55 protein-coding genes and 1 other RNA gene (2 of these 56 cut by a window edge) are annotated in these 55,793 nt (G+C 58.5%); 20 read left to right on the top strand and 36 right to left on the bottom strand.

Annotated elements, in window-relative coordinates:
- A protein-coding gene (locus EK369_RS05630; RefSeq protein WP_206198037.1) for a benzoate/H(+) symporter BenE family transporter crosses the window boundary here: on the top strand, positions 1-416 show its 3' portion. It extends 757 nt beyond the left edge of the window; only the last 416 of its 1,173 coding nucleotides appear in the window; its start codon lies beyond the left edge, outside the window; it ends in the stop codon at positions 414-416.
- Here the strand turns inward: EK369_RS05630 and EK369_RS05625 are convergent.
- From EK369_RS05625 to EK369_RS05600, 6 genes are all read right to left on the bottom strand, one after another.
- Positions 410-1,339: a 2-hydroxyacid dehydrogenase gene (locus EK369_RS05625; RefSeq protein WP_127112718.1), complete on the bottom strand. Its 930-nt coding sequence runs from the start codon at positions 1,337-1,339 to the stop codon at positions 410-412. The two genes, EK369_RS05630 and EK369_RS05625, sit on opposite strands and share 7 nt — an antisense overlap.
- Positions 1,340-1,409: 70 nt before the next feature.
- Positions 1,410-2,549 carry a rod shape-determining protein RodA gene (gene rodA, locus EK369_RS05620; RefSeq protein ID WP_127112717.1) on the bottom strand — a complete coding sequence of 380 codons (1,140 nt, stop codon included), beginning with the start codon at positions 2,547-2,549 and terminating at the stop codon, positions 1,410-1,412.
- Positions 2,546-4,492 carry a penicillin-binding protein 2 gene (mrdA, locus tag EK369_RS05615; RefSeq protein WP_127112716.1) on the bottom strand — a complete coding sequence of 649 codons (1,947 nt, stop codon included), beginning with the start codon at positions 4,490-4,492 and terminating at the stop codon, positions 2,546-2,548. Before mrdA ends, rodA begins: the two co-directional genes overlap by 4 nt.
- Positions 4,489-5,028, bottom strand: a complete 540-nt coding sequence (locus tag EK369_RS05610; RefSeq protein ID WP_127112715.1) for a rod shape-determining protein MreD — start codon at positions 5,026-5,028, stop codon at positions 4,489-4,491. The genes mrdA and EK369_RS05610 overlap by 4 nt, the downstream gene beginning before the upstream one ends.
- Positions 5,021-5,911, bottom strand: coding sequence for a rod shape-determining protein MreC (mreC, locus tag EK369_RS05605; RefSeq protein WP_127112714.1), 891 nt, complete (start codon positions 5,909-5,911; stop codon positions 5,021-5,023). Before mreC ends, EK369_RS05610 begins: the two co-directional genes overlap by 8 nt.
- A gap of 65 nt (positions 5,912-5,976) precedes the next feature.
- A complete protein-coding gene (locus tag EK369_RS05600; RefSeq protein WP_093090085.1) occupies positions 5,977-7,017 on the bottom strand; it encodes a rod shape-determining protein in 1,041 nt (346 codons plus the stop codon).
- A 403-nt stretch (positions 7,018-7,420) separates the two neighbouring features.
- Here EK369_RS05600 and EK369_RS05595 point away from each other — a divergent pair, with 403 nt between their 5' ends.
- Positions 7,421-8,014 (top strand): hypothetical protein, encoded by a 594-nt coding sequence (locus EK369_RS05595; protein ID WP_127112713.1) that lies wholly within the window; start codon positions 7,421-7,423, stop codon positions 8,012-8,014.
- 39 nt (positions 8,015-8,053) lie between these two features.
- Here the strand turns inward: EK369_RS05595 and EK369_RS05590 are convergent, their stop codons facing one another.
- The 9 genes from EK369_RS05590 to uxaC all read right to left on the bottom strand — a co-directional run bounded on the left by EK369_RS05590 (position 8,054) and on the right by uxaC (position 18,891).
- Entirely contained in the window at positions 8,054-8,686 is a 633-nt protein-coding gene (locus EK369_RS05590) for a TorF family putative porin (RefSeq protein WP_127112712.1), read from the bottom strand.
- Between the two features lie 150 nt (positions 8,687-8,836).
- Positions 8,837-10,411, bottom strand: coding sequence for a 2-isopropylmalate synthase (locus EK369_RS05585; protein WP_127112711.1), 1,575 nt, complete (start codon positions 10,409-10,411; stop codon positions 8,837-8,839).
- Between the two features lie 551 nt (positions 10,412-10,962).
- On the bottom strand, positions 10,963-11,649 hold the full coding sequence (locus tag EK369_RS05580) for a hypothetical protein (RefSeq protein ID WP_127112710.1): 687 nt from the start codon (positions 11,647-11,649) through the stop codon (positions 10,963-10,965).
- Positions 11,650-11,948: 299 nt separating this feature from the next.
- Positions 11,949-13,163, bottom strand: coding sequence for a mannonate dehydratase (gene uxuA / locus EK369_RS05575; protein WP_127112709.1), 1,215 nt, complete (start codon positions 13,161-13,163; stop codon positions 11,949-11,951).
- Complete coding sequence (locus EK369_RS05570; protein WP_127113265.1) at positions 13,157-14,611, bottom strand: mannitol dehydrogenase family protein; 1,455 nt, start codon at positions 14,609-14,611, stop codon at positions 13,157-13,159. Before EK369_RS05570 ends, uxuA begins: the two co-directional genes overlap by 7 nt.
- Positions 14,611-15,891 (bottom strand): TRAP transporter large permease, encoded by a 1,281-nt coding sequence (locus EK369_RS05565; RefSeq protein ID WP_127112708.1) that lies wholly within the window; start codon positions 15,889-15,891, stop codon positions 14,611-14,613. The genes EK369_RS05570 and EK369_RS05565 overlap by 1 nt, the downstream gene beginning before the upstream one ends.
- Before the next feature lie 3 nt (positions 15,892-15,894).
- Positions 15,895-16,416: a TRAP transporter small permease gene (locus tag EK369_RS05560; RefSeq protein ID WP_127112707.1), complete on the bottom strand. Its 522-nt coding sequence runs from the start codon at positions 16,414-16,416 to the stop codon at positions 15,895-15,897.
- Between the two features lie 74 nt (positions 16,417-16,490).
- Positions 16,491-17,474, bottom strand: a complete 984-nt coding sequence (locus tag EK369_RS05555) for a TRAP transporter substrate-binding protein (RefSeq protein ID WP_127112706.1) — start codon at positions 17,472-17,474, stop codon at positions 16,491-16,493.
- A 22-nt stretch (positions 17,475-17,496) separates the two neighbouring features.
- Positions 17,497-18,891 carry a glucuronate isomerase gene (gene uxaC, locus EK369_RS05550; RefSeq protein WP_127113263.1) on the bottom strand — a complete coding sequence of 465 codons (1,395 nt, stop codon included), beginning with the start codon at positions 18,889-18,891 and terminating at the stop codon, positions 17,497-17,499.
- Positions 18,892-19,032: 141 nt separating this feature from the next.
- Here uxaC and EK369_RS05545 point away from each other — a divergent pair, with 141 nt between their 5' ends.
- Positions 19,033-19,725 (top strand): GntR family transcriptional regulator, encoded by a 693-nt coding sequence (locus EK369_RS05545; protein WP_127112705.1) that lies wholly within the window; start codon positions 19,033-19,035, stop codon positions 19,723-19,725.
- A complete protein-coding gene (locus EK369_RS05540; protein ID WP_127112704.1) occupies positions 19,710-20,654 on the top strand; it encodes a sugar kinase in 945 nt (314 codons plus the stop codon). Before EK369_RS05545 ends, EK369_RS05540 begins: the two co-directional genes overlap by 16 nt.
- 305 nt (positions 20,655-20,959) lie before the next feature.
- Here the strand turns inward: EK369_RS05540 and EK369_RS05535 are convergent, their stop codons facing one another.
- Together EK369_RS05535 and EK369_RS05530 are read right to left on the bottom strand one after the other, a co-directional pair.
- A complete protein-coding gene (locus tag EK369_RS05535; protein WP_127112703.1) occupies positions 20,960-22,111 on the bottom strand; it encodes an LTA synthase family protein in 1,152 nt (383 codons plus the stop codon).
- A 111-nt stretch (positions 22,112-22,222) separates the two neighbouring features.
- Positions 22,223-23,626 carry an MORN repeat-containing protein gene (locus tag EK369_RS05530; protein WP_127112702.1) on the bottom strand — a complete coding sequence of 468 codons (1,404 nt, stop codon included), beginning with the start codon at positions 23,624-23,626 and terminating at the stop codon, positions 22,223-22,225.
- A gap of 157 nt (positions 23,627-23,783) precedes the next feature.
- Between EK369_RS05530 and EK369_RS05525 the strand changes: the two genes are divergently transcribed.
- The 3 genes from EK369_RS05525 (at position 23,784) to EK369_RS05515 (ending at position 28,857) form a co-directional block, all read left to right on the top strand.
- Positions 23,784-25,442 (top strand): NAD+ synthase, encoded by a 1,659-nt coding sequence (locus tag EK369_RS05525; RefSeq protein ID WP_127112701.1) that lies wholly within the window; start codon positions 23,784-23,786, stop codon positions 25,440-25,442.
- A 78-nt stretch (positions 25,443-25,520) separates the two neighbouring features.
- Positions 25,521-27,818, top strand: a complete 2,298-nt coding sequence (locus EK369_RS05520) for a xanthine dehydrogenase family protein molybdopterin-binding subunit (RefSeq protein ID WP_127112700.1) — start codon at positions 25,521-25,523, stop codon at positions 27,816-27,818.
- Entirely contained in the window at positions 27,796-28,857 is a 1,062-nt protein-coding gene (locus EK369_RS05515) for a T6SS phospholipase effector Tle1-like catalytic domain-containing protein (RefSeq protein WP_127112699.1), read from the top strand. Before EK369_RS05520 ends, EK369_RS05515 begins: the two co-directional genes overlap by 23 nt.
- A 150-nt stretch (positions 28,858-29,007) precedes the next feature.
- Here the strand turns inward: EK369_RS05515 and EK369_RS05510 are convergent, their stop codons facing one another.
- The 9 genes from EK369_RS05510 to EK369_RS05470 all read right to left on the bottom strand — a co-directional run bounded on the left by EK369_RS05510 (position 29,008) and on the right by EK369_RS05470 (position 36,982).
- On the bottom strand, positions 29,008-29,682 hold the full coding sequence (locus EK369_RS05510) for a nitroreductase (protein WP_127112698.1): 675 nt from the start codon (positions 29,680-29,682) through the stop codon (positions 29,008-29,010).
- Positions 29,683-29,686: 4 nt separating this feature from the next.
- Entirely contained in the window at positions 29,687-30,796 is a 1,110-nt protein-coding gene (locus tag EK369_RS05505) for a TFIIB-type zinc finger domain-containing protein (RefSeq protein ID WP_127112697.1), read from the bottom strand.
- Positions 30,797-30,841: 45 nt separating this feature from the next.
- On the bottom strand, positions 30,842-31,375 hold the full coding sequence (locus EK369_RS05500) for a cytochrome b (protein ID WP_127112696.1): 534 nt from the start codon (positions 31,373-31,375) through the stop codon (positions 30,842-30,844).
- Positions 31,372-31,776: a Rid family hydrolase gene (locus EK369_RS05495; protein WP_127112695.1), complete on the bottom strand. Its 405-nt coding sequence runs from the start codon at positions 31,774-31,776 to the stop codon at positions 31,372-31,374. Before EK369_RS05495 ends, EK369_RS05500 begins: the two co-directional genes overlap by 4 nt.
- A gap of 3 nt (positions 31,777-31,779) precedes the next feature.
- Positions 31,780-32,901: an SPFH domain-containing protein gene (locus EK369_RS05490; RefSeq protein ID WP_127112694.1), complete on the bottom strand. Its 1,122-nt coding sequence runs from the start codon at positions 32,899-32,901 to the stop codon at positions 31,780-31,782.
- Between the two features lie 22 nt (positions 32,902-32,923).
- Positions 32,924-33,844 carry a DUF2927 domain-containing protein gene (locus tag EK369_RS05485; RefSeq protein WP_127112693.1) on the bottom strand — a complete coding sequence of 307 codons (921 nt, stop codon included), beginning with the start codon at positions 33,842-33,844 and terminating at the stop codon, positions 32,924-32,926.
- Between the two features lie 6 nt (positions 33,845-33,850).
- The gene (locus tag EK369_RS05480; protein ID WP_127112692.1) at positions 33,851-35,050 is read right to left on the bottom strand and encodes a toxic anion resistance protein; all 1,200 of its coding nucleotides are present in this window, start codon (positions 35,048-35,050) and stop codon (positions 33,851-33,853) included.
- 17 nt (positions 35,051-35,067) lie between these two features.
- Positions 35,068-35,943 (bottom strand): 5-bromo-4-chloroindolyl phosphate hydrolysis family protein, encoded by an 876-nt coding sequence (locus tag EK369_RS05475; protein ID WP_127112691.1) that lies wholly within the window; start codon positions 35,941-35,943, stop codon positions 35,068-35,070.
- Positions 35,944-36,199: 256 nt separating this feature from the next.
- Positions 36,200-36,982 (bottom strand): pseudouridine synthase, encoded by a 783-nt coding sequence (locus tag EK369_RS05470; RefSeq protein WP_127112690.1) that lies wholly within the window; start codon positions 36,980-36,982, stop codon positions 36,200-36,202.
- A 62-nt stretch (positions 36,983-37,044) separates the two neighbouring features.
- Between EK369_RS05470 and EK369_RS05465 the strand changes: the two genes are divergently transcribed.
- Positions 37,045-37,497, top strand: coding sequence for a nucleoside deaminase (locus tag EK369_RS05465; protein WP_127112689.1), 453 nt, complete (start codon positions 37,045-37,047; stop codon positions 37,495-37,497).
- Between the two features lie 69 nt (positions 37,498-37,566).
- Here EK369_RS05465 and EK369_RS05460 read toward each other — a convergent pair whose 3' ends face one another.
- Genes EK369_RS05460 through EK369_RS05440 form a run of 5 tightly spaced genes read right to left on the bottom strand, consistent with a single transcriptional unit; the run spans position 37,567 to position 42,123 of the window.
- Positions 37,567-38,526 (bottom strand): adenylate/guanylate cyclase domain-containing protein, encoded by a 960-nt coding sequence (locus EK369_RS05460; RefSeq protein ID WP_127112688.1) that lies wholly within the window; start codon positions 38,524-38,526, stop codon positions 37,567-37,569.
- Entirely contained in the window at positions 38,523-39,488 is a 966-nt protein-coding gene (locus EK369_RS05455; protein ID WP_164726886.1) for a nuclear transport factor 2 family protein, read from the bottom strand. Before EK369_RS05455 ends, EK369_RS05460 begins: the two co-directional genes overlap by 4 nt.
- The gene (locus EK369_RS05450; protein ID WP_127112686.1) at positions 39,485-40,459 is read right to left on the bottom strand and encodes an adenylate/guanylate cyclase domain-containing protein; all 975 of its coding nucleotides are present in this window, start codon (positions 40,457-40,459) and stop codon (positions 39,485-39,487) included. The genes EK369_RS05455 and EK369_RS05450 overlap by 4 nt, the downstream gene beginning before the upstream one ends.
- A complete protein-coding gene (locus EK369_RS05445; protein WP_127112685.1) occupies positions 40,456-41,427 on the bottom strand; it encodes a nuclear transport factor 2 family protein in 972 nt (323 codons plus the stop codon). Before EK369_RS05445 ends, EK369_RS05450 begins: the two co-directional genes overlap by 4 nt.
- A gap of 3 nt (positions 41,428-41,430) precedes the next feature.
- Positions 41,431-42,123, bottom strand: coding sequence for a metal-dependent hydrolase (locus tag EK369_RS05440; RefSeq protein WP_127112684.1), 693 nt, complete (start codon positions 42,121-42,123; stop codon positions 41,431-41,433).
- A 59-nt stretch (positions 42,124-42,182) separates the two neighbouring features.
- Between EK369_RS05440 and EK369_RS05435 the strand changes: the two genes are divergently transcribed.
- Positions 42,183-42,860: a ceramidase domain-containing protein gene (locus tag EK369_RS05435; RefSeq protein WP_127112683.1), complete on the top strand. Its 678-nt coding sequence runs from the start codon at positions 42,183-42,185 to the stop codon at positions 42,858-42,860.
- Here the strand turns inward: EK369_RS05435 and EK369_RS05430 are convergent.
- Positions 42,857-43,261: a hypothetical protein gene (locus EK369_RS05430; protein WP_127112682.1), complete on the bottom strand. Its 405-nt coding sequence runs from the start codon at positions 43,259-43,261 to the stop codon at positions 42,857-42,859. The genes EK369_RS05435 and EK369_RS05430 overlap by 4 nt on opposite strands.
- A 208-nt stretch (positions 43,262-43,469) precedes the next feature.
- Between EK369_RS05430 and gatC the strand changes: the two genes are divergently transcribed.
- From gatC to rnpB, 5 genes are all read left to right on the top strand, one after another.
- A complete protein-coding gene (gene gatC / locus EK369_RS05425; RefSeq protein WP_127112681.1) occupies positions 43,470-43,757 on the top strand; it encodes an Asp-tRNA(Asn)/Glu-tRNA(Gln) amidotransferase subunit GatC in 288 nt (95 codons plus the stop codon).
- Positions 43,757-45,244 (top strand): Asp-tRNA(Asn)/Glu-tRNA(Gln) amidotransferase subunit GatA, encoded by a 1,488-nt coding sequence (gatA, locus tag EK369_RS05420; protein WP_127112680.1) that lies wholly within the window; start codon positions 43,757-43,759, stop codon positions 45,242-45,244. The genes gatC and gatA overlap by 1 nt, the downstream gene beginning before the upstream one ends.
- 34 nt (positions 45,245-45,278) lie before the next feature.
- Complete coding sequence (locus EK369_RS05415; RefSeq protein ID WP_127112679.1) at positions 45,279-46,148, top strand: hypothetical protein; 870 nt, start codon at positions 45,279-45,281, stop codon at positions 46,146-46,148.
- A 4-nt stretch (positions 46,149-46,152) separates the two neighbouring features.
- On the top strand, positions 46,153-46,794 hold the full coding sequence (locus tag EK369_RS05410; RefSeq protein ID WP_235871349.1) for an N-acetylmuramoyl-L-alanine amidase: 642 nt from the start codon (positions 46,153-46,155) through the stop codon (positions 46,792-46,794).
- Between the two features lie 129 nt (positions 46,795-46,923).
- An RNA gene (gene rnpB, locus EK369_RS05405) (RNase P RNA component class A) lies at positions 46,924-47,300 on the top strand.
- Positions 47,301-47,349: 49 nt separating this feature from the next.
- On the opposite strand, the gene EK369_RS05400 is transcribed toward rnpB, so the two are convergent.
- Positions 47,350-48,987, bottom strand: coding sequence for a sulfatase-like hydrolase/transferase (locus tag EK369_RS05400; protein ID WP_127112677.1), 1,638 nt, complete (start codon positions 48,985-48,987; stop codon positions 47,350-47,352).
- A 280-nt stretch (positions 48,988-49,267) separates the two neighbouring features.
- Here EK369_RS05400 and EK369_RS05395 point away from each other — a divergent pair, with 280 nt between their 5' ends.
- From EK369_RS05395 to EK369_RS05380, 4 genes are all read left to right on the top strand, one after another.
- The gene (locus tag EK369_RS05395) at positions 49,268-50,221 is read left to right on the top strand and encodes an AraC family transcriptional regulator (protein ID WP_127112676.1); all 954 of its coding nucleotides are present in this window, start codon (positions 49,268-49,270) and stop codon (positions 50,219-50,221) included.
- 156 nt (positions 50,222-50,377) lie between these two features.
- The gene (gene rpmG / locus EK369_RS05390) at positions 50,378-50,545 is read left to right on the top strand and encodes a 50S ribosomal protein L33 (protein ID WP_007814563.1); all 168 of its coding nucleotides are present in this window, start codon (positions 50,378-50,380) and stop codon (positions 50,543-50,545) included.
- 112 nt (positions 50,546-50,657) lie between these two features.
- Positions 50,658-51,164 carry a GNAT family N-acetyltransferase gene (locus tag EK369_RS05385; RefSeq protein WP_127112675.1) on the top strand — a complete coding sequence of 169 codons (507 nt, stop codon included), beginning with the start codon at positions 50,658-50,660 and terminating at the stop codon, positions 51,162-51,164.
- A 136-nt stretch (positions 51,165-51,300) separates the two neighbouring features.
- Positions 51,301-52,005 carry a class I SAM-dependent methyltransferase gene (locus tag EK369_RS05380; RefSeq protein ID WP_127112674.1) on the top strand — a complete coding sequence of 235 codons (705 nt, stop codon included), beginning with the start codon at positions 51,301-51,303 and terminating at the stop codon, positions 52,003-52,005.
- A 78-nt stretch (positions 52,006-52,083) separates the two neighbouring features.
- On the opposite strand, the gene EK369_RS05375 is transcribed toward EK369_RS05380, so the two are convergent.
- Entirely contained in the window at positions 52,084-52,860 is a 777-nt protein-coding gene (locus tag EK369_RS05375) for a Bax inhibitor-1/YccA family protein (RefSeq protein ID WP_127112673.1), read from the bottom strand.
- Between the two features lie 123 nt (positions 52,861-52,983).
- Positions 52,984-53,193 (bottom strand): DUF1127 domain-containing protein, encoded by a 210-nt coding sequence (locus tag EK369_RS05370; RefSeq protein WP_127112672.1) that lies wholly within the window; start codon positions 53,191-53,193, stop codon positions 52,984-52,986.
- Positions 53,194-53,320: 127 nt separating this feature from the next.
- Here EK369_RS05370 and EK369_RS05365 point away from each other — a divergent pair, with 127 nt between their 5' ends.
- Positions 53,321-54,223 carry a LysR family transcriptional regulator gene (locus EK369_RS05365; RefSeq protein ID WP_127112671.1) on the top strand — a complete coding sequence of 301 codons (903 nt, stop codon included), beginning with the start codon at positions 53,321-53,323 and terminating at the stop codon, positions 54,221-54,223.
- 6 nt (positions 54,224-54,229) lie between these two features.
- On the opposite strand, the gene EK369_RS05360 is transcribed toward EK369_RS05365, so the two are convergent.
- On the bottom strand, positions 54,230-55,192 hold the full coding sequence (locus EK369_RS05360; protein ID WP_127112670.1) for an NADPH:quinone oxidoreductase family protein: 963 nt from the start codon (positions 55,190-55,192) through the stop codon (positions 54,230-54,232).
- A 297-nt stretch (positions 55,193-55,489) separates the two neighbouring features.
- Here EK369_RS05360 and EK369_RS05355 point away from each other — a divergent pair, with 297 nt between their 5' ends.
- On the top strand, positions 55,490-55,793 hold the 5' portion of the coding sequence (locus tag EK369_RS05355; protein ID WP_127112669.1) for a helix-turn-helix domain-containing protein. It continues 65 nt past the right edge of the window; the window shows 304 of its 369 coding nt (coding positions 1-304); it begins with the start codon at positions 55,490-55,492; its stop codon lies beyond the right edge, outside the window.

Here is a 55,793-nt window from a genome sequence, read left to right as displayed (position 1 = left end):
CGGGGCTGGCGAGCCTGCTCATCGCCCCATTTGGCGCTGTGCCTGTGAACATGTCTGCCATCACCGCTGCCATGATGGCAGGCGAAGACGCCGGGGCCGACCCCAAGGGGCGGTATTGGGCAGCCATAGTCTCGGGCACCGTCTTTATCGCATTTGCTTTCGCTGCAGCCATTGTCACCCGGTTGGCCAGCGTTGCCCCGGCAGAACTGATCACCGCAGTTGCGGGCCTCGCGTTGATCCCGGCGCTGGTTTCGGCGATCTCGGCCGCTTTCAGCGATCCGAAGCAGAGCGAAGCCCCGGCCATGACCTTTCTCATCACGGCCAGCGGCATGACCCTGTTCGGAGTGAGCGGGGCGTTCTGGGGTGTGGTCGCAGGCGCGGTGATCTGGTTTGCGAAACGGGCCTGGGCTCAGTAACCCGCGTCGCGGTTGACCAGGTGTAGCAACGGGTCCCCCGCCTCGCTGCGGGAAATGTTTTCGGCAATCACCCGGCTCGCCGAAGCGGGGCGCGTTTCGCTGGCGATATGGGGTGTTACGGTCACACGAGGGTGGTGCCAAAAGGGGTGATCCGCAGGCAATGGTTCCACCCGGAACACGTCCAACGTGGCGTGCTGAACGGGACCATCGTCGAGCGCAGCCAGCAGCGCGTCGTCGTCAATCAGCTGCCCACGCCCCGGATTGATCACAACCGCGCCATCAGGCAGCAGAGCGAGGGTTTCGGCGTTCAGGGTGTTCTCTGTCGCAGGGGTCTTGGGCAAGAGTAACACGAGGATATCGGCACGGTCCAAGGCCTGAGACAGGCCATCCGGGCCGCTGAAACAGGTGATGCCGGTAATCTCTTTTTGCGACCGGCTCCAACCGGTCACAGGAAAACCGAGAGTCGTCAGCGCGCTGCCACAGGCGGTGCCCAACTCGCCTAGGCCAAGGATGGTGACGCGCCGATCCTCGGCCAGAGGGGGAACATAGGTGCGCCATTCTCCGTCCTGCCCGTGGATATGCAGGTCCATGCCCAGATGATACCGCAGAACATGACCGGTGACCCATTCGACCATGCCTTGGGTCAGGCCATAATCCACCATGCGTGCCAGCGGCTGAGTCAGTGTTTGGTTTCCAACAATGCCCTCTACCCCGGCCCACAGGTTCAACACGGCTTTGCATCGGGTGTAGGGCGTGAAATCCTGCACATCACTGTTGGGGGCATATACGATGTAATCGACCTCATCCGGCGCAAAGTCAGTGCGCAGATCGACATCCAAACCGTATTCTTCAAACGCCGCTTTCAAAGGCGCTTCATAGGTTCCCCAGCGTTCTGAGCGGGCGGCGAACAGGACATTGATCATCGTAGGTCTTTCCGGCTGTATGTAGCGTGCGGCCAGTCAGGCCACAGAACAAAGGACAGGGCAAGGGGGCTTAGCGTGGGCGATGCACGTGGGCGCTTTGTACCAGTCCAAAAGCCACCAACAGAACCAGCATGGCCGAGCCACCGTAGCTGACCAGCGGTAGCGGAACCCCCACAACCGGCGCCAGCCCCATGACCATGGACATGTTGACCGCGAAGAACAGGAAAAAGGTCGCCGCAATGCCAAGGATCAGGAGCGAGGAGAACCGGTCACGGTTGACGAGCGCCGCCGTAATGCAAAACACGATGATCAGCGCATATAGCCCCAAAAGCGATATCCCCCCAAGGAATCCAAACTCTTCTGCCAGCGTGGTGAAGATAAAGTCAGTGTGTTTTTCTGGCAGAAAATTCAGCCGCGACTGGGTCCCTTGCATGAAGCCCCGCCCGGTCCAGCCTCCGGACCCCAGCGCAATTTTGGATTGGGTGATGTGATAGCCCGCCCCCAGCGGATCGCTGGCTGGATCAAGGAACGTGTCGATACGTCTGTACTGGTAGTCTTTCAGCAATTGCCAACCTGTGCCGCGTGATTGAAAGACAGCTGTGACCAGGCCGACGCCCATGGCTGAAACAGTTGCGAAGTATCCCCAATGCACCCCGGCCATGAACATCACCATGGCGCCACCGATGATCAGCAACAAAGACGTTCCCAAATCCGGCTGGCGCAGAACCAGTGCTGTGGGCAGAAGAATGGCCAGAACGGGCAAAGCCACCCAGAGCGGGCGTGAGATTTTGGCCGGTGGCAGCCAGTCGTAATACGCGGCCAGTGCCATCACCAACGTGATTTTCATCAGTTCCGAAGGCTGCAGCCGCATGAAGCCCAGATCAATCCAACGCTGTGCGCCCATGCCGACACTGCCCATCACCTCGACCAACACCAGCAGTAGAATAGTGCCCAGGTATGCGCCCCCGGAAACACTGCGCCAAAACCAGATTGGGATCATGGCGACGATCAACATCAGACCCAACCCCAAGGCGAATCGCTTGATTTGCGGCTCGGCCCAGGGGCTGAAAGAGCCACCCGCGACAGAGTAGAGCATCATGAAGCCAACGCCTGCGATGGCCGAAAGCAACAGGATCAGAGGCCAGTTCAGGAACAGGACCTTGCGCGGGCCGCTGGGAACGGATTTGACGGAATACTCAAGATAACTCATGTGCGCGCGTCTCCCCGGTTGCCGTCACGATCCGGCATCAGGGCGCGCAGTCGGTCCTGTTGTTCTTCGATCTTGCGGCGGTCCTTGGCGGGATAGGCCGCGATGGGCGGGTCACCATCAAACAGGGCCTGCAGCGTGATGTCACGCGCAATGGGAGCGGCCGCTGTTGACCCGCCACCGCCATGTTCAACCACGACGGCAACGGCGATCTTTGGGTCTTCGATGGGGGCAAAGTTCACGAACAACGCGTGGTCGCGGCGTTCCCAGGGCAGGTCTTCGTTCTTGGTCACGCCTGCGGCCCGTTCCGCCGCAGTGATATTGCGCACCTGACTGGTGCCGGTTTTGCCGGCCAGTCGATAGGCATCTTCAATCACACGGCTGCCATAGCCCGTCCCACGCCGATGGTTCGACACCGCAAACATCCCGCGCCGGATATGGCGCAGGTTGTTTTCGTTGAGCCCAAGCGAGGGCACCTCGGCTCGCGGCGGCTCGACACCGTTCACGGATTTTATCAGATGCGGCTCAAGCGCCAATCCGGATGCGAGGCGTGACGTCATCACAGCCAGTTGCAGCGGCGAGGCCAGAACGAACCCCTGACCGATCGAGGCGTTTACCGTGTCACCGGGCACCCAGTTCTGTCCGCGCACGCGCGCCTTCCAATCGCGGGTCGGGTTCAGACCACTGGCCATCCCCGACAGCGGCAGATCGTGCCGAAGACCCAGCCCCAAACGCGTTGCCATGGCCGAAATCCGGTCAATGCCCAACTCAAGCGCAAGCTCATAGAAGTAAACATCGCAGCTTTCCCGCAGGGCCTGGTTCAGGTCCACATGCCCGTGGCCAGCGCGCTTCCAGCAGTGAAACTTGCGATCCGATACCTCGAGGTAACCGGGACACCAGACCGTGTCTTCGGAGGAAACCAGTCCCTCTTCGAGCGCCGCAAGGGCGGTGATCATCTTGAACGTAGATCCCGGAGGATAGGTGCCTTGCACGGATTTGGCCGCGAGCGGTCGGTGGTTGTTTTCGGTCAGGGCCTGATAATTGGCGACAGAAATGCCGGTCACAAAGTGGTTTGGATCAAAGGTCGGTGCAGAGTTGACCGCCAGAAGGTCGCCGTTGCGGCAATCCATTACGACGGCGGCCGCGCTTTCTTCGCCCAGACGGGCCTGAACATAGGATTGCAGTTTCTGGTCGATCGTCAGTTGCAGGTCTTCGCCTTGCTGACCTTCCTGCCGGTCCAGCTCTCGCATGACACGACCCACTGCGTTGACCTCAACGCGTTTGGTGCCCGCTGACCCGCGCAACTCGGCCTCGTGTTTGGCTTCGACACCGACCTTGCCGATCTGGAAACGCGGGATGCGCAACAATGGATCGGGGTTTTCGATTTTCGAGAGGTCATAGTCACTGACCGGGCCCACATAGCCAACCACATGGGCAAAATCGCCATCCAGCGGGTATTGCCGCGACAGGCCCACATCTGGCGTGACCCCAGGCAGTGCGGGCGCGTTCACGGCAACGCGGCTAACCTGGTCCCAGGTCACGTGATCCGCCACCGTAACGGGCAGAAACGGGGCAGAGCGTTTCATCTCAGCCATCGCGCGGTTCAGGTCTTCTTCGTCCAGCTCAATGAGTTCGGACAGTTTTGCGATCACCGCATCGACGTCACCGGCGTCTTCGCGCACGATGTTGATCCTGTACGAGGGTTGATTGCGTGCCAGCGAGACGCCGTTGCGATCAAAAATTTCACCTCGGGCCGGTGGCAACAGCCGGATGTTGATGCGGTTTTCTTCGGCCAGCAACCGGTATTGATCGGACTGCTCCACCTGCAGTTGACGCATGCGCAGCCCCAAAAGGCCCATGAAGCCCAGCTGCGCCCCACCCAGCAAAAGCGCCCGGCGGCTGAGGCGGCCCTGAAACTCGGGGTTGTCGACCTTGGGGCGTCTCATATGGCACCTGCCACGGCATCGGTTTCCCCCGGAACAACTTTGCGAATGCCAAAGGCGACATGCGAAACCAGAACCACCATCGGATAGGCCATGACATTCATCGCGAGTTCCATCAGGGTCATGCCCAACGGGGCCTGATCCACCAGAAATATGGCAAGGAACACACGGTTCGCCAAAGCAAGGCCCGCAAGGGCCAATGCAGCCACCATCCACTCGGTCATAAAGGTGGCGTCTCGCAGTCCCGGCTCTTGTCGTTTCAATAGTTGCCGGGCGACCACCAGAGTTGCGGCCATGACACCTGGTGGGCGCAGTAAAATGAAGTCCACCAACAAGGCCATCACCGCAACCAGCACGGTTGGCACATATTCAGGCCGCCGGATGGACCAGGCCACCGTGAATAGCACGATCAGGTCAGGCCCGGCCCAGCTGCGCGGCACGGTCTGGAGTGGCAACAGCTGGAGATACAGCAGGCCAAGTACGAGCAACCCGTACCAGAATCGCATGCGCCACTTGCTCGTCTGTCCTGCCTCAGCCATCTCCGGCCTCCGGCGATGTTGGGGCTTCGGGTGAAATGATCCCGCCGGGTTCCGTGATCTGCTCGTGCCCATGGTCGCGCAGGACCCTCAGGAATTCCAGCCGTTCGTAGTCTGCCGCGAGACGCACGCGCAGGCGGCCGCCGGGGTCCGTGGCAACCTGACCAACCAGCAGGCCACTGGGAAACACGCCACCGTCGCCGGACGAGATCACACGGTCACCGGGGCGCACACGCTCGGGGTTTTCAAGAAAGTCGATGTAGGGCGCGATGGAATTGTCTCCGGCGACGATGGCGGTCTGGCCCGAGGGCTGAATCATAACCGGGATGCGGCTGGAGCTGTCGGATAACAGGATCACCCTGCTGGACGAGCGTCCCACGCCCGAAATTCGCCCCACGAGTCCGATCCCGTCCATGGTTGCCCAGCCATCCACAATGCCGTCTCGTGCGCCAATGTTCAGCAGTACGGATTGACGGAAAGGAGAGCCGCTGTCGGCCAGCACCACGCCGGTCACAAAGGTCAAACGCGGATCGAGGCGGACATTGTTCAGGTCAAGAAGGCGGGCATTTTCCTGCTCAAGCTGCAGGGCAGCCTCTTTCCAGGCCTTCATTTGCTGCAATTCGCGACGCAGTTCCTTGTTCTGGTCCACGATGCGCTGATAGCTTTGATAATCGCGTACCAAATTGATCGCGCCTGTTACCGGCGCCATGGCCCAATCCATCGAAGGCACCACCCGGTCAACCACCTGCGCCCGGAACCTTTCGACCCGAGGGCTGTCGATCCGCCAGACAAGGAAAATGGCAAACAGGCACAACAATAGTGTGGCCAGCAGAAGACGCTTCAGCGGACCAATATAGTCATCACCCTGATTCCGGTCCTTGGCCACGGTTTCCCTCGTTCAGGTTCGCGCTCCGAGACTGGCATGCGGGTTACCCGCGCGTCAAATCCGGGTCAGCTGTCGTAATCGATGGCGTGGCGCAGCTGTTTTTCGTACTCCAGCGCCTTACCGGTGCCCATGGCCACGCAGTTCAAGCTTTCGTCGGCAATCGACACCGCCAGCCCGGTTTGCTCACGCAGTGCCAGGTCGAGATCACCCAAAAGAGCGCCCCCACCGGTCAGCATGACGCCACGATCCACGATATCCGCTGCGAGGTCCGGAGGTGTGGCTTCCAGCGCGGTCATCACCGCTTCGCAGATCTGCTGGACGGGTTCCGCCAGCGCTTCGGCCACCTGAGCCTGGCTGATTTCGGTTTCCTTGGGAACGCCGTTCAACAGGTCGCGACCGCGGATCTGCATCGACTGGCCCCGGCCATCGTCGGGCATACGCGCGGTGCCAATTGAGGTCTTGATACGTTCTGCGGTGCTTTCGCCCACGAGCAGGTTCTGCTGGCGGCGCAGGTAGTTGATGATGGCCTCATCCATGCGGTCGCCACCTACACGGACCGAGCGCGCATAAACGATATCGCCCAGAGACAGAACCGCAACTTCGGTGGTCCCGCCGCCGATATCGACAACCATGTTGCCGGTCGGGTCGGTGATCGGCATGCCGGCCCCTATGGCGGCAGCAATGGGTTCCGCGATCAGCCCGGCGCGACGTGCACCAGCCGACAGAACCGACTGACGAATAGCTCTTTTTTCCACTGGTGTGGCGCCATGGGGGACGCAGACGATGATCTTGGGCTTCGAAAAGGTCGAGCGTTTGTGTACCTTGCGGATGAAGTGCTTGATCATCTCTTCGGCGGTGTCAAAGTCGGCGATCACGCCATCCCGCATCGGGCGGATGGCCTCGATGCTGCCCGGGGTCCGGCCCAGCATCAGCTTGGCGTCTTCACCCACCGCCAGAACCTTTTTTACGCCATCTTTGACGTGATAGGCCACAACTGATGGCTCGGACAGGATCACGCCTTTGCCTTTGACATAGACCAGCGTGTTGGCTGTCCCGAGGTCGATTGCCATGTCAGAGGTGAACAGGCCGCCCAGATTTCCCAGCATGTGAGTTTTGTTCCCGCAGAAATTCAAAAAGGGCCCGCGTCACTGCCGCGACGTAGGCGAAGTCGTTATATGTGTCGGCTGCCGTTTGTGAAAGCCCTTCTTGCAGCAAAATCAGCGCGTTTCCGCCGTGGCTGTATCTTGCGTACTTCGTCGGCAATCTGTGGCGATTGTCTGCCGCGTTCTTTTGCAGTGATTTTGGGGAAGCGATCGGACCGGGATGTAGAAGCTCGCGCGGAAAAGAACAAGTCGCCGGAACAGCCGATGTTAGCTGCATTCTAAAAGGGGTTGTTAACTAAACAATTGAAAATATTAAGAATTGTTGGGATGCTGTGTGTGTTTGATTGTAGCAACCTCTAAGGTTGCATTGTTTAGGAGTACTCAACACCAAACAAGGGGGATCGTCATGCGCAGTTTGACAAGAAGGATTAAACACTTTTGGGGCAACAAGTTTGGGCGCTGTGCGGTTTGTATGAGGTTCGCCTTCTGGGGTGCAGTGCTTGGCGGGCTCACGACTTTTCTTGCTGTGAAGTATGATTTCGGATTGGTTTTGGTCAGTGTTTTGGCGATCCTTTCAATGGTGTTGGCGACGACAACCCTGGCGCACGTCGTGACGTTCGCAGTTCGTCACGTGTGGCAGATGCGCAGAGCTGCAGCCGGTGAGTTGGTGCAGATAGGCCCGCACGCCGTGCTGCCCATCAGAACTGGCAGGCCAGAGCAACAGGTTTCGCGTCGGCAGTTGTTGGGGCTGGTCTTCAAATACGGAGCATTGGCGTCTGCCGTGACACTGGGATTGCCAACAAAATCACGCGCGGCCTGCGGTGACTGTGCTGCCCATTATGGAGCAGGCCACTATGATTGCATTACCTACTTTTGCAATGACCAAGGACACACATGTTGCCCACCTGGTTTCCCATATCTGAACCATTGCGATTGCATTTGCTATGATGGCAACGGGTTTGACTGCAATAGCTATTCGAACTGCCTCTACTGTGGTTAGCGATGCCCTCGCGAAACGTGACCGACTTGGAGCCACAGCTTAGAAGCCGAAACTCAGGCTGAAGGCGAGGCCCGCGTCCCCAACGTCTGCACCGTGATAGCGCAGATCGGCTGAGACGGAGTCGTTGAAATTGTAGCTGGCGCCAAGCTGCCAGTATTCCGTGTCCATCCCGTCATTTGCACCGATGCGCGCCGAGCCGGAAATCCTGTCGGTAAAGGCAAAAGACCCGTCAAGATACCGGTGCCAATGCCCCGAGTCAGGGTTGTAGCCCAGGAACCCCCCAACCGAAGCCTGTGATGTCACCGGATAGGACAGCTCCAGTGTCACCTCGGTGCAGCAGTAGCCCGTCGAATTGTAGGTATAAAAGGCCAAACCGACATCCCAATCGAGATCATAGGAGGTCGTGTTGCGGTAGCCGAGATACCAATCGAGTTCCCATTCATCCGACCCAAGATCGACGGTAGAGCCCCAAAAGGCAAAATATGCGCCCTGGCTCTCGACCTCGAACCAGGGCTGGATCGCCGGGCCATCGTCGCTTTGCGTCACGCCGGCAAAGACATAGTTCGACGTCACATCCAAACCCCAGGACCAATTCAGCTCCTGCGCCATAGCCGGCTGTGCCAATAGGTTGGCGGCCAACAGTACTCCAAAACTTGAGACTCGGATCGTCATGGAAACCCCGACGGATGCTCGGGGTTGATTTCACGACGTTTCCGGTGCTTTGTCCACTGATTCATGGGGGTTCACATAGCTTTGACGCCTTGTGAAAGCAAAAAGGGCCACCCGATCGGGCAGCCCTGTATCCCGATATCCGCGGTCAGATCAGGTCATGTCGCGATAGGATATTTCGCGTGCATCCGCGCCTTCGCCCAGCTTGCCGCGGCGCACGATCAGGCGGTTGAGCGCATGAATATAGGCCTTGGCCGAGGCGACAACCGTGTCGGTGTTGGCGGATTGACCGGTTGCGATTACGCCATCTTCCTCCAGACGCACGGACACGGTGGCCTGCGCATCTGTGCCTTCGGTCACAGCGTGCACCTGATAAAGCTGCAACTGGGCTGTGTTGGGGTGCAACTCGCGGATCGCTTTGAATGTCGCGTCTACCGGGCCGTCGCCAAAGGACGTGGCCGACCGGTCATCTCCGTCGATTTCCATCTCAACCGTCGATTCTGCCTGACCACCTGTGCCGCAGGTGACCTTCATCGACACCAGTTTCAGCGTGTCGTTGGTTTCGTCTTCACCCACCCGCATCAGTGCGATGATGTCGTCGTCAAACACCTCTTTCTTGCGGTCGGCGAGGTCCTTGAAGCGAACAAACACGTCCTTGAGCTGGTTGGCGCCAATGTCAAAGCCAAGGTTCTTCAGCTTGTCGTTCAGAGCGGCCCGGCCCGAGTGCTTGCCGAGGGGCAGCGAGGTGCCCGAAAGGCCGATGTCCTCGGGGCGCATGATCTCGAACGTCTCGGCGTTCTTCAACATGCCGTCCTGGTGGATGCCGGATTCATGGGCAAAGGCGTTCTTGCCGACGATGGCCTTGTTGAACTGCACCGGGAAGCCCGAGACCGTGGCGACTCGGCGCGATATGGCCATGATCTTGGTGGTGTCGATCCTGGTGTGCCAGGGCATGATGTCGTTGCGCACCTTGAGTGCCATGACGACCTCTTCCAGGGCAGTGTTGCCCGCGCGTTCACCCAAGCCATTGATCGTGCACTCAATTTGACGCGCACCACCCGCCACGGCGGCCAGTGAGTTGGCGGTCGCCATGCCAAGGTCGTTGTGGCAGTGGGTGGCAAAGATCACTTCGTCGGCACCCGGAACCTGTTCGATCAGGCCGCGGATCAGATCGGCGCTTTCCACCGGCGCGGTGTAGCCCACGGTGTCGGGGATGTTGATCGTTGAGGCACCGGCCTTGATCGCGATTTCCACCACGCGCTTGAGGTAATCCCACTCGGTCCGGGTCGCATCCATCGGCGACCACTGTACGTTCTCGCACAGATTGCGGGCATGGCTGACGGTGTCATGGATCAGATCGGCCATCTCATCTTGCGTGAGGTTCGGAATGGCGCGGTGCAGGGGCGAGGTGCCGATAAAGGTGTGAATGCGGTTCTGGCCGGCGAATTTCACGGCCTCCCAACAGCGGTCGATGTCGGCAAAGTTGGCACGGGCCAGGCCACAAATTCTGCTGTTTTTTGAACGCTTTGCGATCTCGCTCACGGCGCGGAAGTCACCTTCGGAGGCGATCGGGAAACCGGCCTCGATGATGTCGACACCCATCTCGTCGAGCATCTCGGCAATCTCGAGTTTTTCGTCGTGGGTCATGGTCGCGCCGGGGCTTTGCTCGCCATCGCGCAAGGTTGTGTCAAAGATCAAGACGCGGTCTTGTTGGGTCTTATCGGTCATTTTGGAATCTCTCTTTTTTCTCCTGAAGTCCGGGCGCGAAGCGGCATCCTCTGAGCGGTCGCGCCAAGATGGCACGCTCAGAGGCGGGCTAGCAGGAGAAGGTCGGCCAGAATCGCAGCGCGAGTGCACTGTGCAGAAGCTGCGATATGGGCCTGGGTCATCATGGGAGGGATTTATACATGGCGGACAGGAAATGAAAAGTGACAAATCGCCTGTAACGGACCAAAGGTTTGGGTGACCCATGTTCCGCGAGAGGTTAACGCGATCTTGCCGGGGCGTTCTGCAGCTTTTGCAGAGTCCGGTGCGAATCGCGGGTTAAAACCGAGGAATACAAGGCCAAACCGCGTTCGGTATCGTGTCGGTATAACGTCGGTATTGCGTCGGTGCAGGGGATCGGTGTTTCGCGCGGTTAACAGGGCGTGCGGTGGAAGAGGGGCCATTCCGTCCGGCTTGGGATCGTGAACCAACGTTGGGGTCGCTGTCGCAAATGTGTGAATCGGCATGCAAAACCGACCCACTTTTGTGGATTATGAGCGAGTAATATTGACCCATCAGATTCCGGTAACATCCGCGCAACTTTGTGCGGAGAAAAGAGGAGATGTTATTGAAGGCAAGCGTGTCAAAGATCCGGCGATGGGAATTGGTCGAGGGGCACAGCATCCGGTCAGTCGCGGAAAACGATCAACAAGTATTTGAAGGATGAGAGGTCGCTGAGCTACCAGCGCCAGGTGCCACTGGTTCGGCACAGGCCGTGCAACGGTTTTGATTTTAGACTTGAGGGGCTTTTCGATCAGGACCAGAAGTGACCCCGCCGGGAACGGCGGAGCGCCCAGAAGCGGGCCGGTGCCGGTTCGGGCGAGGCTTTTGTCCTGCTGCATCTTGCGGCAGGCGATGCATTGCAATTTGACTGAAGCGAAGAACGGGCAGTACTGGGCAGTCTCGAGCAGAAGGTGAAGGTTGCCCATTTCCACCTGTGCTACAGCCGCAAGCCCTTTGTCGTGACCTATCCCGGCAAAGCGCAGGAGATGGAGCCGGTTGCCTGCACCCTGGCTGTGGGCTGGGAGAAGGGACAGGTTGAGAACCAGGTCCGATTTTTGCGCGGCCGGTTGTTTGTGCCCAAACCTGACTTTGATGACCTCGATGCGCTGAACGATTGGCCGCGGCTGCGCTGCGAAGAGCTGGCACACCGGCCCCAACCCGAGCAATCGGATCGCATGTTTGCAGAGCTGTTCGAGCATGAACACGCCAAACTACGCACTCTGGGGCGAGCATTTGAGGGATACGTGGAGAACACCGTTCGTGTTCGCACAAAGCAAGCGACGCAGAAAAACGTAACCGTCGCACAAGCAAAGCCCCCGGGCAGCCTCGCTATGTGAGAGCGGTCCGACTGGAGGCTTTGCGCCACAAGGGGTGGGCCAAATAAAAACGCTGAAAAAGGGTCAGTTTGAAACGCTCTTTGACAGGCAAGTTCATCACAATGTGCGCACCATGGCTGAACTCAGTATTGAGCCATCCGCAAGGAAACCACAGGTGTTGGTCAGAAGCCTTGCGGCAAATCAAAAGAACCGCCATTCCCACTCAAACTCTCCACCGCGTGAACAACCCCACGAATTTCGGCGAGACCTTTCATGCGGCCAATCAAAGGGTATCCAGGTATGCTGCAACGTCCAATATCAGACAAAAGTTCGTGACCGTGATCAGGTCTGAAAGGAATACCCAAAAAATCGGTCTTAGCGTTTTTCAGTCGCCTGGCATTTTCCTTTATCAAAACAGAAACGAGCGCAACCATATCGGTGTCACCCTCAAGATGTGCCGCTTCTTCGAAGGAACCATCCGCATCTTTTCGGACATTTCGCAGATGAGCAAAATGAATGCGCTCAGCAAACTTTGCGGCGATAGCAGGCACATCATTTTCCGGGTTGGCACCAAGAGAACCAGCGCACAGGGTCAATCCGTTCGAAGGGCTGTCATAAGCGTTCATTATCCAGGCTATATCTTCCATGTTGGAGACAATACGGGGCAGGCCGAGAATATCTCTAGGTGGATCGTCTGGATGAACACACAATAAGATGCCAAGCTCTTCTGCTGCAGGGATTACTTCTTTCAAGAACCGGGCATAGTTGGTGCGCAATTCATCTTGCTCGATGCCCTCATAGGTACGCAAAACCTGTTTTAAGCCCTGGATATCGTATCGATCGAATGCCCCAGGCAGGCCAGACATAATGGCATCAAGAAGCTGTTTCTGATCATCTGCGGTCATTCCAACGTAGTACTGAGCGGCTTTCTCAACCACATCTGCAGGATAATCCGCTTCAGCTTTTTCCCGGCCCAGCATGTGGATTTCAAATGCCGCCATACGGATCGCTGAAAATCTCAAACATGTCCCCCCGCTTGAAACGGGGGCGGTCAAGTCAGTCCGTGTCCAATCCAGTAAGGGCATGAAATTGTAACAGATGATCTTGACGCCTTCAGACGCAAGGTTTGCCATCGATTGACGATAGTTTTCGAAAAGACAATTCAGATTGCCTGAACCACGTTTTATGTCCTCGTGAACAGGCAGGCTTTCACAAACGCTCCAAACCAGGTCAGCCGCTTCAATTCTGTGTCGCCTTTTGGCAATCAACTCACGGTCCCAGACTTGTCCATATGGGACTTCGTGCAAAGCAGTGACGATGCCCTTTGCACCTGTCTGCCGAATTTCCGGCAAGCTGATGTCATCTAAGTCTCCATACCAACGCCAGCTTTCTAACATTTCAGAACATCCTCAATTGTGGCTCGGGATCCAGACCGTTCCAATTTGTCGACCAACACAGAGAGTTGTGGCCTTAGTTTTTCCATTGGGTATCCAGCAAAGACTTCATGAAGTGTGCAAAGGGCTGCTACACGGGTCTCCGCTGTGTTTGCTCCCGCAAGACAGCTCGTTATTTCAGCGCTAAGAGGGTCGCACACCTCAATGGCGGCCCCAGTATCGTCCCAGCCAGTGACGTATTGCATCCACCCAGCCAGCGCCAAAAGTAACCGATCATACGGGCGGCCTGCTTCTAGGTTTTCAAATAGGGTGTTCAGAATACGCTGCGGTAGCTTTTGACTGCCGTCCATTGCGATCTGCCATGTTTGGTGCTGAATCGCCGTATTTGCGAACCGCTTTTTGAGGTCGTCGGCATAGGCGTTCAAGTCTGTACACGGAGGAGTTTTCAAAGCCGGAATAACCTCCTTGGTCCAAAAGTCGCTAATGAACTCATCAAAAACAGGATCATGAACCGTATCAGAGATTGTTTTATGACCTGCCAGGTATCCGAGATAGGCCAACGCAGAATGTGCGCCATTCAGCATACGCAGCTTCATGAGCTCGAAGAGTTGAACGTCACGCACAAGCAAAGCGCCAGCAGCGGCAAAATCAGGACGATCATTGTCCATGAAGTTGTCTTGGACCACCCATTGCCTAAAAGGTTCGTGCTGCACAGCTGCCTGATCTTCAAAGCCCGTCATTTCGCGGACCTTCTCAACTACATCTTCCGTGGTGGCCGGGACGATGCGATCTACCATGGTAGACGGAAATCTGGCCTGGCATTCGATCCAATCCGCGAGGGCAGGATCAACCGCACGTGCCAAATCGCAAACCGCTGACTTAGCAAGCTGGCCATTCTCCGGAAGGTTATCAAGCGACAGCACACTGAATGCTGGTAACCCAGCATCTTTGCGAATTTGGAGGGCGCGCATCAGATACCCTGGTGCAGACACCGGCGTAGGAGATCCCAAATCAGCTTTGATGTCAGGATGATCGAAATTGATACGCCCGGTTGCCGAATTAAGACAATACCCTTTTTCAGTGACTGTAAGGCTTACGATTTTTGTCGATGGTGCCGCCAAAGCCGCAAGCACAGCTGTTGGGTTTTCCGGCGCGACTAACACATCATGCAAGACTTGAATCACTCGCGTTTTGCAGGCGCTATCGGCAAGCTCGAGTGCAGTATATACCCACCCCTGTGGCCTAAGCTTATCGCGTGTATCAGACGATTTGAGGCTGACACCCACGACGCCCCAATCCCCTGCGGATGCCTCCATTGCGTCCGCGATGTAAACTGCCCCATGCGCTCGAAAAAATGCGCCGAGCCCAAGGTGGACGATACCTACTCCTGGTCGTGTTTCCTCTTGATCGGGCCCCAACAGCGGTGACTCTGTGTTTCGCTTTGCTGACATCATTTGAACACCGAAGGAAGCCAGAGCGAAAGAGTTGGAATATAAGTAACCAGCAGCAGGACACCGACAGCGGCCCCGTAGAATGGCCAGATTGATTTCATCGTTTCCCAGATTGAAATGCGGCCTACTGCGCATCCCACAAACAAGACCGCTCCAACAGGAGGTGTGCACAGACCAATGCCAAGGTTCAGTATCAAAATCACACCGAAGTGCACCGGATCGACACCAAATGCGGTAGCCACTGGCAGGAAAATCGGTGTGGTAATCACGATTAGTGGTGACATATCCATGAAGGTGCCAAGCATCAGCAACACAATATTCAGTAAGAGCAGGATAACGATCGGGTTTTCAGACACACTTTTGAGCAGGACAACAAGCGATGACGGAACACGTGTGTACGCCAAAAGCCATCCAAATGCGGCCGCACATCCGATGACCAGCAAAACCATTGCAGTGGTGCGCACAGCAGCAAATGTAGCTTCGACAAAGTCCGAGAAACTCAACGTTTTATAGACAAAAAAGGTGACAATCAGCGCGTAGACCACGGCGATATTTGAGGATTCGGATGCTGTGAAGATACCTGAGCGTACGCCGCCGAAAATAATCGCAACCATAATTAATCCAGGCAAGGCAGACACAAAGAGAGCGCCCATTATTCGGAAACCCTGAAATTTCTGCACCGGATATCCGCGTTGCCTGGCCACCCACCAAGCCGCAACCATCAAGACAACTGCCAACAAAAACCCTGGAATAATGCCTGCGGTAAACAGGTCTGCAATTGAAATGCGCCCCCCCGCAGCGATTGAATAAATGATCATGTTGTGTGACGGCGGCAGCAACAATGCGATGATCGAGCTGACAACTGTTATGTTTACTGCATAATCGACGCCATAACCGCGTTCTTTCATTTGTGGCACCATCAGGCCGCCAACGGCGCTAGCATCAGCCGCTGCAGAACCAGAAACACCCCCAAACATCACTGACGATAAAACATTAACCTGACCAAGGCCGCCTCGAAAGTGTCCGACGAATGCCTCTGCGAGTGAAACTAATCGACGTGCGATATCTCCGCGAACCATCAAGTCACCAGCATAGATGAAGAACGGAATAGCCATTAGCGCAAAAACCGAAACACCTGAGTTTAATCGCTGAAACACGACCACGGGTGGCAGACCAAGATAAGCAATTGTCGCAAAGCTGGACACGCCCAGACAAAAGGCGACCGGCGTCCCGATCAACAGCAAAAATGAAAAGGTTCCAAATAGGATATAGAGTTCCATCGCTCAGCTCTCTCCGCTGTCATCGCCAAAACGGGCAGTCGGCAAGCCAGCTGCCCGGCGCAGCACCCGTTCAATCGAAAAAATTACCACCAGCACTCCACCGAAAATGAGGGGAACAAAGCTGAACGCGCCCGATATGTGTAACGAGGGCAGCGTATTTCCGGCAGTTTTCTCCGCCAACTGGTAGCCGTACCAAATCATGCCGCAACCAAAAGTAGTGACGGCAACATCCGAGATCGTATGAAAGGTTTTCTTCAGCCACTCGGGAAGCACATGCAGCAAAACGTCGAAGGAAAGGTGGTAACCTTCGCGTATTCCAACTGCGGCACCAAGAAAAATGAACCAGCCCATCAGCATGACAGAGCCAGGTTCCGTCCAGATGATACTGTCGTTCAAGACATAGCGCCAGAAAACCTGCGCTGCGATAAAGCCAGTCATGAGAACCAGGCAAATCCCCGCGAGCCAAAGTGCTGCGCGTCCGATCAATCCTGTAATATGAGAAGCCGTGACAAGATATTGTTGCATTTTTCTCCGCATACTTTGCGAATGGTGTGTTCCGCCCCGGAATGCACCGAGGCGGAGTATTTGCTAAACTTCGGTCACTTGACCGCCTGAATGTCGGCGACAAGTTGTTGCAAAAGCGGTGAAGTCACGTGTTTTTCGTAAACTGGGACCATTGCTTCGATAAACGGGGTTTTATCGATATCAGTGATGATCTCTGAACCCGCCTCACGAACTTTGGCTTCGGAAACAGCTTCGCGTGCTGCCCAAAGTTCACGCATGACAGGAACGGAATCTCGTGCTGCTTCGCGCACAAGGTCCTGATCTTCAGCGCTCAGCTTGTCAAAAGCGATTTTTGACATAGTGAGAACTTCCGGAACAATGAGGTGCTGATCGAGAGTATAGTATTTAGCCACCTCAAAGTGACCTGTTCCTTCGTAGGAAGGCCAGTTATTCTCCGCGCCGTCGATAACGCCGGTTTGAAGCGAAGAGTAAACTTCACCAAATGGCATCGGCGTGGCGTTTGCGCCAAGCGCTGCAACCATATCTACGAAAATATCGGCACCCATCACCCGAAATTTCATACCAGCCAAATCTTCGATGGATGTAATGGGCTTTTGAGAATTGTAGAAGCTGCGCGATCCAGAGTCATAGAATGCTAGACCTACCAGATCGTGTTCCTCGAATGCACCGAGAATTTGTCCCCCAACTTCACCGTCAACAACATTGTGCATGTGCTCGACCGAACGGAAAATGTAAGGCAATGCAAGAACCTGGGTCTCCTCAACGATATTGTTGAAGTTGCCGATTGAGGTACGGTTGATGTCGATCACGCCGAACTGGGTTTGTTCGATAGTATCTTTTTCCTGACCTAGCTGTGCAGAGTGGAACATTTCCAAGCAAATTCGGCCGTTGCTACGCTCTTTCAGCATGTCGCCCATGGCCTCAACCGCTGCTACAGTCGGATAGCCTGCAGGTTGGTTGTCTGCGGCACGAAGATTGACTTCACATTCCGCATAAGCAGATGTGACCATAGCCGCCGAGGCGAACAGCGCGGCAAGGGTTGTTGTCTTAATGTTCATGGTTTCCTCCCAAATTGAACCTTCAGAGACGGTAGGCTTGCTTGGCAAGCCGATAGGTGAGGTCAACGGCGACCTCGGATGCATCCACTTCGCTCAACCGGCCGGTAGCCACTAGTGAAGCAAGATAAGAGCAATCAACTCGGCGGGCGACATCATGGCGCGCGGGGATAGAACAGAACGCGCGCGTGTCATCATTGAAGCCGACGGTGTTGTAAAAACCCGCAGTTTCGGTGGTAATTTCTCTGAACCGGCGCATGCCTTCGGGACTGTCAAAAAACCACCAAGCCGGCCCTAGCTTTAGTGCGGGATAGGCGCCCGCCAACGGGGCTAGCTCGCGCCCATAAGCCGCCTCATCCAGCGTAAAGACAATAAGCGTCAGACGCGGGTCGTCACCAACGGCATTTAGGAGCGGTCTTAGGTCGTTTACAAAGTCTGTTCGACTGGGAATGTCGAAGCCTTTGTCTCGGCCAAATGTGGAAAAAACCGCAGCATTGTGATTGCGCACAGAACCGGGGTGCAATTGCATGACGAGCCCATCGTCGATGCTCATCCGGGCCATTTCCGTAAGCATATGACCTCGGAAAAGACCGGCTTCTTCAGAAGAAAGACGACCGGCAAGTGCACGATCAAATAGCCCAGCTGCATCGCTGCGTGATAGGTCTTCGGTGCGGGCAGTTGGATGTCCATGATCGGTCGCGGTTGCCCCATGAGCTTTGAATTCTGCGCGGCGCTTGCGGTGCGCTTGCAGATAACCGCCCCAGGATGAAGTATCCTCACCCGTCACTTCGCCAAAACGGGCGATATTCTCAGCAAACCCCGGTGTTTCCGGGTCAATTACGGTGTCTGGGCGATATGTCGTGATCACGCGGCCACCCCAGCCAGAAGCCTGAATTTTCTTGTGCGCTTCAAGCGGATCAAGCGCACTTTCCGTCGTGGCCAACACTTCGATGTTGAAATTTTCAAACAGGGCTCTTGGTCGAAACTCGGGGGACTTCAGGCAACCATCGATGCGATCATAAATTGCATCGGCTGTTTTGGCATTTAGCCGGTCGGTAACACCAAAGACCTCTTGCAGTGAGTGATCTATCCATAGCGCCGTTGGAGTTGCGCGAAACAAGAAATAGTGGCTTGCGAAGGTACGCCAGATCTTTCTTGGATCTGCCTCTATCTCTCCGCCGTCACGTCGTGAGATGCCGAGGTCTTCCAGCTTGACCCCTTGAGAATACAACATGCGAAACAGGTAGTGATCGGGTGTCACAAATAATTCAGCCGGGTTTGCGAAAGCGGTGTTGCTCGCAAACCAATTGGGATCGGTATGGCCGTGCGGGCTGATGATCGGGAGTTCCATTACATGGGAGTAAAGCTCGCGCGCAATGTCCCGAGTTTGCTGATCCTGCGGAAAAAGCCGATCTTTCATCAACACACGCGCTCTCCCTTTACCTAGTTTCCTTCATCGTGCATTAAGGCTTAACAACAAACTACACGATTGATATGTTAGTTGCAGGACGACTAATATGTTAGTGGGATTGATTCGTCAACGATTAAGGAGCGGAGCCCCATGGCGCTAAAAACGGCAGTTAAAAACATGCAACCCGTCGCAAGGGTAACCGTTACAGAGCAAGTGTTTGAGACCTTGTACTCGAAAGTTCTCACGCTCGATCTTCCGCCAGCAACCAAAATTTCGGAGGCTGAAGTTTCGAAACAGCTCGGTGTGTCACGCCAGTCCGTTCGGGATGCGTTCTATCGTCTGTCCACGCTCGGTTTTCTTATCATCAAACCCCAAAGTGCGACTGTCGTTAGTCGGATTTCGGCGCGTGATGTTTTTGAGGCGCGCTACATACGTACAGCCATTGAAGTTGAAAATATTCGCAACGCTTGCATGTCGTTGACCAACGATCACATCAGTGCGTTAGAAGAACAGATCGAAGAGCAAAAGAAGGCTATCCGCGAAGACCAAAAAGAGCGTTTTCATCAACTGGATAATCAGTTTCACCGCGACATATGCGTCTTTGCGGGCCTTTCATTCACTTGGAAAAGCATCCAGGAAAAGAAAGCACATACCGACCGGGTGCGTTATTTGTCCCTAGCTTTTTCATCACAGACCGCACTGGAAGGTCATGTCGAATTACTTGCCTCGCTTCGAGACCGCAATCCTGAACGCGCTGAGAACGCCATGAGAGATCACCTTTCGCAAATTGAAAGTGCGATCGCGCAGCTGCGCGAAGAAAACCACGAATGGTTCGAAGACTGATGCCGAAAAAACGATTTCTGGCTCTTGGTGAATGCATGATCGAGATATCGCAAAACCCGGGAACAAAAGGCATTTCGCGAAGCTTCGCGGGTGACACATTCAACACTGCTTGGTATGCGGCGCGTGAATTCCGGGAAGACTGGGTGGTAAATTACTTCACAGCAGTCGGTGTGGACAGAATTTCGGCTGACTTTCTTGGCTTTGCTCACGATTCCGGCCTGGACTTGTCTGATGTAATCAAACGAACTGACCGCACGCTCGGCCTATATATGATCCATCTCGACCAAGGTGAGCGCAGCTTCACCTATTGGAGAGACAACAGTGCCGCCAAAACGTTTGCGTCCTCAAGTAAATTGCTGACAAACGTCATGGAGCGAGCGGATGTAATCTACTTCTCCGGTATCAGTGTTGCCATAATTGACGACAGCGGACGGCGAAACCTGCACAATGCACTCACGGAAGCCCGTGCAAAGGGAAAAACCATAGTTTTCGACCCGAACCTTCGCCCAAAGCTGTGGTCCAACAGCGGAGAAATGCGATCATCAACAACGATGTTTGCGCAATGCTCAGACGTAATAATGCCCTCATTTGAAGATGAGCAGATGCACTTTGGGGATACCGATACTGCTGCAACTGCTTACCGCTACAGCAAACTTGGAGCACAATTAGTCGTCGTAAAAAACGGAGACAAGGAAATCCTTCTCCGCCGCGGTTCTGAATTGTGCCGGTTCAGCCCGCCAAAAGTTTCAGAACCGGTTGACACAACAGCCGCCGGTGACAGTTTTAATGCGGGGTTCTTGTCTGCCTATTTGGCGGGCTCGCGGCTCGACGATGCTGTGAGAACCGGATGTGAGCTTGCAGCGCAGGTCATCTGCAACCAGGGCGCTCTGATTGAACTAGGATCTGAACCCAACTCCCTGTGTTGTTGACAATGGGCAATCGTGATTCACCTGCTCAAAACAGGTGTGACGTGGCGAGATTTGACTTGAGCGATGAGGAATGGGCCGCGACGCAGCCCTATGTACCGCAACAGGGGCGTGGCCCAAAGCGAAAGGATGACCGAACCACCCTGAATGCATTTTCTACATCTTGCGAACAGGAGCGCCCTAGCGGGATTTGCCTTCCCGCTATGGTCCTCACACGACCATCTACAACCGCTACGCCCGTCAAGGATCGAGACCACCAGTGCACAAACTCATGACAGCAAGGTATTCGGCGCGTTTATGTGCGGACATCAAATGAAAATGATAGAATTGCCGCGATTTGTTTGGGGGGGCAATAGTTTTACTTTTGCTAGAACGCTTCGGTCGTCATTCAGATCAAAGTCGCTGGACATCGTTCCATCAAAAAATGTTTTGATTTCAGAGCTGTAGGCCGTTCTTAGCTCGAAGAAATTCGAATGGTCACCTGAAAGAATTGACGTCAGTTCATAGTCAAGAGCGGACAACACCTCCATGAGGCCAAGGGAATGCACATTCATATTGTCCCACGCCTGAGATTTGACCAATCCTGTCAATCCGCAGTTTGACGCTGAGCAAACTGAAAAGGCATGATCATATTTCCGCAACAATCCCTGTGCCGCCTGACGTGAGAGAAATGGAGTTGTGCTTTTTTCAGGGTCATAAACTCCCATCTGGTCTGGCCGCAGGGCGTCAACTGTTATGAGGACAACCGGCAGCTCTCGGGCGGTCTTAAAGAGCAGTTGGTTTCGGTATCTTTCTTCCTTCTGTCGCTGCGCATCGCTCAGAATGTCGGAGATACCAAAAGGTACGTGGTCGCCGGTACTGCTTTTACTAAACCACTTGGTAACTTCTTCTCCCTGCCACCACCGGTTGGGGATCAACATAATGAGAACAAGGCAAGTGACCGTGGTCATTCCCGAGAGTCTGACGCTCAAGTTTGGTTCCCGGGACGAAGAAACAAAACGCCCAACACGAGGCCAAAGCCGCCACATGGCCAAAAAAACTGTGGACCAGCCAGCAATAATTGCGGCAGCAATAAGCGCCACTTTTGCCGCTTGGTGGGGATCCACAACATAAGGTACTACCATCCAGACATTGACTGGGACACCGGCGAACTTTGTCATCCCTAAGGAAAACAGATTGAACATGAGTTCCGTTGACAACAAAGAAACCACTGCAATCCTGGAGAACTTTTCTGCGCGGTCCCTGCCAAGTGCCTTGGTCCGATGCAGCCACAGAGGTGCGCATGCGAGGCCGCAAGCTGCCAGTAGCACGAGCATGTGGCAAACAAACCCAAGCCGACTCCAACCAAAGAAATATCTGCCGATCAAAAAAGCCCCAATTGAAAAGAGCCCCAAAAACAGCAGGGTAACACCAAAGAATGAATGTGTTTTCTCGCACTCTGCTTTTAGGTGATGGGGCATGTTTTCAATTAGTTGGTGCGGCACCGCTTAAGTGTCGACCACAAGACGTTTCTAATGAGAGATCGGGATGAGGTCGGTGGCGCTTGTCGGGAGTTTTCGGTTGTCGTAAGGTCAACCGTCTGACGCCAGCGCCCCGTTTTGCCATTCGCCTGTGGCCTCTTGCCCGGTGGCATAGCGCATGGTGCCCTCGCCCTGGCGTTTGCCGGCTTTGAACATGCCTTCGTAGATGTCGCCGTTGGTGTAGGTGGCCACGCCTTTGCCGCTGATTTCTCCGGCTTGCCATTCGCCTGCATAGCGGAAGCCATCGGGCATCACGATTTCGCCGATGCCTTCGCGCTGGCCGTGGGCAAACTGTCCTTCGTAGACGGTGCCGTCGGGATATGTCGCGGTGCCCATTCCGTGACGCTGGCCCTCGACCCAGTCGCCTTCGTAGCGATAGCCGTCTTCGTAGGTCATGATGCCGCGACCGTGGTTCTTGGCGTTGGCGAACTCACCCTCGTAGACCAGCCCGTTGGCATAGAGGGCCTTGCCAGAGCCATCGATGACGCCTTCGACCCAGGCGCCCTCGTATGAGGAGCCGTCCGGATAGGTGATTTTGCCGATGCCATCGGCGAGATCGTTGCGGAACTGACCCACATAGACCGAGCCATCGGGATAAGTCACGGTGCCGTCGCCTTCGATCCGGCCAGCCACCCAGCTGCCGATGTATTCATAGCCGTCTGAGCCTATAAAGGTGCCCTGACCGTGGCGTTTGTCGGCCTCAAAGCTGCCGTTGTAGGTGTCGCCATTGGCATAGGCCACCTGACCGGTGCCCTGACGCTGGCCGCCTGCCAGCTCGCCTTGGTAGACGTCGCCGTTGGGTTGGGTCAGTTTGCCTGTGCCTTCGATCTGGCCCACGCTCCACAAACCTTCGTAGATCAGGCCGTCCGGCATGGTCAGGGTGCCCTGGCCGTCACGCTCGCCCGCGACGATCTGGCCGACGTAGGTGGCGCCATCGGGATAGGTGATTTCGCCCATGCCCTCTTTGACGCCATTGACCCAGTCGCCGCTGTAGACATAGCCGCCGGGGCTGGTCATCACGCCTTTGCCGTTGTGCATGGCGTTGAGGAAGCTGCCTTCGAACCGCACGCCGTTGGCATAGACCGCGACGCCCTGGCCGGTGATCTTGCCATCCGCCCATTCGCCCTCATAGGTGCCGCCATCGGTAAAGGTGATCTTGCCGATGCCTTCGGGCTTGCCCTTGGCAAAGTCGCCCTCGTAGACCGAGCCATTGGGAAAGCGCGCCATGCCCTTGCCCTTGATCTCGCCGTCCATCCAGTCGCCGGTGTATTCATAGCCATTGGGCAACCGGTAGGTGCCCGTGCCATGCTGCAAGCCACCCTTGAAGGTGCCTTCATAGACGCCGCCATCGTCATATTGCTTGGTCAGGACCTCGCCTTCCTGGGCCATCGCGGGCGCCGCGAAAGCTCCGGTTGCCAGGATACATGCCAATGTGAATGCCCGAGTTCTGCTCATCTTGTTCTATCCCCAAGGGTCGACCCCTGCCGCTGCCACGGCTTTTGCAAAATCCTAAAGCAGGGCCGCGCGGCAGGCAACGTCTTTTGGGCGTTTGACCTTTTCCTCGCGTGCACATCTGCTAAATCTTCGTGCGAAGACGTGACAGGAGGCTGACATGGCCGAGCGATTCAAACTGACCATGGCCCAGGCGAACCCGACGATGGGCGATCTGGAAGGCAATGCGGCCAAGGCGCGGGCGGCCTGGGAAGAGGGCAAGGCGGCGGGTTCCGACCTGGTGGCGCTGCCCGAGATGTTCATCACCGGATACAACGCGCAGGATTTGATTCTGAAGCCGGCATTTCATCTGGCGGCGATGGCGCGTGTGGAAAAGCTGGCCGAGGAATGTGCCGATGGTCCTGCATTGGCGATTGGAGGGCCGCTGTTTGAGGATGGCAAGCTTTACAACGCCTATTTCGTCTGTCGCGGTGGCAAGATCGTGCATCGTCAGCGCAAGCACCATCTGCCGAACTACACGGTGTTTGACGAAGAGCGTCTGTTTGAGCACGGGCCCCTGGGTGGTCCCTATGACGTGAACGGGGTGCGGGTTGGCTCGCCGATTTGCGAGGACGCCTGGTTTGAGGATGTCTGCGAGACGCTTGAGGAAACTGGGGCGGAGATTTTGGTCGTGCCGAACGGCTCGCCCTATTACCGGGACAAGTTCGACCGTCGCATGAACCATATGGTTGCCCGCGTGATCGAGACCGGGTTGCCGCTGGTTTACATCAACATGGTGGGTGGTCAGGACGATCAGGTGTTTGACGGTGGGTCGTTTGTGCTGAACCCCGGCGGAGAGCTGGCGGTGCAGCTGCCGGTCTTTGACGAGATGACTGTGCATGTAGACTTTGAACGCACTGCAGATGGCTGGCGGGCCGAGCATGGACAGAAGGCTGTGTTGCCTGCCGGTGAGGAACAGGATTACCGCGTCAGCGTCGAAGCGTTGCGCGATTACATGGGCAAGACCGGGTTCAAGAAGGTGCTCTTGGGACTGTCCGGCGGCATCGACTCGGCACTGGTGGCGACGATTGCGGTGGATGCGCTGGGCGCAGAGAATGTGCGCTGTGTAATGTTGCCGTCCGAGTATACCTCGCAAGGGTCTCTGGATGACGCCAAGGACATCGCCGAGCGGTTGGGTGTGCGATATGATTACGTGCCGATCGCCGAAGGGCGGCAGGCGATCACCAACACGCTGGCGCAGCTGTTTGAGGGCACGGAACCGGGGTTGACCGAGGAGAATATCCAGAGCCGCCTGCGGGGGCTGTTGTTGATGGCGATGTCGAACAAGTTCGGCGAGATGCTGCTGACCACCGGCAACAAGTCCGAGGTCGCAGTGGGCTATGCCACGATCTATGGCGACATGGCGGGCGGCTATAACCCGATCAAGGACATGTACAAGATCCGGGTGTTTGAAACCTCGCGCTGGCGGAATTCGGTGCATCGCGACTGGATGATGGGGCCGGAGGGCGAGGTCATTCCGCCGTCCATCATCGACAAACCGCCCTCTGCCGAATTACGTCCGGACCAGAAGGATGAAGACAGTCTGCCGCCTTATGAGGTGCTGGACGGCATCCTGTACATGCTGGTGGATGAGGATAAATCGGTCGCGGATTGTGTGGCGGCTGGGTACGACCGTGAAACGGTGAAGCGGGTCGAGCATCTGATTTACATTTCGGAATACAAACGGTTCCAGTCCGCCCCCGGCGCGCGCCTGTCGAAAAAGGCGTTCTGGATGGACCGTCGCTATCCAATCGTGAACAGGTTCCGCGACGAAAGTTGAAAATGACGTCCCGAAGGGTTGGACTGTCCAGCCCCTGCGCCTAACTTTGGATGACAGACGAGGCGCGAGGGACGATCCATGGAAAAGTTTGGCAAGAGCCAATCCGTTACGCGGGTTGAAGACCTGCGTTTTCTGAAAGGTGAGGGGCGGTATGTCGATGACATTGCCCCCAAGGATGCGCTGCATGGAGTGTTTCTGCGCTCGCCGGTTGGCCATGCAAGGATCACCGAGCTGGATGTCAGCGACGCACGCGAGGCGGACGGGGTGCACGCGGTTCTGACCATTGAGGATCTCGAGGCGGCAGGCATGAACACCGCGATGTTCTCGGTCACGGTGGATAATCTGGATGGGCCAAAAGGTGCGCAGCCTAACCGCCCGATGCTGGCACGCGAAAAGCTGCGATTTGTCGGGGAACCTGTGGCGCTGGTTGTGGCGGAAACACTGGACCAGGCGCGCGATGCGGTTGAGATGATCCTGCTCGATTATGATGATCTGCCTGCGAAACTGGATCGGGACGCGGGCGGAGAGGCCCTGCATGCAGACGTGCCCGACAACCGCGCCTTTGACTGGGGCATGGGCGATGAGGCCGCTGTCGCAGCGATCTTTGACAGCGCGGCCCATGTAGTGTCGCTGGACGTGGACGACAACCGTGTCATCGTGAACCCGCTGGAGCCGCGTGGCTGTTATGCCGAGTGGGACGACGGGCGTTTGCATTTGGCCGTGAATGCGCAAGGCGTCTGGGTGCCGAAAAACCAGCTGGTGGCGGCCTTTAAGTTGGCTCCTGAGCAGGTGCGCGTCACCAACCCCGACGTTGGCGGTGGATTTGGTATGAAGGGCATGGTGCATCCCGAGATGTTTTCGGTGGCGCAAGCTGCGCGCCTGTTGGGGCGTCCGGTGCGCTGGATGTCGGAGCGAACCGAAGCGATGCTGGGCGACAATGGCGCGCGTGATCTGATTTCCGTGGCTGAAATGGCCTTGGACAAAGACCACAAGGTGCTGGCCTATCGGGTGCATTCGAAATCGAACCTCGGGGCCTATAACTCGCAGTTTGGTCAGATGATCCAGACCCGCCTGTTCAGTCGCGTCTTACCGGGGGTCTATGACCTGCAGGATACGTGGCTGCGGGTTGAGGGGATCTACACAAACACCGCCCCGGTCGACGCCTATCGCGGGGCCGGGCGCCCTGAGGCGATCTATGTGCTTGAGCGGCTGATGGACCGCGCTGCGCGCGAGTTGGGTGTTGATCCGTGGGACCTGCGGCGGAAAAACTTCATCAAGCCCGAGGCCTTTCCCTATGCTGCCGCGACGGGCGAGACCTATGATGTCGGGGATTTTCCGCGCGTGCTGGCGGCAGTGGGCACGGTGGCGGATCGCGCCGGGTTCGAGGCGCGCAAATCTGCCAGTGCCGCAGCGGGTAAACTGCGCGGGCAGGGTCTGTGTTACTATATCGAAAGTATTTTGGGGGACCCTTCGGAAGGCGCGAAAGTTGAGTTTAACGAGGATGGCACCGTGTCGATTTATGTGGGCACGCAAAGCAATGGTCAGGGGCATGAGACGGTTTATGCCCAGTTCCTGTCGGACCAGACGGGTATTCCGGCCGATCTGATAAAGGTGGTGCAGGGCGACAGTGACCGCATTGCCCAAGGGGGCGGGACTGGCGGGTCACGCTCGGTCACCACGCAGAACAGCGCGACCTTGGCCACTGTGGATGTGATGATGGCGGCGTTCCGGCCCTATCTGGCAGAGAAGCTGGGGGTCGAAGAGGATGCGATCAGCTTTGACGACGAACGCTTCCGCGCGGATGGGTCTAATGAGACGCCGTCTGTTCTGGATGTGGCCGAGATGGCTCGGGCGGATGGGCGCGCGGACCTGTTGCAGCACGAGGCGCGGATGACTTTGCCGGGCCGGTCCTTCCCGAATGGTGCACATGTTTGTGAGGTCGAAGTGGACCCGGACACCGGGCAGGTCACGGTGGATCGTTACTCGGTGGTGGATGATTTTGGCAATCTTATCAACCCGATGCTGGCCGAGGGGCAGGTTCATGGCGGGATTGCGCAAGGGATCGGTCAGGCACTGATGGAGCATGTCGGGTATGATGAGGATGGCCAGTTGCTCACGGCAACGTTTATGGACTATGCGATGCCAAGGGCCTCGGATGTGCCTATGTATGTGTTTGACACGGAACCGGTGCCTTCGACCACAAACATCATGGGCATGAAGGGTTGCGGCGAGGCCGGGACAGTTGGCGCAATGGCGGCAACGGCAAACGCAGTGCAGGATGCGCTGTGGGAACGGGGGGTGCGGCAGGCGGATATGCCATTCACACCACTCAGAGTTTGGGAAATGATACAGGATGGATCTGTCAGGTCTCAGTAAACGGATTTTTCGGTGGCTAGGTCGCCCGCTTCGGACTGACCACACCAAGACGCGCGGGCGCGGGCCTCAGATCCATGTGATTATCCTCGACGGGACCATGTCTTCGCTCGAACCGGGGGAAGAGACCAATGCCGGTCTGACCTATCGCCTGCTGCAGGAGATGAACGGGCAGGTGACCGTGTATTACGAGGCGGGCGTGCAGTGGAACAACTGGCGCTCGACATTGGATGTGATGATGGGGCGGGGCCTGAATCGTCAAATCCGCAGGGCCTATGGGTTCCTGGCATCGCGCTATCGCCCCGGCGACCGTATTTTCCTGATGGGCTATTCACGCGGGGCCTTTGCGGTGCGCTCCTTGGCAGGGGTCATTGACCGTGTCGGGTTGCTCCGGGCGTCCTGTGCCACGGAACGCAATGTGCGGCAGATTTATCGGCTGTACGAGGCCAACCCGGATGGGGATGCGGCCCGGGCCTTTGCGGCTGAACACTGCTACCCCGAGACCGAGATCGAGATGATCGGTGTCTGGGATACGGTCAAGGCGCTGGGCCTGCGTTTGCCGCTGTTGTGGCGGTTGACCGAGGAACGTCACGCGTTTCACAACCATCATCTGGGGCCATCGATCAAACACGGCTTTCACGCTTTGGCGCTGAACGAGACGCGCGAGGTGTTTGAGCCGGTGTTATGGGAATGTCCCGAAGGATGGGGCGGGCGGGCGCAGCAGGTCTGGTTCCGTGGTGCCCATGGGGATATCGGCGGGCAATTGGGTGGGGTCGAAGCCGCCCGTCCGCTGGCCAATATCCCGCTGGTCTGGATGTTGGAAAAGGCAGAAGGGTGCGGGCTACCGCTGCCCGAGGGCTGGCAGGATCGGTTTGAGATCGACGCCGAAGCGCCCTCGGTGGGGACCTGGAACAGTTGGGGCAAGATGTTCCTGTTCCGCAAGGCCCGCGCCGTGGGGCGGGATGTCTCAGAGAGCCTTCATGAAACGGCCCGTGGCCATGTGGACGCGGACCTTGCGCAGGATCTGACCTGGGCTGATTGATGGTGTCCAACTGGGGGCAAGCAAGGTATGTACCTGCGCGCGCAAGCCGTTTCGAAACGGCTTGTTCAAGTGCCTTTGAAGGCACTTGGCGACGCAAATGTGAGTTTGCGTTTTCAAAGGGTTTCGAAACCCTTTGCGCGAAAGAGGTGTCTAACCCTCGTGCCAGATCACCATTTCGTCCAGTGCGGCACGGTCGGTGCGAAACTTGTTGGCCGGGTGGTCGGGGTCTTCGTAGCCAAAAGAGATCGCTGCCAGCACCAGTTGATCACCGGGGATGTCAAAATGCGCCCGGACCTGATCGGAGTAATAGGCCAGTGCGGCTTGTGGAATGGTTGCGATGCCCTGTGCCTGCGCGCTGAGGCAGAACGAGGTGATGAACCCGCCACAGTCAAGCGCCCCGTAAGCGCCGAGCTCTGCCGCCGAGGTGATCATCGCCACATGTGGTGCGCCAAAGAACGCGTAATTCTCGCGCATCTGGGCCGTGCGCGCGGGCCGGTCACCCCGTCCGATCCCAACCGCATCATAAAGCTGCATGCCACAGGTCTGGCGTCGTTCCTTGCGCGCGCCGCTATAGCCTGAGGGTCCGCCAAAGTCAGTGTTGGGCGCGCCGGTGTCGAAAGCGTCCAACATGGCCGTGCGAAAGGCTTCCGTTGCGGCGCCATTGGTCACATGCACCTGCCAGGGCTGGGCGTTGCACCACGAGGGCACGCGGCCCGCATCGGTCAGGATGGTTTCGATGACATTCCGTGGCACCGGATCGGATTTGAAGGCGCGGCAGGAGTGGCGGTCGGCCAGCAGGCCTTGCAAGCTTGAATGTGGGGTCATGTCTCTATTGATTTTGGGCAATGAGGAAGCCGATGATGCCTGCAGCAGTCAGCCCAAGCAAGACGGCAAAGGTGATTTTCCAGGCCGACCAGGGGCGTTCGCCCTGAACCTTGCCCGATTGGCCGTTGACCACAAAGCGATAGGTCTTGCCGCGGTACTTATAGGCGGCGAGCCAGACCGGCAGCAGGATATGCTTGAAAGTCACGTCGCTGACTTTGGTCGACATCTGGTGGATCTGCTGGCGATCTCCGCCGATGTCGAAACGAATGTCGCGTTCGATGATGCCATCCATGATGTGGCGGGCTTCATCGTAGCCTTCGTCCAGCTGAACCGTGTAGCCCTCGGCGGCGAACCCGGCGAGGAACTCGGGGGAATAGGGACGCAGGTGGCTCAGGTCCCACGGGGTGAGCGCGTCGGTGTAGCGTTTTGGCAGCGCACGTGAGGCCAGCACCAGCACATCGTCAAAGAACCGCGCTACCCGGCCCGAAACCGGCGTCCAGCGGATCTTCTGCACCTGTCGTTGCTGGCGTTTGCCGTCGACCATCACGGTTTCCGTGACGAAGTAGATCGTGCCGCGCTGGCCGGTGTATTTGGTTTTGGTGTCGGCATCATAGGTCCAATAGGGCACGTAGATACCGTTCATCTTGCGTCCCTTGCGGGCGTATTCCTTGAGCCCGTTGGGCGCGAACCACAGGCGCCCGAGCCATTGAGTCATTTCCTTGTGGGCCTGTCGCTCGCTCAACGCAAAGGGCAAGACCGCGCGGGGTTTGATATGGCGGTGCGTGCCCGTGTCGGCCACAACCGGCGTGGCGCAGAAGGGGCATTCGGTCGAATGTGCTGCGGCGTCAAAGGCGACCTCGGCGGCACAGTTGGGGCATTGGGTGACGCGGGTCTCTTCGATTTCCTGCGCGGGCAGCTGGTCGTTCAGGGCTTTGCGGAAATCGAGTTCGCGGATTGTGGGTGTGTCGTTTTCCTCCATCGCGGTCACGTGGCCGCAATGGTCGCAGGTCAGCGTGCCGTTGCCCGGATCGAAGCGGTAGTCCGCCCCGCATTGCTGGCAGGGAAAGCGGTGCGTTTGCTCGGGGGACGGGGGCGGTGGCGGGGTTTGGGACATGAGATTATAAGCCTCCGGCGGGAGTATTTTTAGCAAGATGAAGGCTCAGAGGTATTTGTGCAATGCCTTGGGCGCCATGATGCGCAGCGCGTTGTCCTTGAGCATGAGATGCCGCCAGAGGTGAAAGAGCACATGGGCGACGATGACAAAGAGAAGTGCGTTGAAGACAACCTCGTGGATTTCCTCGGCGAGGTTGTGCAGGCCTTTGCCGCCAAAGCCGGGGTTGATGGGCAGGGTGCCAAAGGCCCGTATCACGAAAGGGGCCGCAAGCCCGGAGAAGGCGCCGGTGGCGACCATCAGCGGAACGCCGAGTTGCAGGGCCTTGTGGGACAGGGTGTGAAAGCGTTTGCCCCAGCCGGGTAGCTTTGGGCCGGGCCGCCCGGCAAGTCCCTTGCGCAGAAACATGAAGAGCCAGATGGCGGTGACAAGTCCCAGTACGATCCCCATGCCCGCATGGGTAGATAGGGCCTCGGCCTTGTTGGTCTGACCGCGGGTCTCTTCAGGTTCGACAAGATAAAAATAAAGGATCAGCCCGGCGCTCAGCCAGTGGAGCCATTTGATGAAGGTGCGTTTGGTCATGGCTTTGTCGTTGTGTTTGGGGCGTGGGCGACGATACGAAACTCGATCCGGGCGCCGGGGCGGCGCAGGCGAGCAACTTCGACGGCGGTCCACGCCGGGAGGGGTTCGGACAACACAGCGCGCAGGACTGCGTCCACCGCGGCAAAGTCAGTTTCTATATCGGTGTGGTAGCTGGTCAGGTCCACCACGGCGTTTGCGTCGAGATCTGCGGCCTTGAGAACCTCAACGACCTTTGCCAGCGCGTTATGGCATTGCTCGGACACGCTGTCTGGCATCGTGCCATCGGGCGCGCCACCGGTTGCTCCGGTGAGAAACAGAAAATCCCCGGCGCGCACGGCCGGAGAAAACCCGGTTGCGTCCACCGCGTCGCGCAGGCTGTCCGGAGACACCACGTCGCGCATGTTTCAGGTCCCCGGAGGTGGTGGCGGCAGGATGGTGAAGAGCTGTGCCAGTTCAGAGACGTCTTCGGCGCGTTTCCAGCCGTCTTGGCCTGCGGTCCAGACATAGGTTTCGCGGGTCAGTTCGCCGGCGGTGGCCATGCGGCCCATGGCGGCTTTGGAGAAGGGGCCTTTGGTCTCGCCGTTTACAGCGGTGTGCCAGACATGTTCGACCGGCGGCGGAGGCGGAGGGGCGGCGGCTGCTTGTGGGGCAGGGGCGGCAGCGGGGCGTGCGCCCCATGGGCCGCTCATCTGCTGGGCCATTGCTAGGCCCATTCCGGCACCCATACCTGTGGCCATGCCACCCCCGGCAGGGTTTTGTGCGGCGGCGGTCATGGCTTCGGCGGCGGAGAACTGGGTGTATTTGCCCAGATCGCCAACGATGCCCATGGAGGTGCGCTTGTCCATCGCTTCCTCGACAGCGGGGGGCAGCGAGATGTTTTCGATATAAAGCTCCGGCATCGAGAGCCCGTATTCGGCCAGCGTGCCCGAAATCTCTGCCGCGACCAGCTTGCCGAGGTCAGCGGTGTTGGCGGCCATGTCCAGAACCGGAATGCCCGAACCCGCGATCACACGCGAGAATTCCTGTACGATGATGTTGCGGATCTGGAAGCTGATCTCGTCCATGGTGAATTCACCATCGGTGCCGACGATCTCGGTCAGGAAGCGGGCGGGGTCTACCACGCGGATCGAATAGGTGCCAAAGGCGCGCAGGCGCACCGGGCCGAATTCAGGATCGCGGGCAATAATGGGATTCTTGGTGCCCCACTTCAGATCGTTGAACCGGGTGGTGTTGACGTAGTAGATTTCCGATTTGAACGGTGACTTGAAGCCGTGATCCCAGTGGTTCAGCGTCGTCAGGATCGGCATGTTGTTGGTCTCGAGCATATAGAGACCCGGGGTGAAGACGTCCGCCAGCTGGCCCTCGTGCACAAACACCGCAGCTTGTCCCTCGCGGACGGTCAGCTTGGCGCCGTACTTGATCTCATGCCCCTCGCGTTCAAAGCGCCAGACCATGGTGTCGCGGGTGTCGTCCACCCAATGAATGACGTCGATGAATTCACCGGTCAGAAAGTCAAAAATACCCATGGGATCAGGTCTCCTTTTGGGGTCAATACAGGCGTCCCGCTTTTTCGCGGGCCATGAGATGGATGACGGGGCGGGCCTCATCAAGGGTCATGCCAACGGCCAGTCGGGGGTCGTAGAGCATCGACAAAAGCGCCTCGTCATGGGTTGTCAGCAGAGCAAACTCGTCATCGTCGTTAAAGATCGAGGGGCGCGCATCGGGGCTGTCGTTGGCCAGACCCAACCCTTGGGCGATTTCCTCGTGAAAGCACGACTTGCGCAAGAGATCCGGGTGTTCGGCGCGTACAAGGGCGACGGCCTGACGATACGAATTGTCATTGTCAGTGTCAGAGAACGCCGCCACCAGGCAATGAATGTCGCGCGGTGGGTTGGTGAACAGGCGGATCGTCGAATTGTTGGCTCCGGGGATGATCTGGCGCAGGCGGGATTCAAGCTGGGCCGAGTCGTCCTTGCCCATCACAAGAACGTGGAAATTGGTGCGGCTGCGTGTCATCGAGATCGGGTGATCCGTCAGCCCGCCGAGGCGGGTCACAAAGCCGCCGACATCAGACTCGTCCTTGCTGCGCTGGGTGCCCGGTACGGATTTGCCAAATTCCAGCGAGAGGCGCACAGGGCCGGTCCAGCGCCTCAGTTGTCCTGCACCACCAGAAGATTTGCGCAGGCCCTGACCGCGTGCGTATTCGTCATAAAAGGCGATTTGTTCAAAGTTTCGCGCCAGCATGTCGGGCGTATAGGGGGTATCCGGCCCGCCGCCGTCTGTCCGCAGAAGGCCACGGGCCAGAAGGTCTCGCTGCACCTCGGCGTAGTAGGTTTTCAGCGCGGCGCTCTCGCCGGATGGCGGTGGTGCGGTGACCGGTGCGGTGGTGCCCCGCCCCGGAGACAGCCCGTCACAGGCCGCGAGTGCAACCAGGGACAGACCGAACAAGGGCGCGCGGAGTTTTTGCAACTTGGATCAGGCCCCGCCGGTTGAGGTGGCAACGGTGTCGCCGAGGCCGGTTGCCTTGGCTTTGGCCGCAGCCAGCGTGTCGCGCAGATCGGCCTCCATCTGTTTCAGATCAGCTTCGGCAGCGGCGCGTTTGGCTTTGCCGTCGTCCGCGATCTGCAAGCTTTCCTCGATGGTGCCGATCAGGTTGGCATTGGCCGCTTTGACCGCCTCGATGTCGAAGACGCCGCGTTCCATTTCCTCGCGGATCATCTTGTTGGACTGACGCAGGTTCTCGGCGTTTGATGTGAGCAGTTCGTTAGTCAGGTCGTTGGCATCACGCACGGCGGCGGCGGCTTCGGCGCTGCGCTGGATGGTGACGGCCTGTGCCAGTTGGGTTTCCCAGAGCGGCACGGTGTTGACCAGCGTCGAGTTGATCTTGGTGACCAGCGACTTGTCGTTCTCTTGCACCAGGCGAATTGAGGGCAGCGATTGCATGGTGACCTGACGGGTGAGTTTCAGGTCATGCACGCGGCGTTCGAGATCATCGCGGGCGGCGCGCAGGTCGCGCAGTTCCTGCGCCTTCATGACCTGATCTTTCTCGTCCGCGGCCTGAACTTCGGCTTCTTTCGCGGGGATGTCCTTGGCGTCCATCTCGGCGATCTTGGCTTCGCCTGCGGCGATGTAGAGCGCCAGTTCGTCGTAAAAACCCAACGTCTTGTCATAAAGCTTGTCGAGCGATTTGATATCCTTGAGCAGGGTGTGTTCGTGGCTCAGGAGGTTGTCGGTGATCTTGTCGATCTGATCCTGAACCTCCTCGTAGCGGGCAGTGAACTTGGCGAAAGGCGCGGCGCGGCCCAAGAGTTTTTCCCAGAACGAGCGTTCGCGACGCACATCGAGTTCCGAGATCGAAAAGCCCCGGATCGTGGTCACGATGTTGCGCAAGCTGTCACCGGCAGGGCCGACATCCTTGTTGCGCACATCCGCCAGCATGGCCTGAGAGATTTCCTGCAATTCCGCCTGCGCGGCAGACCCAAAATTCACGATGGATCCGGTGTCGGTCATGTCCAGCTCGGCCATGCGTTTGGTAATCTCGGCGCTCAGTGGTTCATCGGCTTCGGCCAGTGGCACAATGGCGGTTGCCTCGGTCGGTTCGGGCAGAACCACCGCAGTGACTTCATCCACTTCGGCCAGAACGGCCTCGGCCTGTTGACGTACTTTGTCAGACATAAAACTTCCCCCTTGGGTTACCCGGCGTCGTGGCGGACGCTCTCGCGCTGCAACCTTTCGCGCAACACTTCGATTTCGATTGTCAGATCGCTCTTGTCATCCAGCAAGAGCTTTTCAGTGCGGGCGGCGAAATTCTGCTCCAGATCATTAAGCAGTGCCTCGTAATCCGCCTTGGCCTGGCCATCACGGCGACGTTCATAGATGTCGGCGAACTTGACCGTCGCGTCGCGTGCGCCCAGCAAATAGACGCTGAGATACTTGCGCGCGGCAGAGAGATCGCGCGGGTCATTTTCCACCGTGCGGAACAGGCGGCGGGCGGTGGTCTGGAACTGCACCACGCGGCCCTCGAGCGCGCGGTCACCGCAGCGTTTGATGGCGTCGCTCATGGCGGTCAGGTGGTTCTCGGCTTGGTCCACGGCGCGGGCCACGCGGTCGGTTTGGTGCAGGTCAACGCCCTCGAGCCCTTTGTTTTTCATCGGATCAAGCCCAAAGGCCAGCCCGTGCAGGAGTGCCCCGGCCACGGCATAGACCGCTGGGGCCGCAATGCCACCTGAGGCGGCCCAGCCCGCAATGGCAAGACCAAGCCCCGTCAGGAGCGAGCCAGTCATCTTGCGTGGGAAAGCCGGGCGGCGGGCCACTGTGCGGGCCTCGTAAGCCTCTTCGGCCAAGAGCCCTTCGCGGGTCATCCAGGCGGCCAGCAACAACGCGCCAAGCGCCACGAGGTTCAGCACCATCTGGGTCGGACCACTGCCAAAGGCATGCCAGATCAGGGGCAGGGGCAAGAGGAACAGGAGATTTACACGTATGCCAACCTTGGACCGTTTTGCGCCCTGAAAGCTGCCTGTGGGTTCCTGTGCATCGGGACTGAATTTTCCGCCATAGCGCTGCGCCATCACACACCTCCTGCGATAGAGACGTAGAGCATCAATATGACAAGCAGAACATAAGCCAGTTTCTGCAAACCGGTTCCGGACATGGGGTTCAATCTCTCCTAAGTCTGCCGGAAACTTAAGAAGTTTCGCCTGATGTTGCTAGGGGGAAGATCGCAGGGTTTGTGTCAGGGACGGCGTACTCCCGCCCATCGGCACGGGCCTTGCGGCCCACGCCTCTGGTTGGGCGTGGCCTCGCTGCGCTCGGTGGGGCGAGTGGTTAGCGGCGGCGTTTGCGCTGGGGGGTTTTGCGTTTTTCAGGCGGTGTGGCGCCGTCGAGGCCCAATTGGTCGCGCACCACGCGGCGACGCACTTCTTCCACCGCGCCGGGTTTTAACTGCCCCAGTTGGAAGGGGCCATAAGACACGCGGATCAGACGGTTCACGGTCAGGCCCACGGCCTCCATCGCGCGGCGGATTTCGCGATTGCGGCCCTCGCGGATGCCCACGGTCACCCAGGCGTTGGCGCCCTGTTGGCGGTCGAGGGTGACCTCCATCGGTTGAAACCTTTCGCCTTCGATCGTGACACCCTTACGCAAGGGGGCAAAGGTGTCGTCCTGGGGTCGACCGTTCACACGCACGCGGTACTTGCGCAGCCAGCCGGTCGAGGGCAGTTCGAGTTTGCGTTTGACGCCGCCGTCATTGGTCAGCAGCAACAGCCCTTCGGAGTTGAGGTCAAGCCGTCCGATGGTCATCACCCGGGGCAGGTCCTCGGGCAGGTGGTCAAAGATCGTCTCGCGACCCTTTTCGTCCTTGTTGGTGGTCACCAGCCCGGCGGGCTTGTGGTAGAGCCAGATGCGCTCGGCCTCGGGTTCGGCCAGTGGTTTGCCGTCAACGGTGATGCGATCCTTGCCCGTCACGTTCAGCGCTGGGCTGTTGATTTTATTACCGTTTACGGTAACGCGACCGGCTTCGATCATGCGTTCGGCCTCGCGGCGGCTGGCGATGCCGGCGCGGGCGAGGACTTTGGCGATGCGGTCGCCGGTGGGGGTTTCCTGGCTCATGAGGGCTACCTATCGCGGATTGAGGGATTGCGAAAGGGGGCGTCTGAAGGCTAGGCAGGGGCATGGTGTTCACGAGCTTCATGGAACAGGCCTTGGACGAGGCGCGTTTGGCGGCCGAGCGCGGCGAGGTGCCCGTGGGCGCGGTGATCGTGTCGCCGGAGGGCGCGGTCGTGGCGCGGGCCGGGAACCGGACGCGGGAGTTGAACGATCCAACGGCGCACGCGGAAATCCTAGCGATTCGAATGGCTTGTGAGGCGCTGGGCAGTGAGCGGCTGCCAGATCATGACCTATATGTAACGCTGGAACCCTGCCCGATGTGCGCCAGTGCGATCAGTCAGACGCGGATTGCGCGGGTCTATTATGGGGCGGCTGATCCGAAGTCAGGAGGCGTCGCGCAGGGGCCGCGGGTGTTCAGCCATCCGCAGTCGCACTACGTGCCAGAGGTCTATGACGGGATCGCAGCGGCCGAATCCGAGGCGTTGTTGAAGGCGTTTTTTGCCGACAAAAGACGCTGAAAATCGGGGTCTGTATCACGTCGGTATCGTGTCGGTATTACGTCGGTATTTTTTACGGCTTCTTCGCCGTTACCACTTCAACAGATGCACCACATGGTGGCCTTCCAACCCTTTCAGCCGCAAGGCTGCGCGGTCGGAGAAGGCATAGGCGGGGTCGGTGCCGACCATAAGTTTGGCGGCGTCCGAGACGCGGATTTCGCCTGCTTGAGCGGTCTCGGTGATGCGGGCAGCTTTGTTGACGACGGTGCCGAAGAAATCCCCATCAGCGGCGATGACGTCGCCCGTGTGGATACCGGCGCGGATGCTGAGGCGGGGTTCTGCCGTTTTGGCTGCGAGCAGGCGTTGCAGCTCCATAGCGGCGGTCATGGCGGCGCTGGCAGAGGGGAAGCTGGACATGGTGCCGTCACCGAGGCTTTTGACCAGCGTACCGCTGTGTCTGGTGATGCTTGTGGAGACATCCTCGAGGTGTTCGTGCACGATCGCCGCCCATTGGCGGTCGCCGAGGGCTTCGGCGAGAGCGGTAGAATTGACGATGTCGGTGAACAGGAGCGTCGCGTTGCCGGTCTGGCCGATGTCGTGGGGTTCGTTTTCCAGCGCTTCGAGCAGGTTGGTGATGGCGGAATGTTCGTAGCCGAGGACTTCGATATTCGAGATGGCGACGGAGTTGTGGATGAGCTGGACCTTCCAGAAGCCTTTCTCCATCACAAAGTTCAGTGAGAGGTGCATTTCGATTTCGGTGCCGTTGGTTGGCAGAACCACGGTTCCCGTCCATAGCGCCCATCCTGTGTCTCCGTTCTCATAGGCCGTCACCTCGTGGTTCACCGATTTGGGATTCGGAAACTCGTTGACGTGATCGGCGTAGGAGTCGCGCAGAAAGTCGCCCTGCCAGACCTCGCCATAGGCGCTGCCGCAGAACACGAGCGGGTCTTCGGCGGAGAGGAAGTTCACGACCGTGTCGCCCTCGGCCGACAGCATGGCCGTGGCGAAACGTTGGGCGAGGGCCTCGAGTTCGGGGGAGCGGCGGGTCATGGACGGGACCTTAGCCGGTAAAGTAAGTGATCTCCCGCAAGGCCTTTCAGGGGTATGGTTATGGGGTCTTCAAAGATGACCTCTTCGACGGGGCCGGCCATCAGCCGGGTGGCATCCGACACGCGGGTTTCTCCGGGTTGGGCGCTGGCGGCGATGCGGGCGGCTTTGTTCACCACGGTGCCGAAGTAGTCGTCATCCGAGGCGATGACTTCGCCGGTGTGGATGCCGATGCGGATCGACAACGGCGGTTCGGTCTGCTGGTTGCGGGTTATGTCTTGCAGGGCAAGTGCCGCTGACATGGCGGCGCGGGCCGAGGGAAAAGCGGACATGGTGCCGTCACCAAGCGATTTCACCATGTGCCCACCGTGCTCGTTGATGATGGTCTCCGTGGCTTTCAGGTGATCGGCGAGGACGCCGAGCCAGAGGCGGTCTCCGACTGCAGCCGCAAGGGCGGTGGAGTTGGCGATGTCAGTGAACATGATGGACGATAGGCCCTCGAAGCCGATCGAGAGTTGTTCGTCTTCGGCGGCGGCCAGCAGGTCGCGGAACGCGCGATGTTCGATGCCCATCTTGTCGAGGTTCGAGGTCGGGTTGGAGATGTGGTGCTGGATCACTTTCCAGCTACCGCGTTCTATTATGAAGACAAAACTGATCCGGTGTTTGCCGGAGACGCCAGTGTCGGCAAAGCGATAGGTGGTCTGGCGAAAGGCCCAGCCGGTTTCGCCATTCTCCCAGGCTTCGATTTCGACGTCTTCCTCGGTGAAGTCCGGCACTTCGGCCAGATGCGCAGAGATGCCGTCGCGCAGGGTTTGTCCGTGCCAGTTCTCGCCTTCGGCGGTGCCGACGTAGAGCACGGCGTCGGAGGAGGAGAAATAATGGGAAATATCTGCGACGTCATGCATCCGGATCGTGTCACTCATGCGGCGAACAATGGCTTCGATTTCGGGAGAGGGTTTGATCATTCCTGCCATTCCAGTCGGTATAAGAGTTGGTCGCCGTCGAATCCCCTGAGTGGGACCGAAACCGGATTGGCAAAGCGCATGTCCGATGCGTCCGCGACCATCTCGCGGGTGGTGTCGGACACGTGGATTTCGTTGACTGCCGCGTTGGCGGTGATGCGCGCGGCCTTGTTCACGACGGTGCCAAAGAAATCGTCTTCGGTCTGCACCACATCGCCGGTGTGGATGCCGATACGCAGGCCGATGTCGGGGCCATCAGAGGTGGTGGTTTCTCGCAGGATGGATTGTGCCGCTTGCAGGGACTGGGCCGGGGTGGGGAAGCTGGACATGGTGCCGTCGCCAAGGGACTTCACGAACTGGCCGCCATGGTTCTCGATGATGTCGCGCAAGGCGGCAAAATGGCGGGTCATTTCCGAGGACCACAGGCGGTCACCCAGTATCGAAGAAAGGCGTGAAGAATTCACGATGTCGGTGAACATGACCGAGGCAAACCCCGCCCGCTGGTTCAGGGCAAACCCCTGACGGGCGGCGGCGACGAGATCGGCGATGGCGGTTTGGGCGGTCCCCACGAAATCTATGTTCGGCAGCGGAACCGAACCATGGCGGTGCACAATCTTCCAGGCCCCGTCTTCGAGGGCAAAAATCAGGGTCGTGCGTACGTTGAAGATTTCCTCTGGTTGGGGAACAAATGAGAGGTCGTGCACCAGGCAGGCCCAGCCTGTTTCCCCGTTTTCGAATGCCTCGGCAAAGGTTTCTACATGGGTGGCAATCTCGGGGATGTCGCCAAAGAAATCGCCAATGCCTTGGCGTACAGCCTCACCGGCCCACAGCTCACCCTCGCCAGTGCCAACAAGGCGCAGGTGGTCTCCCTTGGTCAACAGGTTGCGCAGGTCCTTTGGGCGCCGGTTCGGGATGGCGTCGATCCAGCGGCGCGCCACGGCGAGAATTTCAGGTGAGGGTTTGATGCCGCTCATGTGCGCCACTCCAGCCGGTGGATCAGGTGTTCCCCTTCGAGGCCCTTGAGTGGGACAGAGGCGGTATCGGTAAAGGCGAAGTCTTTGTTGCCGCCGACCATGACGCGGGTGGCTTCAGAGACGCGGATGTCTCCTGGGGCTGCGGCGGCGGCGACCCGGGCGGCCTTGTTGACCACCGTGCCAAAGAAATCGTCATCCGTCTGGACCACGTCCCCGGTGTGGATGCCGACGCGAAGGCGCAGGTTGGGTTCATGGCCGAGCATGGCGTTTTCGCGTTGGATCAGGATGGCGGCGCGCAGTGCGGCGCGGACCGAGGGAAAGGCCGACAGGGTGCCGTCGCCCAGAGATTTGACCAGTGATCCGCCGGTCTCTTCGATCAGGCGGCTGACGAGAGCCAGGTGGCTGCGCACGACATCGCTCCACTTGGTATCCCCAAGGGTTTCGGCCAGGGACGAGCTGTCGGCAATGTCGGTGAACATGACCGAGGCGATGCCGGTTTGGGCAAGGCCCGAAGGGGCGGCCATGGCGGCTTCGAGCAGGTCTTCGAAGCCACGCGATTCATAGCCCAAAGCCTGCATGTTCGAGACCGGGTTCGAATTGTGCACATGCACGATGCGCCACACACCCTGTTCCAGATGCAGCACAAAGGTCGAGCGAAAGGTGATCTCTTTGCCATTGTCCAGCGAGACACGCTCTCCGAACCATTCAACCCATCCCAGATCGCCGCATTCAAAGCCGCGGAAATCGTCGCGGTCCCACGAAAAGTTGGGGATATCGTCCATATAGGTTGCCATGCCCCGGCGCAGGGTGTCGCCGCGCCAGACCTCGTCGTGTGACGAGCCGATGTATCCCAGCGAAGCATCGTCAGAGAACAGGTTGACCACGGCATCCTTATCGCCCGAGGCATAAGAGCGGAGCCACCGGCGGACGATGGCCCCAAGTTCGGGCGAGGGCGTAATCTGGGTCACGCCCTACACCTCGATGGCCTGCATCACCTGTGGTTCGATCACCTCGACACCGGGCAGGCCAGCACGCAGATCCTCGGCTGACTGCTCAAGAATCGGGAAGGTGCCGTAATGGCAGGGGATCACCGTCTTGAAGTTGAAATAACGCTTGGCGGCATAGGCTGCGCCCTTCATGTCCATGGTGAAATGGCCACCCGCTGACAGAATGCCGACATCGGGTTTGTAATAATCCCCCATCCAGTCCATGTCGGCCATGATGTCGGTGTCGCCCGAGATATAGATTGTCTTGCCCTCGGCGCGCAGCATGTAGCCAACCTCGGTGCCCGAGGCCTTGGGGCCCTCGTCCGTGCCGAAACAGGAACTGTGCGAGGCGGGGACCATCGACAGGCTCACGCCACCCAAATCGACCGTGCCACCTTTGTTAAAGCCGATGGTCTCGATGTGCTCATGCTCGGCCCAATAGCCCATGAGGTCGTATTGTCCAACGACCGGGATCGAGAGTTTGCGCGCCAGTGGCAGCATGTCGGCCACGTGGTCAAAATGCGCGTGGGTCAGGATCAGGTGGGTGCCGCCCGCAATCGCCGCCGCGTGCTGATCTTCGGGCAGGACCGGGTTGCCGGTCAGCCAGGGGTCGATCAGCAGAACCTTGTCTGCGACCTCAATGCGAAATGATCCGTGACCAAGCCATATGATTTTCATGGATTACCTCCTATCTGTTGATGACAGGTTAGCACCATAAAGCCATGAGGGAAGAGCGGATGGACTGGACACAGGCGATTGACAGCTATTGTGAGCGCACCGGGCCGGAGTATTGGTCCGAGCCAGTGAATGCCGTGACCAATGCCGCCTTTCTGATCGCCGCCCTGATTATGTGGCGCCGCACCGAGGCTACAGCCGCACCCATTACGCGCGTTCTGATTGTGATCCTCGCGCTGATCGGCCTCGGCAGCTTCCTGTTTCACACCCATGGTCAGGTCTGGTCGGCCATCGCTGATACCGCACCAATCGCGCTCTATGTGCTGACCTATATCTACGCGGCCAACCGGTACTATTGGCGCCTGTCACTCTGGCCTGCGCTGGGTCTGACGGCGTTGTTCTTTCCTTATGCGGCGGCCACGGTGCCGTTGTTCCAGATGGTGCCCGGTCTCGGATCTTCCGCGGGCTATGCGCCGGTGCCTCTCTTGATCTTTATCTATGCCATCCTGTTGCGCCATCGTCTGCCAGAGGTGGCGCGCGGACTGGCCATAGGGGCGACGATCCTGTGCGTTTCAATCCTGTTCCGCAGCCTCGATATGCATATCTGTGGGCAGCTCCCGCTCGGCACGCATTTCCTTTGGCATATCCTCAATGCCATCATGCTGGGTTGGATGATCGAGGTATTGCATCGGCATCTGAGCGCATCGCACCGCTCAGGATCGTATCAAGCGGATGACTAGCTGCCCATCTCGAATACGCAGTATCCCAAGCCCTGTCCAACCGACATGTTGTTGCCAAGGTTGGTCAAAGACAACGACCGCGGGCCGGTCAGAGCTTTGGCAGCCGCGCGGACGGTGGCATCTGGTGTCATGGTGAAAGATACCCCATCCAGCCCGGGAGCCGTCCGGCTGGACCCGTAGGGGTGTGAGACGTAGATCCGTTCGGTGCTGCCAGCGCCCGCCGCCCGCGCGGCCCATGCGGCATCGCACCAGATGAATGTGAAATCGGTTCCCAGCTTGTCGACCACTTCGAATCCCTGACCATCGGGCAAAGGGTTTACCGGGTTCAAGAAATACACCTCTGCATCTGCACGCCCCGCCGCCAGTACCAAGGCCAAGCTTATCACTCTCAATATCGGCATTGTTTACTCCTGATCTTGTCTTTTGAAATGATACGCCCGGGTCAGGCGGCCGGATCAAAACTTTTCTCAAAACCTATCCTTCGTGGCTTCATCTTTTCAAAAAAACTTTGAGGTGTGGGGGGGAACCCCGTGAACACTGCGCCATCCGCTTGCACCACATTCATGGGAAGGATAAACGCATGTCCAGAGTTTAAACCCGGAGTCTCGCATGTCGATTGACAAGGATACCGCCGCCCGCGTGGCCAAACTGGCCCGCATCAAGGTCGAAGAAGACGCGCTGCCCGCGCTGGCACAGGAATTCAACACCATCCTCGGCTTTATCGAGCAATTGAACGAGGTGGATGTGACAGGTGTGGAGCCGATGACTTCGGTCACCCCGCAGCGTCTGAAACGCCGTGAAGACGTAGTCACGGACGGCAATCAGCAGGCCAAGGTTCTGAAAAACGCGCCCGACGCGCGCGAAGGCTTTTTTGCGGTTCCGAAGGTGGTGGAATAATGAGCGATCTGAACAAACTGGGCCTGGCTGAGGCCCGTGATATGCTGCGTGCCGGTGACACCACCTCAGTGGAACTGACCGAGGCCTGCCTGAAAGCCATCGATCAGGCGGATGCGCTCAACACTTTTGTGCATAAGACGCCCGAAATTGCCATGGAACGTGCCAAGGCGGCGGATGCGCGCATTGCAACAGGCGACGCGCCGTCGATGTGTGGTCTGCCGGTGGGCATCAAGGATCTCTTTTGCACCAAGGGTGTCGAGAGTCAGGCCGCCAGCCGCATCCTGGAAGGGTTCAAGCCCGAGTACGAATCGACCGTGTCACAACAACTGGCGGATGCTGGTGCCGTGATGCTGGGCAAGCTGAACATGGACGAATTCGCGATGGGCTCGTCGAACGAGACCTCGGCCTATGGCAACGCGGTCAGCCCGTGGCGCCGTGGCAATGACGACGCACAACTGACACCGGGCGGCTCGTCTGGTGGCTCGGCCTCGGCGGTGGCCGCCGACCTGTGCCTCGCGGCAACCGGCACCGACACGGGTGGCTCGATCCGCCAGCCTGCCGCGTTTACTGGCACTGTGGGCATCAAGCCGACCTATGGCCGTTGTTCGCGTTGGGGCATCGTGGCCTTTGCCTCGTCGCTGGATCAGGCCGGTCCAATGACCAAATCGGTGCGCGATGCGGCGATCATGTTGGAAGCCATGTGCGGCCATGATCCCAAGGATTCGACCAGTGCCGACCTCGCCGTGCCAAATTTTGAGGCGATGCTGACCGGCGACATCAAAGGCAAGAAGATCGGCATTCCAAAAGAATACCACATGGACGGCATGCCCGAAGAGATCGAGACGCTCTGGGCCGAAGGTCGCGCCATGATGAAGGCGGCCGGTGCCGAGCTTGTCGATATCTCGCTGCCGCACACCAAATACGCTTTGCCTGCGTACTATGTGATTGCCCCTGCCGAGGCCTCGTCGAACCTCGCGCGTTATGATGGTGTGCGCTTTGGCCACCGCGCCACGCTGGCGGCAGGTGACGGCATCACCGAGATGTACGAGAAAACCCGCGCCGAAGGTTTTGGCCACGAGGTGCAGCGCCGCGTGATGATCGGCACCTATGTGTTGTCGGCAGGTTTCTACGACGCCTATTACAACCGTGCCCGCCGGGTGCGTGCGCTGATCAAGAAAGACTTTGATGACGTGTTTGCCGCCGGGATCGATGCGATCCTCACGCCTGCCACACCGTCCGCGGCCTTTGGTCTGGGCGAGATGAACGACGAAGATCCGGTGAAAATGTACCTCAACGACGTCTTCACCGTGACCGTGAACCTTGCTGGTCTGCCGGGAATTTCGGTGCCGACGGGGCTGGACCATCAGGGTCTGCCGCTGGGTCTGCAGCTGATTGGCCGCCCCTGGGAAGAGGGCGATCTGCTGAACACTGCCTATGCGCTTGAGTCTGCTGCCGGATTTGTAGCCAAACCGGGAAAATGGTGGTAAAACAGCTCAAAACAAGATTGAGCAGGCACCTAAAATGCGAGTTTTCCTGACGGGCTGTGCGCTTGTGGCATTGGCCGCATGCCAACCAAAGATTCCAGACAGCGCGGCAGGCGTTGGGTTTGATAACGCGATCCTGTCGCCGAACACCCAGCCCGCCGCATCCTCAACGGCGCTTCCGCCCGCATCGGCGGTGTCCCAGGAAACGCTTGTGAAACCGGCACCAACGCAGGTGGCTGCGGCCCCCAGGCCGCAACCCGCAACCCAGCCGATGGCGACCACAGCCACGGCGGCCCCGGCACCCAAGCCGAAACCTCAGCCAAAACCCAAGCCGACCACAACGGCTGCGGCCGCGCCAGCGACAACCGCGACGTCAACCGCCACCCGCGCGGCTACGACGGCGACCACGGACGATCCGACAGCTCCGCGCGCTCGGACGGCGGGTTCGGCTCAGACCACCTCGGATGGTGTTGTGCACGCCAGCCCCTCGAACCCGGCGCCCGTGCTGATGAACAATCCCGGCATTTCCGATGAAAACAACTTTGAGGCCGTCGGCTCGCGCCGGTCCATCGAAGATGACGCTGAACGCATTGCCAACAACCGCGCCAATTACGAGGTGATCCAGCCAACCGCCCTGCCCAAACGCACGGATACCGGCCCCAATATCGTGGCCTATGCCCTGTCGACGCAACATGCGGTGGGCACCAAGGCCTATAGCCGCATGGGGCTGACCACCAAGTCGCGCTATCAGAAAGCCTGTGCCAAATACCCGTCGAGCAGCGATGCGCAATCGGCGTTCCTGGCCAAGGGTGGACCCAAGAAAGACCGCCTGGGGCTGGACCCGGATGGGGATGGCTATGCCTGTGGCTGGGACCCATCTCCGTACCGGCAAGCCGCCCGCAACTGACCTCATGCCCGAGATCTGCTCTGCCCCATCCCCGTCCTTTGGTGAGCGCCGAGACGGGGCGCGTCCTGAGCTGATCGTGTTACACTACACGGCCATGGAAAGTGCCGAGGCGGCGTTGCAGCGGCTGTGCGATCCGGAGGTCGAGGTGTCCGCGCATTATCTGATCGCCGAGGATGGGCGCATCTGGCAGATGGTCGCCGAAGACATGCGTGCCTGGCATGCCGGGGTCGGGCAGTGGCGGGGCATCGAGGATGTGAACTCGCGCTCGATCGGGATTGAACTGGCGAACACTGGCAATCACCCATTTCCCGAGCCGCAGATGGCAGCGTTGGAAGACCTGATGCGCGCAATCATGCGGCGTTGGGATATCACGGCAGAGGGCGTCATTGGTCACTCGGACATGGCCCCGACGCGGAAATGCGATCCCGGACCACGATTTGATTGGGAACGTCTGGAAAAACAGGGGCTGGCCCGTCGGCGCGGCACCGGGTCGCCAGATCGCACGCTGCGCGAATTGGCGCAACAGATTGGGTTCCCGGCGGATGTCGATGACGAAACCCTGCTCGCCGCTGTGCGCCTGCGCTATCGTCCTTGGGCGCGCGGGCCACTGGAGCCTGCTGACCTCGTGCCATTGAGCGACACCTGAGCCTTCTTTTGGCCAAAAATATCCCGGGGTGAGACGTGCTTTTGCATGCAAAAGCGCGGCGAGGGGCAGCGCCCCTGACGTCGTCTTCCTCTTGACGCAAGCGCGCGCTCCGCATACCTCGGCAGTCGCGCAGAGGGCCGGGCGGCCGCGGGTGGCAACATCCGAGGAAAGTCCGGACTCCACAAGGCAACGGTGCCGGGTAACGCCCGGCCGGGGAAACCCGAGGGAAAGCGCCACAGAGAACAAACTACCCCGGTCCGCCGGGGAAAAGGTGAAACGGTGGGGTAAGAGCCCACCGCGGGACGGGCAACCGGACCGGCATGGCAAGCCCCACCGGGAGCAATGCCAAATAGGGATCGCGCGTGAGCAATCACAGGGGCGTCTTGCCCCGAGCAGGTCCGGGTTGGCAGCTAGAGGGTGCCCGGTAACGGGCGCTCAAGATGAATGGTCGTCGCCGCCAGAGCAATCCGGCGGAACAGAATCCGGCTTACAGGCCCTCTGCGCATAAAAAAGCCCGCCATGATCTGGCGGGCTTTTTCATGTTTTGGCGTTGGCTCAATGCCAGCTTGCAAAGGTTTTACGCGCCAGTTCGCTTTCAGGGCGCAAGCTTTCGATACCCTCATACGGAACACCCTTGCCAAGCGGCAGATGCGGATGTTTCGCGATGGTGAGCGCGTGGCGTTTGGCCATGTCCTGGAACGACGCCCCTGACCAGAGCGAGCCACCGATATCCGGGCTCATCTCGCGCGGGTCGCGCAGGATGTTGAACACAGGCGCCGCAGCGCCGGGAACGCCCGGAGCAGGCATGTGCATCTTGAATTCCTGTTTCACGATCGAGCGCAAAACCGGGCCTTCGTAGATGTAGACATAATCGCGGCGCGAGTTGCCTTCGCCTTCGAGCAACAGCGCAGTCTGATCGACCCCATCGATCACCCGGTCACGTGGAATACCATCGGTCGCCCCGGCAATCCGCGCGAATGTGGTGTACAGATCAGAGACGTGAATGATGTCACCGGCATAGCTGCCTGCCTCGATCACACCGGGCCAACGTACAAAGGCATCGACGCGCACGCCACCTTCGAGGTGCTCGGCCTTGCCGCCCCGATAGATCAACTCCTGCATGCCCGAGTTCGGCGAATACTGTTTGAAAATACCGTTGTCAGCCATGAAGACGACCAGCGTGTTCTCGGCCAGCCCCAATTCATCCACCTTGGCCATCAGGTCGCCGAACCAATCGTCGATCACTTCCATCTTGTCGGCCATGAAGCCGCCATTTCGGCTGGTTTGTTGCTCGGAATAGGTAAAGTTCAGCGGGAACAAAGGCCAATACTGCAGGAAGAAAGGCTCGTCCTCGCCGGACAGGCGCTCGAGTTGCTCCATGATCTGGCGCTGGTAGCGGTCGTTCATTTCTTCGTAATGGACCTGCGTCCATTCTTCGCCAGCCTCCAGTCCGACTTCGCGGGCCATGCCGCCAGCTTCGGCCTCAAGGCCGGTCACCAGCCCATAAGGCTTGAAGAGTTTGTCGATGGCAAATTGACCGGACTGTGTAGACGGATGCCAGCCGTTCAGGTTGGTCGCCTGCGCCGCCTCCTTGGTCATGAGGCTCAGTTGAACCTGTTGGTGAACAGGGAAATAGGCCACGTCAAAGCCCTGGTTGTGGGGAAAGGACTGTTCGATGTCGCCCTGGTGCCATTTCCCGACATGGGCCGTGTTGTAACCGGAGGCCTTTAGAACTTCGGCAATGGTCACCTCTTCGGCGGCCAGGCCCTCGCCGACCAAAGCAACCTTGACCTCTTCCTGCCCGGCGCGCACCGGATGTCGCCCGGTCAGAAAGGCCGTGCGGGTGGGTGTGCAGGATGGTTCGGTATACATGCGCATCAGCGACAGGCTTTCGCCGGCAAATTCGTTGATGTTGGGTGTGTCAAAACCAGCGACATAGTTCATCGCACGGTTGCCCATAAGGCCAAAGCTCACGTCATCGATCAGGACATACAGGATATTAGGGGGTTTGCCACCGTTGGCCGCATAGAGATCTGCCAGTTTGGCGTCGATTTCGCCATCCTGTGCCGCCCATTGCTCGCCCATTTGTGCCGCAAGGAAGTGATATTCGCCATCGCGGACGATGTCTCCGTCGGCGGCAAATGCCGCAGAGGACAACATCGTCGCCACCGCCGCAAGTAATACTCGTTTCATGTTTACCCCTCCGTGGGTTTCGTGGAAGTCGAATGGAAGTTTGTCAGGCTTTGCCGGATCAGCACCTGTGCCGCGGACGAAACCGTAAGCCCGGAAGCTTCGGCAAAGCGCTGAAGTGTCAGCCTCTGCTCACGGGTGAGAAAGGTAACAACCCTTTCGCAGCGTACTGTTTCCGGTGGAAGATTCGGGCGCCCCCTGCAGGTCTTCGGTTTTCTCTGGCTCAAATCGCAGATCCAACTAGATTGGTTTTGTGTACCAGAAAAAGTAGCGTGTCCGAAAAATGGACCACATCAAAAATCGGCCAGACACCACATCCCGCCCGGGCGGGCCTGTTGTTGAGGTTGCACTACCTGACCCCAACATCATCGACACGATCACGCCATGGCAGTTGAACTTTACCCAGATCGAGCCGGGACCGATGCAGACGGCCATTCGTATGCGCCAAGGCTCGGTGTTGACCCTGCTGGAAATCTCGATGGATCGCGCTGTGCACCAGCAGGGGCTGGCGCCGCCCGATACGCTGACCTTTGGGGTGCGGCTTTCGGGCTCAGCCTTTCGCTGGCGGGACGCAGAAGTTCAGGCCAAAAGGTTTTTGACTTTTGGCAGCAAGGAAGGGTTTGAAGGGCTGACCGATGCAACCTTTCATGGGCTGACATTTTCCGTGCCAGCAGATGCCATTGAGGCCCTGGCAGATCGCTTGGGGCTGGCGGTTGACCCGGCGCTGTGGTCAAGCGGCGTATTCAACCCGTCGCGGGACACGCAGGGCATCGACAGGCTTGCGGACCTTGCCCTTGGCCATTTGTCGACGCACAGAGGCGGAGCCATGGATGTCGCTGCGGAAGAAGAGGTGTTGGCTACTTTTCTGGCATTGTCGGCAGACACCAGGGTGCATGTTGATCTCAGTTCTGGTCGCCAAAGGGCGCGGGCCATGCGCATTGCGCTGGACTACATGGAGGCTCATGCGGATGAGAATGTGCCGATCAGCAGGATCTGCGAGATCGCCGGTGTCTCGTTGCGCAGCCTCAATCGTGCCTTTCGGGAAACGCTGGGCATTTCGCCGAAAGCCTATTTCCTGCGCCTGCGCCTGAATCGCTTCCGGCGCGCCTTGATCGAGCGCTCCGAGGCCAGGCCCATTGCCGACTCGGCCAATGCGCTGGGCTTTTGGCACATGGGCCAGCTGGCGCGGGATTACCGTGCCCAGTTTGGTGAATTGCCTTCGGCCACCATTGCCTGAGTGCGTTACGTTCCGGCCAAACGACACAGACTTGGCAATTTCCCCACAGGTGAGGGCATTTTTGCCGGAATCGCCATTGACTCGGGGGCGTGCATCATTAAAAGGCAGGCTTCATGAGAATTTCACGGGCCGCAATGCCCGCGCAGGAGAAGAACAATGGCGAAGCCGACGACTATCAAGATCCGTCTGAACTCGACCGCGGGCACGGGCCATTTCTACGTGACCAAGAAAAACGCACGAACCATGACCGAAAAGATGGTCGTACGTAAGTACGATCCGGTGGTGCGCAAGCATGTCGAGTACAAGGAAGGCAAGATCAAGTAAGATCGCCCCTTAGACAAGATGCAAGAGCCGCGCCGCCAGAGCGCGGCTTTTTGCTTTTCCGGACACCTGCCGCGCCCTGACCACTCCCCCCGAGGACTCAAGGACGCCAAAGATGTCAGATTCGATCCGAATTCGCCCCGCCACGCCTGCAGACCGGGCCGTTGTGACCCAGCTGTTTCGTCAGTCATACCCGCGGCTGCTGCCGGACTATTATGCGCCGGACACCCTGCGTGCCGCCCTGCCGCATATCACGACGGCCCAGCCTGCATTGTTGGATTGCGGAACCTATCTGGTGGCGCAAAACGACAAAGGTGATCTGATTGGTGCTGGCGGGTGGACGGACACCAGCCCGGCACGCGGTGTCGCCTCTGCCGGAGAGGGGCATGTGCGCCATGTGGCCACGCATCCCTCTCATCTGAGGCAAGGCGTGGGGCGCCGACTGGTCGAGGCCGCGCTTGCCTCGGCGCGCGCCTTTGGTGTGGATCGCATGAACTGCATGAGCACCCTGGCGGCCCTGCGGTTTTATCGCTCGATGGGCTTTCGCGACGTGGGAGAGGTTGAACTGACCCTCGCGCCCGGCGTTCACTTTCCCGCAGTGCAGATGGTTTGTGAGTTGTGAGATGGTTCGCCCTCGGCCCATCATACTTGTCAAAAACAGGGGGGTACTTCATACCTTGTAGAGCAACGCAGATACAAGAAACCGTCAAGGTGGCGTTGCAAAGCGAACAACACGGCGACCAAGAGGCGGCAGTCCAATGGGTATCAGTATTAATATCGCGATGCAGATGGCACGCAGCGCGCATTTTCTCGAAGGTAAGTCCGAAGGCGTCATGCTGGGACGGCAGAAGATGCACTTTAAAGAACGATGGAAACCGCGCCTGGTCAATGGGTTGCGCACAGAGTTGGGCATTGAAACCAGCGAAGAAGAGCTCTTTCAGGCGGACGGGTTTTGCGAGTCCTTTTTGAATGTCATCAATTGGCCCGCGCTGGAAAGCCTGGATTTCTCGGACATTGAAGGCGCCGAGTATGTCCACGACCTCTCTAAGCCGGTGGGCAAAGATCTGCGCCAGAAGTTCGATGTGATCTATGACGGAGGCACCACCGAGCACGTGTTTGATATTGCCGCGTCGCTGCGCAATGTTCACAAGATGCTCAAGGATGATGGTATCTTCATATCCTGCGTCGGCACGGACGGTTGGTTTGGCCACGGATTCTTTCAGGTCGGGCCAGATGTGCCCTGGCGGTTTTTCGGAGCCACTCTGGGATATGACGTGTTGAAGTGCTGCACATTCAATCGGAACAACCGCAAGCCACCAAAAGACATTCCTGACCCCACTCTTTCGCCGCGCGGCGCCGAAGCCTGGTATGATGAGCCGCAGTTCCTGTTCTACGTGGTTCAGAAACGTGGCGAGAAACGCTCGTATCCGCCGACGATCCAGAGCCACTATGTGAACTACTAGGGTCCACACGAACAAATCAGACAAACAAAAAGGCCGGTCGCTGGGACCGGCCTTTTGGTGTTTTGGCGGTGTTGCGTGTTACTCGCGGTTGCCGAGCAGCGACAGCAGCATCATGAACAGGTTGATAAAGTCCAGATACAGGCTCAGCGCGCCCATGATGGCCGCTTTGCCCAGCCATTCGGTGTCACCGGAATGCGCCATCTGCAGATAGGTGGTCTTGATCTTTTGCGTGTCATAGGCGGTGAGGCCGGCAAAAATCAGGACACCGATCACCGACACGGCAAAGGCCACGGCCGACGACGCCAGGAAGATGTTCACGATCGACGCCACGATCAGGCCGATCAGACCCATGATCAGGAACGACCCCCAGCCCGAGATGTCTTTCTTGGTGGTGTAGCCCCAGAGCGACAGACCGGCAAAAGCGATCGAGGTGATCAGGAAGACCTGCGCGATGGATTCACCGGCGTAGACGATAAAGATCGACGACAGCGACAGGCCCATCAGGGTTGCGAAGACATAGAAGTAGAGCTGCGCCCCGGCGGCCGAGATGCGGTTCAGCACCGCGCCAAAGCCAAAGACCATGCCCAATGGGGCCAGCATGATGACCCATTTCAGCGGCGACATGTAGATTGCCTGACCCAGTCCGGTCAGATACTGACCTTCGCGGATCATGACTTCAGCGCCATTGGGGTTGCTGGTCACGGCCATGCCCGCAATGGCCCAGGCCGCAAGAAACGTGATAAATGTGCCTACGGACATGGTGCCGTAGACCTTGTTCATGTGGGCGCGAAGCCCTTCGTCAATCTGGGCGGTGCGGGTGCCCGCAGTGCTCCGGATTGTGTCAAATTCAGCCATCAAAGCCTCCGATATTGAACTTTTGGGGCCGCCAGATCGCTCTGGCAGCCGTCAAAAGGAAATATCGGTCACGAAGACACCTTTTTCAAGGATTTCCGGTAGGAAAACGCTGTGTTTCTTTTTTTAGCAGCGCCAATTCGCAGGAACGTCCCACAGGGCGCGCTTGGCTTCCTGTTCAACATCCGAACGGGTCAAACCCATATCGCGCAAGGCCGCGTCATCCAGACGAACCAGGGCTTTGCGCTGACGGCGCACCGCAGCCATTTGGCTGAGGGATGGGGTTTTGACGGAAGAGAGGCCAAAGTTGCGGCCGAGGGTTGAGATAAGTGCCATTGTCTTGTCCTTTCTTGGATTGCGATGGTTGATTGTGTTTCCATCAATTTGTTTGATGTATATGGTGAAGTGGTCTAATAAGGAAAACGAATGTTTGTGAAGTAATCCATCAGCGACGGTGATATGAATGCGAAACCTCGATGTAACGACCCTGCGCAGCTTCGTTGCTGTGGCCGATCTGGGCGGTGTAACCAAGGCAGCAGGTTTCCTGCACCTGACCCAATCCGCCGTCTCTATGCAGTTAAAAAGACTGGAGGAATTGATCGGCGTTGATCTCTTGGATCGCTCCGGGCGGGGCATTGCCCTGACACCGGCGGGCGAGCAATTGTTGGGTTATGCCCGGCGCATGGTGTCTCTGAATGACGAGGTGATCCGGCGCCTCACGCATGAAGAATTTGAAGGATCTGTCACGCTTGGGGTGCCCCATGACATTGTCTACCCGGTGATTCCACGCGCGATGCAGCAATTCGCGGCTGCTTACCCCCGTGTCAAAGTCCATCTGGTGTCCTCTTACACCCGCGCCCTGCGAACCCAGTTTGAAAAGGGCGAATGCGATCTGATTCTCACCACCGAAACCGAGATGGGCCCCGGCGCAGAAGAGCTGATCACGCTGCCCCTGGCCTGGATTGGGGCTCCGGGCGGAGCCACCTGGCGGCGGCGACCATTCCAGTTTGCCTCGGGCAAGAACTGCCTGTTTCGCAGCGGCGCGATCCGCGCACTGGACGAGGCCGGCATCGATTGGGAGATGGCGGTTGAAACCGGATCGGAGCGCACGGTCGAGGCCACTGTCAGCGCCGACCTTGGCGTCATGTCAATGATCGAGGGCACTGAGCCGCCCTATCTCGAGGTTATCGAGCACGGCGGCGCGTTGCCGGATCTGGGCATTCAGCACATCAACATGTACGGCGCAAAAGAGGGCAAGGGCGAGGTGGTCGCCCACCTGGCCAGTCTGTTGCGCAAGGGCTTTGAGCCGATGCAGCAAGGGCGCTCGGGGGCGATGCGCCGCCGCATTTCCGCGGTGGGCTGTTGATCCGCCTCAGGGCATGGTCACGATTACCTTGCCGGTCGATTTGCGGCTGCGGAGCAGCTCCATCGCCTCGGCGGCTTGTTCCAAAGGCAGGGAATGACTGATATGCGGCGTGATGCGCCCTTCGCCATGCCAGTCAAACAGGGTCTTGAGGCTGTTGGTGATGACCTCGGGTTTGAACGCAAGATAGCCGCCCCAGTACAGGCCCATGACCGTGAGGTTCTTGACCAGCAGGTGGTTGGCCGGAATTTGCGGCACGTCCCCGCTGGCAAAGCCGATCGGCAACAGGCGTGCCTCGGGGTTGCAGGCGCGAAACGCGGCCTTGAACTGGTCACCGCCAACCGGATCATAAACCACATCGGCACCGCCGAGCGCCTTGACCTCGGCGCGGATGTCCGCCGTCGTGGCGTCGATCAGATGGTCGGCCCCGGCCTGTTTTGCCACCTCAAGCTTGTCAGCATCTCGTGCACAGGCGATTACGGTGGCCCCCATGACTTTGCCGATCTCGACGGCAGTCAGGCCAACGCCGCCTGCCGCCCCCAGCACCAACAGGGTTTCTCCTGGTTGCAATCGCGCCCGGTAGTCCAGCGCCACATGGCTTGTGCCATAGGCAATCAGAAAGGCGGCGGCCTCTTCAAAGGACATTGAATCGGGGATCGGCACTGCGCGGCGCGCGTCAAAACACCCATATTCAGCCAGCCCACCCTGGCCGCCAAAAACCGCCACACGCGTGCCGACGGCGGGACCATCTGTATCCGGACCCAGCGCATCGACCACGCCCGCAACCTCCATGCCGCAGACAAAGGGCAGGGGAGGCGTTTCCTGATAAGTCCCCTTTTGCATCAGGAGATCTGCAAAATTCAGCCCGCATGCCTTGGTAGCGAGGCGAATCTCTCCTTGTTCGGGGGCGGGAACCGGCAAGTCCGTGACCTGAGCCGGGGTGTCATGAGAGGTGACCTGGAATGCGCGCATGAGAATCTCCTGTGTTTCGACCTTGTTTGACTGCATAGCAGGCCATATCAAAAAAGAATGCGAAATTCGCGGCTTACAGGGTTTTCGTTACGTCGTTGAATCGCCTTTTGATTGAGTGTTAACGCGCTGCCATATCCGGTGCCTTGTGTGTATTTCCTTGATCCGATAAGGAATAGTGGTAGTGTAGTCGTATCGCTGTGAGGGATGTGCGGCGACACGGAAGTGGTTACGTGGCGGTCGTGTCAGGCCGGTGCATGCCAAACAGCAGCCGACAGGCAGATTTTGAGGAGTCGTGTAATGACCCACCCAGTGGACGTGCATGTAGGGAAGCGCATTCGGCAGCGGCGTTGGCTGACCGGGATGACCCAACAGCAACTCGCGGAACATGTTGGAATCAAGTTCCAGCAAATCCAGAAATATGAAACCGGTGCCAACCGCGTCAGTGCCTCCCGTCTTTGGGATATCGCTGATGCGCTGGAAGTTCCGGTCAGCTTCTTCTTCGAAGGTATCGAAGCGGAAGAAGCAGCCGAGGCATCGGGCAAAGTGCCCGCAGATCTCATGGGCGATAAAGAAGCGCTGGATCTTGTGCGCTCGTATTATT

Origin of the sequence: Shimia sediminis (assembly GCF_003990645.1) — a bacterium.
Taxonomy (GTDB): Bacteria; Pseudomonadota; Alphaproteobacteria; order Rhodobacterales; family Rhodobacteraceae; genus Shimia; species Shimia sediminis.
Note: the sequence above shows the minus strand (reverse complement) of the source record. Positions and strands in the feature narration are given on the sequence as shown.

Coding starts and splice junctions, on each gene's coding strand:
- EK369_RS05500 (WP_127112696.1), bottom strand. CDS start 31,375: ATGACCAAACGCACCTTCATCAAATGGCTCCACTGGCTGAGCGCCGGG.
- EK369_RS05565 (WP_127112708.1), bottom strand. CDS start 15,891: ATGGAACTCTATATCCTATTTGGAACCTTTTCATTTTTGCTGTTGATC.
- EK369_RS05530 (WP_127112702.1), bottom strand. CDS start 23,626: ATGAGCAGAACTCGGGCATTCACATTGGCATGTATCCTGGCAACCGGA.
- EK369_RS05400 (WP_127112677.1), bottom strand. CDS start 48,987: ATGAAACGAGTATTACTTGCGGCGGTGGCGACGATGTTGTCCTCTGCG.
- EK369_RS05440 (WP_127112684.1), bottom strand. CDS start 42,123: ATGAAAATCATATGGCTTGGTCACGGATCATTTCGCATTGAGGTCGCA.
- EK369_RS05505 (WP_127112697.1), bottom strand. CDS start 30,796: ATGTCCCAAACCCCGCCACCGCCCCCGTCCCCCGAGCAAACGCACCGC.
- uxuA (WP_127112709.1), bottom strand. CDS start 13,163: ATGTTAGAAAGCTGGCGTTGGTATGGAGACTTAGATGACATCAGCTTG.
- EK369_RS05570 (WP_127113265.1), bottom strand. CDS start 14,611: ATGTCAGCAAAGCGAAACACAGAGTCACCGCTGTTGGGGCCCGATCAA.
- gatC (WP_127112681.1), top strand. CDS start 43,470: ATGTCGATTGACAAGGATACCGCCGCCCGCGTGGCCAAACTGGCCCGC.
- gatA (WP_127112680.1), top strand. CDS start 43,757: ATGAGCGATCTGAACAAACTGGGCCTGGCTGAGGCCCGTGATATGCTG.
- EK369_RS05625 (WP_127112718.1), bottom strand. CDS start 1,339: ATGATCAATGTCCTGTTCGCCGCCCGCTCAGAACGCTGGGGAACCTAT.
- EK369_RS05395 (WP_127112676.1), top strand. CDS start 49,268: ATGGACCACATCAAAAATCGGCCAGACACCACATCCCGCCCGGGCGGG.
- EK369_RS05450 (WP_127112686.1), bottom strand. CDS start 40,459: ATGAGCGGCATCAAACCCTCACCTGAAATTCTCGCCGTGGCGCGCCGC.
- EK369_RS05600 (WP_093090085.1), bottom strand. CDS start 7,017: ATGCTGGGAAATCTGGGCGGCCTGTTCACCTCTGACATGGCAATCGAC.
- EK369_RS05365 (WP_127112671.1), top strand. CDS start 53,321: ATGCGAAACCTCGATGTAACGACCCTGCGCAGCTTCGTTGCTGTGGCC.
- EK369_RS05535 (WP_127112703.1), bottom strand. CDS start 22,111: ATGCCCCATCACCTAAAAGCAGAGTGCGAGAAAACACATTCATTCTTT.
- EK369_RS05520 (WP_127112700.1), top strand. CDS start 25,521: ATGGAAAAGTTTGGCAAGAGCCAATCCGTTACGCGGGTTGAAGACCTG.
- EK369_RS05375 (WP_127112673.1), bottom strand. CDS start 52,860: ATGGCTGAATTTGACACAATCCGGAGCACTGCGGGCACCCGCACCGCC.
- EK369_RS05515 (WP_127112699.1), top strand. CDS start 27,796: ATGGATCTGTCAGGTCTCAGTAAACGGATTTTTCGGTGGCTAGGTCGC.
- EK369_RS05495 (WP_127112695.1), bottom strand. CDS start 31,776: ATGCGCGACGTGGTGTCTCCGGACAGCCTGCGCGACGCGGTGGACGCA.
- EK369_RS05380 (WP_127112674.1), top strand. CDS start 51,301: ATGGGTATCAGTATTAATATCGCGATGCAGATGGCACGCAGCGCGCAT.
- EK369_RS05360 (WP_127112670.1), bottom strand. CDS start 55,192: ATGCGCGCATTCCAGGTCACCTCTCATGACACCCCGGCTCAGGTCACG.
- EK369_RS05415 (WP_127112679.1), top strand. CDS start 45,279: ATGCGAGTTTTCCTGACGGGCTGTGCGCTTGTGGCATTGGCCGCATGC.
- EK369_RS05435 (WP_127112683.1), top strand. CDS start 42,183: ATGGACTGGACACAGGCGATTGACAGCTATTGTGAGCGCACCGGGCCG.
- EK369_RS05385 (WP_127112675.1), top strand. CDS start 50,658: ATGTCAGATTCGATCCGAATTCGCCCCGCCACGCCTGCAGACCGGGCC.
- EK369_RS05475 (WP_127112691.1), bottom strand. CDS start 35,943: ATGGCGCAGCGCTATGGCGGAAAATTCAGTCCCGATGCACAGGAACCC.
- rodA (WP_127112717.1), bottom strand. CDS start 2,549: ATGAGTTATCTTGAGTATTCCGTCAAATCCGTTCCCAGCGGCCCGCGC.
- EK369_RS05545 (WP_127112705.1), top strand. CDS start 19,033: ATGGCGCTAAAAACGGCAGTTAAAAACATGCAACCCGTCGCAAGGGTA.
- EK369_RS05510 (WP_127112698.1), bottom strand. CDS start 29,682: ATGACCCCACATTCAAGCTTGCAAGGCCTGCTGGCCGACCGCCACTCC.
- EK369_RS05470 (WP_127112690.1), bottom strand. CDS start 36,982: ATGAGCCAGGAAACCCCCACCGGCGACCGCATCGCCAAAGTCCTCGCC.
- EK369_RS05610 (WP_127112715.1), bottom strand. CDS start 5,028: ATGGCTGAGGCAGGACAGACGAGCAAGTGGCGCATGCGATTCTGGTAC.
- EK369_RS05595 (WP_127112713.1), top strand. CDS start 7,421: ATGCGCAGTTTGACAAGAAGGATTAAACACTTTTGGGGCAACAAGTTT.
- EK369_RS05590 (WP_127112712.1), bottom strand. CDS start 8,686: ATGACGATCCGAGTCTCAAGTTTTGGAGTACTGTTGGCCGCCAACCTA.
- EK369_RS05560 (WP_127112707.1), bottom strand. CDS start 16,416: ATGCAACAATATCTTGTCACGGCTTCTCATATTACAGGATTGATCGGA.
- EK369_RS05455 (WP_164726886.1), bottom strand. CDS start 39,488: ATGATCAAACCCTCTCCCGAAATCGAAGCCATTGTTCGCCGCATGAGT.
- EK369_RS05460 (WP_127112688.1), bottom strand. CDS start 38,526: ATGACCCGCCGCTCCCCCGAACTCGAGGCCCTCGCCCAACGTTTCGCC.
- EK369_RS05555 (WP_127112706.1), bottom strand. CDS start 17,474: ATGAACATTAAGACAACAACCCTTGCCGCGCTGTTCGCCTCGGCGGCT.
- mrdA (WP_127112716.1), bottom strand. CDS start 4,492: ATGAGACGCCCCAAGGTCGACAACCCCGAGTTTCAGGGCCGCCTCAGC.
- EK369_RS05480 (WP_127112692.1), bottom strand. CDS start 35,050: ATGTCTGACAAAGTACGTCAACAGGCCGAGGCCGTTCTGGCCGAAGTG.
- rpmG (WP_007814563.1), top strand. CDS start 50,378: ATGGCGAAGCCGACGACTATCAAGATCCGTCTGAACTCGACCGCGGGC.
- EK369_RS05465 (WP_127112689.1), top strand. CDS start 37,045: ATGGTGTTCACGAGCTTCATGGAACAGGCCTTGGACGAGGCGCGTTTG.
- EK369_RS05430 (WP_127112682.1), bottom strand. CDS start 43,261: ATGCCGATATTGAGAGTGATAAGCTTGGCCTTGGTACTGGCGGCGGGG.
- uxaC (WP_127113263.1), bottom strand. CDS start 18,891: ATGAAAGATCGGCTTTTTCCGCAGGATCAGCAAACTCGGGACATTGCG.
- EK369_RS05525 (WP_127112701.1), top strand. CDS start 23,784: ATGGCCGAGCGATTCAAACTGACCATGGCCCAGGCGAACCCGACGATG.
- EK369_RS05370 (WP_127112672.1), bottom strand. CDS start 53,193: ATGGCACTTATCTCAACCCTCGGCCGCAACTTTGGCCTCTCTTCCGTC.
- EK369_RS05585 (WP_127112711.1), bottom strand. CDS start 10,411: ATGACCGATAAGACCCAACAAGACCGCGTCTTGATCTTTGACACAACC.
- EK369_RS05490 (WP_127112694.1), bottom strand. CDS start 32,901: ATGGGTATTTTTGACTTTCTGACCGGTGAATTCATCGACGTCATTCAT.
- EK369_RS05540 (WP_127112704.1), top strand. CDS start 19,710: ATGGTTCGAAGACTGATGCCGAAAAAACGATTTCTGGCTCTTGGTGAA.
- EK369_RS05580 (WP_127112710.1), bottom strand. CDS start 11,649: ATGCTCGAACAGCTCTGCAAACATGCGATCCGATTGCTCGGGTTGGGG.
- EK369_RS05410 (WP_235871349.1), top strand. CDS start 46,153: ATGCCCGAGATCTGCTCTGCCCCATCCCCGTCCTTTGGTGAGCGCCGA.